Genomic DNA, 55,732 nt, shown 5'->3' with positions numbered 1-55,732 from the left:
CGCAGCTGGCTCAAGCAGACCATCCGCCGTCTGGGCATCACGAGCATCTTCGTGACGCACGACCAGGAGGAGGCTATCGAGGTGGCCGACTCGATCATCCTCACGTACGCGGGGCGGATCGAACAGGTGGGCACCCCGGCCCAGATCTACGCGCGGCCCCAGACCAAGTTCACCGCGGGGTTCTTCGGCGACTCCGCCCACGTGGACGATCTCTCCAGGCTCGGCTCGTTCTCAGGCGTGCGGGGACCAGCCATCGTGCGCTCCGAGCACGTGAGTGTGCTGGCGCCAGGCGAGCCGTTCCGCTACGCGGCTTCGGTGGTGCCGGGCGTGGTGCGCGACGTGTCGTTTCGCGGGCGCAGCGTCGAGGTGGAGGTGGATGTGGCCGGCGAGTGGCTGCGCTCAACGAGGAGTCCCGAAGCACCGGTCCTGAACTCGGGCGATATGGTGGGAGTGTTCGTGCACCGGCTCTTTGCGGAGGGCGACGACGGCCTCGTGCGACCGGTGGAGAACGACTCGCTGCGCGAGGAGTCCGTGGTGATCTAGCAAGCAGCCCCGCGCCGGGCCCGGCAACCGCCCACCCGCACGGCGCCCATTGACCGCCTGCCGCTCCGGCCCCCACTCACGCCCCTGCTTGCCGAACGTGAAAGTGCCATCGTCTTTGCGCCTTTTTCCTACGGTGGATTGTCAAGCTGAGTGCAACAGCTCCTCGCGGTGCGCCTCGTCCGCCGTCCTGTAGCCGAGCTCCCTCCCCGGCGCCAAGATGCTTGTAGCGACGCATGTCCCCTCCGTACGACGCAGGTCTGGGCAATCCGCATCGTACCGCTCGGGAGTGCGCCGCGCCCTTATTCGCAGGCGGCAATCGTTGCGCTCGGAATGCTAATCCGCCTTTCCAACAACCAGGGCACCGCACTCGAAGAGCCGATTGCCCGCCACTCAAGAGAGCTGACGGGGCCTAGCCCGCCATTTGCTAAGGCTGGGCCCCGTCAGAAGGAGCGGGAGTGTTCAGAGGCCTCGCTTTATGCCTCCGGAATGCCATACTCGGCAAGCATGATATGGACATCTGCCATTACGTTATCATCCGGCATGGAGATGGGCTTGCGCGTGATTCCGGCGGGAACGCCCATGAGGTTGAGTGTCGCCTTCATGACCGCGGGCGCCACGCACTTCTTGAGCGTCATACGGAGCAGATCCATCTTGTCTCGCTCTGCCTGGGCCTTCTCAAGGTTGCCGGCAACGAATGCGTCGTAGAGGGCAACCTCAATCTCAGGAATGACGTTGGACGTTGCGGCAACGCTGCCGGCGGATCCGGCCTTGAACGCCTTGAGCATGAGCGAGTCGGAGCCGTTGAAGACCTCGAAATCCTTATGCTTGGAAATCTCAATATAGGCGAGCTGAGTGTCAAAGTCGCCACCGCTGTCCTTAATGCCAACGATGTTGTCAACGTCAGCGAGGGCGTCAGCCGTTTCCGGCTCAATCTTGCAGCCGGTCTGTCCCGGAATGTTGTAAAGAATGAACTTCGCGTCAGTGCTTGAGGCGATGGTCTCGTAATGCTTGCGCAGATCGGGCTGCTTGGGAACGAGATAGTAGGGTGTCACGAGTGAAATGTAGTCGGCCCCCGCATCTGCAAGACGGCGACTCAACTCGCAGGTGTGGGTGGTGCCACAGCAGCCCGCTCCGGCGATGACGGGCACTCGGCCTGCGACCTCGTCAACGACCTCCCGTGTGAGAAGCTCCTTCTCGTCGTCGTTTAGGAGGTGAAATTCTCCGTTGGTTCCCCCGATGAACAGACCGTGAACGCCATGCTCGATAAGCCAGGAGGCCATGTTTCTCGCGGCGGCAACATCAAGGCTCTCGTCCTTCTCCGAGAAGGGCGTGACCATTGCCGTGATAATCCCTTTAAGATCACTCATTAGTGCTGCTCCAATCCTTTGATGATATTGTCCACCGAGACGGCCATGGTCTTCTGGTCGGCCTCGACCGTGAAACTCGCCGCATGCGGCGTTATGAGGTAGTTATCGAGGGCAACGGTCGCGTCCGGACGCTCCTTGAGCTCAATGTCCTCGGCAGCAAATGCAATTTGCCCGCTGCTTAGGGCGCTATAGAGGGCGTCTGCGTCAACAAGTCCTGCGCGTGCGGTGTTCACGAGAATCGCGGTGGGTTTCATAGCGGCAAACTCGTCTGCACCGATAAGCCCTGAGGTCGAGGCCGTGAGCGGCGCGTGCAGGGAAACTACGTCGCTGGATGCAAGGAGATCATCGAACGTGACGCACATGACCCCTTCGGGAGCGTTTTCCTGGCTGACGACTGGGTCGTAGGCAAGCACGCTCATCCCAAGGGCGCGCGCAATTCTTGCCACGTTACGCCCTATCGCTCCAAGCCCTACAAGGCCGATGGCCTTGCCTGTGGCCTCGTGCCCCACGAGGCGAAGGGACTCTCTGGACTTGGTGCCTTGACTCAGCTGGTAGAGTTGGCGCTGGGCCGCCATCATGAGAAGCACCGCAAACTCGGCAACAGCATCAGAGTTCGCTCCGAGCGCCTTATAGACGGATATCCCCATCTCCTTGGCGCATGTAAGGTCGATGTTGTCGAGTCCGACGCCGTACTTGGAGATGACCTTGAGCTTCTTGGCACGAGCCAGCATGTCTTGGTCAAGGGGGTCGTTGCCGGTCAGCAGCGCATCGACGTTACCGATGCGGCCTTCAAGATCCTCGCGGGTAAAGCGCTTACCCGTATCGTTCCATTCAACCTCGTAGCCGGCATCACGGAGGCGCTGCAGGTGCTCCTGCCCCTTCGAGTCAAACGGACGGGGCGTGACGAGTACGCGCATGCTGCCCATCTAAAGCACCCCAAGGAAGGAGAAGAGAAGGCTCACGACGATGACGGCGCAGAGAATCTGCAGGTAGTGAGGACCCTTCTTCTTGATGAAGTAATAGATTGCAAAAACTACCAGAAGGGGGATGAGGCAGGGGGCAATCTTGTCGAGCATCTCCTGAATCGCGATGCTGTTGCCGCCGCCTGTCGTGATCACCAGCGGCGTGGTGATCTTTACGTAGGTTGCGGAGAGCGCGCCCATCATGAGCAGGCCAAACATGCCAAAGCCATTGATGACCTTGTGTATGGCTCCGGACTGGAGGATGTTCATGATGGAGTCGCGGCCCTTGGAGTAGCCAAGGTTAATGAGGATATTGCTTGTGACGGCCATATAAATGACCTGGTAGAACAGGGGAACGAGCGCCGCAAATACGGAACCCTGCATGACGAACGGAATGCAGATGCCCATTACGATGGGACGCAGTGTGCCAAAGTCGAGCGTGTCGCCAATGCCTGCAAGCGGGCCCATGAGTCCCGCCTTGAGGCCCGTTATCAGCTCTGCAGTTTCGGCCGAGTCTTCACCGCCGGCGGCGGCCTTCTCTTCGAGGGCGATGGTAATGCCGTTGATCACGACGCCCCAGTTGGCCTCTGTGTTGTACATGGCAAGGTGGCGCTGGAGCGCGCGGGAGAGCCCCTCTTTGTCGTTGGGATAGAGCTTCTTGAGGATGGGAACCATCGAGTTACAGAACGCCAGAGCCTGCAGGCGTTCGAAGTTAAGCGAAACCTCCGAGAAGGCGTGCCAGATTACGAAGGACTTCGTGATGTCGCGCTTCGTTATCGGGGGGGGGGTCGTGTCTTTAGCCTCGATGTGCTTGCCGACTTCGTTTTCCGTGCTCATGGTCTATGCCTCGCTTTCGCTGGTTGTGCCCTCGCGCTGGAGCTGCATGATCATCAGGACGGCGCAGGCGCCAAAGATGGCGATGCCAACGGTGCTCAGCCCCGTGTAGGCAACGATGAAGAACCCGATGACAAACAGGGGCAGGTACTGCTTCTTGCCGATGACGATCATCGTGATGGCGAAGCCGAGCGCGGGAAGAATGTTGCCCGCCACGGACAGGCCGTGCGTGACCCACTCGGGGAGCATGTTCACGAACGCCTGGATGGCCTCAGGGCCGAACAGGCATGCGATGAAGACGGGGATGAAGCGCATGGGGAACGCGAGAAGAATCGGGTACAGGGTAGCGCTCAGCTGAAGCCCCCTGACGTTGCCCTCGGCGGCGTACTTGTCGGCCATGTGTACGAAGAACGTGTTGAGGGTTTTGCGGACGTTCTCAAGAACCACGCCAAGCAGGCCGAGGGGGATGGCAAGGGAGATGGCCACGGTGGGATCAATGCCGGCCGTGAGGGCGATAGGGATTGCGATGCACGAGGCAAGGCCCTCGTCTGCGGGCGGGTTTCCGCCGGGGGCGATGGAGCCGATGTAAATCATCTGCAGCGTAGCGCCCACTTGCAAGGCCGTTGGGATGTCGCCAAACATGAGACCGATGAAAGGCGCGATGCAGAGGGGCATGCGCATGATGGAGAAGCCGTACCAGATCTTTGCCTGAGAAATCCAGTAGAGAAGTGCAATTAGTATCGCTTGAGCTACTGTCATGGTTCCTCACTTTTACTGAGACGTTTGCCGCTTCGACGGGCGCACCATTCGATGACCCGACGCCAAAGGCCTAGAGCTTGGCCGAGACCTGTGCGAGACTCTCCACCTCCTCGCCAGGAATCGTCTGGAAGTAAATCTCCGAACCAGACGCCTCGATGCCGGCGAGCTTCTCGGCATCGGCCTTGTCGAGGCTGATTTGGTTGTGGACGATCTTTCGACCGGGCTTGTTCTCAAGTCCGCCAATCTGGAGCTTGGTGAACGAAACGCCGGCCTGAACGGCTGCTACTGCCATGTCGACGGTCTTGAAAAGGAGCAGAACCGGGGCTCCGCCATAGAAGTCATCATCAGCCCAGCGCCGCTGGGCTTCGTCTACGGAGATGATGTCGACCTTGATGCCCGTTGGAGCAGCCATCTTGTAGACGCTTCCGAGGAACTCATCCTTCGAAAGCTTGTCATCAATGATGACGATTCGCTTGGCGTCGCATTGCTTCAGCCATTTCGTAATCACCTGTCCGTGGATAAGCCGGTAGTCAACTCGTGCATGAACGATGTTTGCCGACATGCCCATTACCTCTCCTCGCATAGTTCGTCATAGGTAAACGCCCTGCATGATGTCGTGCCGGCCGTTAATGCGACACGCTGGAGTTCTGCGAGCTCCAGCGTGTCCTGAGACTCTCTCATCACAAGCGTTTCGATGAGCATGCCAAGGTTGAGCCCGCTGACGCAGCGGATGTCGTAGGTGCGGGAGAGCGCCATAGCCACATTGGATGGCGTTCCGCCAAAGACGTCGACCAGGACGAGTGTGGGCCCCGCATTGGTGTCGAGCTCCTGGCGGACTTGATTCGTGAAAGTCTCCACGGACATACCGGGCTGAAGTGACAGGGCTGCCAGCTTTTCCGAGGGGCCGACAATCATCTCGCTGCTGCCCAACAGGGCTTTCCCTGCATCCCCATGCGTTAGCACGAGTATGTGTGCCGTTGCCATGCTTCTCCTTTCTGCGTTGAATGGACTGATTCGCTCTGAGCTTGCCGTTGACTTTAAGGGCCGCAGAGCTTCACGCATATGGTTCATGGGCCCCGAATGCGAGACGCGCTTTGGTTCATCAACACAAGGTGAATTTGGGGGCCGGCGCCAAGGACGGCCTATAGTCATGAACTGATAAGGGTGGTTCGCGTGCTGACCTTCGCCTCAACGTTGGAGCGCCATGATAGACCGCGTCATTGCCGCAAGCTTCATAGATGCTGTTGAGCAGTTCTCGTCGTACAGGATTCGAATGTATGACGAGGCCGGCAGGCTAATCTGTGGCAATGACCCCAACGCTCACCAGTCATCTCGTAGGGCGCTTTCAAGTGTGGAGAGCAACGGAGTCATCGAGGGCGTTTCAGCGGACGGGTCGGAGACTGTCATATATGCCCCCGTACTTGTCGATGGCAAGCCAGAGGGCTGCATTAGCCTCATCGGGAGAGGCTCTGATATCCATGCCGTCTCGGCGGCTCTGCGGATGAGCCTTGAGACGAGGGTCAAGTACGAGTCCGTAGAAAAGGCTAAGCGGAAGGCCCTAGGTAGAAATGAAAAGCTTGTCCGACAGCTTATGTGCGAGCCGAGCGCATCTGCTGCGGAAAGAGCAGAGGCTCTTGAGGTGGCTGGCTTTAGCTCTCGTATCCAGCGGGAACCGGTTGTTCTCTTTCCGGACTCGGGTTCATTCATCGAGTCCTTTCCCACCCTCAGCCTTCAATTTGACTCGCGGCAGGATGTGGTCGCAGCGTTTGACGGCAGGGTAGTTGTGCTGAAGGACGTTAGCAGGGCTCGGGGAGATCTTAGGGCCTATCTGACGGAGTACGTTGCCTTTGTTGCGGATAACTCGCCATTCTCAGGGTGGGCCGCATCAGTTGGCAGGCCGACGAACCTTGCTTCTTACGTGCGTGCGTATGGAGAACTTGAATGGATGAAGACCCATCTGGCCGAGTCGAGTGGTTCTGATGGCCCACCTCTGTTCTTCGTGGATTACCTCGACGAGTACTTCCTCTCTCTGATTCCCGAGAATGCGTACGGCGACGTGTTCTCCGATGTCCTCGATTGTCCTGGTGTCGACTGGGATGAGTTTGTGATGGTCACCACTGCTCTTATCTCGAACAATTTCAACCTGGTGAAGGCGAGTAAGGATTTGTTCGTGCATAAGAACACACTTGTCTACAGGCTTGAAAAGTACAAAAAGAAGTTCCGGATTGACCCTGTGAACAACGGGCGAGACCGGGATTTTGTTCGGTATCTCAACTACTACATCAGACAGGTTGGCCCGTCGGAACGGAATGCCCATGAACGAGATTAAGCTGGTTCGTGTTGACGACCGCTTGGTTCACGCGCAGATACTGCTCTTGTGGATGAAGAACTACAACATCAACACCGTTGTGATTGTTGATGACGAGGTGGCCGGGAACCCGTTCATGGCCGAGATTTATCGGTTGGCCATGCCTTCGTATGTGAGGATTTACATCTGCTCCGTGTCGGAGGCGCTTGCTCAGGCAAGCAGGATTCCGCAGAAATACCAAGGCGACAGAAGCAGGATTCTCGTGCTTATGAAGACGCTGCAGGTGGCCCGGGATTTGGTTGTTGGCGGAATGGATTTGACCGAGATACAGATTGGCGGTGGGGCTGCGGCGAGCTCAATCGACAAGCGCGAAATGCTCGATGCGCTCTTCAGGAAGAACCACGAGCCACTGTCCGTGCTCATCAGCCATGACGTGACTATTTACTGCCAAAACTCCCCTCAGAATTCCAAGGTGTATCTCCATCGCGGTGAGTCCGGCCGGGGGCCGTGGGCATAAGCGCTCATACGAGCCGCTGGGTGTTTCGCGAGTCGTGCGGAAGGCAGCCGCGTTGTTTGCGAGCTTCTCGGATTATTATCGGCTTGATTGTTTCTGAGAAGCTCGCGGATCGCGCTGGGTGTTTCCGAGTGGCTCGCGAAAGAGTTCCGGCCGGTTGAGGCGCGCATGGCTGAGGCGCTCCCGGCACGATCGCCCTACCTCCGCGCGACGTGCTTCGTGCCTCGGCCTGCGCCTCTCCGTTACCCCTCCCGGCGCAAGTACTCTGAGAAATACGGCATCGCAAACGAAACGGATCCGTACCCGTTCGAGACAATGATGCCGTTGTCGATATTACGCCTGCGTGTCTGCTGGTAGTCGGCATCGCTCATCCCCAAGCGCCGCTTGAGGTCGGCTGCGGAGCTTCTGCCCTCGTCTTCCAGCATGGCATGGGCAAACGTGATGTCACGCTCGGACATGGTGTCCAGGCAGGGGGCGAACACGTTTCGCCCGAGCCTTTCCTTGGCGAGGTCAACTGCCTCATTCACCACGGACGGCCCAACCTCCCCGTCTGTCGGCGCCATGAGCGAAAGGTTGCGGCCCACAAGCTGCATCATGTACGGCATGCCTGCGGAAAGGCGCGCGGCCCTTAGCATTTCTCCCTCTGCAAAGGCAATCCCCATACTCCCAAATGCCTGCTTGAAGTAGAGGTAGATGCTGTCGGTGGCTATGGGGCCGAGGAGAATTCTATCGGCACGGTAGAGAAAGGTCGAGACCTTATCGTTGAGCGTGCTCGAAACGCATCGGGGAAGGCCCGCCATAATGAGCGAGACGTTGGCCCCTCTCCCCGAGAAATGCTGGTAGGCCTGGGCGAGTTCGCGAAGCTCCTCGGAGTTGGGCTGTATTTCGTCCACGAGGATGCAGCCTCCGAGCCCTCTCTCGCTGAGTCGATCGAGCATAATGCCGAGCTTTGCCTGGAACCCCTTGACCTCATCCATCTCGCGGGTGACGCTAACGTTAAACGAAACGCCAAAGGCGCCAATGCTCACGTCGCTGACATGGGCCTTCTTGGCGATTGCGGAGCTGCCCGATGTGAGCAGACCATCAAGAGTGTTTTGCAGCATCGAGCGGTTTACGGCGACGCTTGCGCATGCAAAGCCAAGGCTTTGAGCCATGCATTCCGCCTCGATGAGCATGGCCGTCTTACCGAAGCTGCGCTGGCCGATGATGATGGGGGCGCGTAGCTCGGTCGCGGGCGCTCCCGCCAGACCCGTGCGGAGAAGGGAGAGCTCCTTCTCCCGGCCCACAATATGGAGCGGCCGATTGCCAAATGAGGGGTTGAAGTAAGGATAGCCGTCGCGAATCTCGTTCATGTGCTGCCCCTTAATAATATCCGCGGCGGTGGGCCCTCGTGCGCCTGCTTGCCACTTCATTCCTACACGCCGTTTCTCTCGGCCCTCCAAAGAGTCTACGGTCTCCTCCTAAGATTTCCTAAGATTCAAAAATCCTCCTAAGATTTCCTAAGGTTTGGGCTGACCTGACTGGGTGCCTGCTGTTACCTGGCCCCTGCTGTTGTTGCGGGTGTGCGTGGGGGTGGCGCCTAGCTCGCCGGTGGCGGGGGCTTGCGCCTGGCTTGTCCGATGGCGGGGTGGCGCCCGGCCCGTCCGATGGCGCGGGCTGGTGTCCGATTCCGTCGGCGGGGACGCGCTCGCCGCCACGGGAGTCCGTCTGAGAGGCTCTATCAACCAATCAAAGAGGTAGGATTACGGGTTAATTGCGGACCAACCAGTGTCGTTCGCGTCTGGCAGGGAGGCTGGCACGATGTCAATCCGAGACATAGCGAAGCGCGCGGGCGTGTCGCCGGCGACGGTGTCGCGCGTGCTCAACGACCCGACGCATCACTGCTCGTCGGAGGGCCTGCGCGACCGCATCTGGCAGATCGCGCGCGAGATGAACTACCTGCCCAACGAGGCCGCTCGCAACCTCAAGATGGGTGCCTCCGCCGCGCCCATCGCGCCCGGCCGTATCGACGTCATCGTGACGCGCACGAGCCGGCGCCAGCCCGACCCGTTCTTCAGCGAGGTCCTGCGCGTCATAGAGTCCGAGACGCACGCGCAGCGCCTGCTCATCCTGCACGTCTGGTACCTCTCGGCCCTCTCGGGACACCGGCCCATGGGCGCTGGCGTCACCGAGCGCGAGCTCGCGGGGGTCATCGGCTCCGGCGTGCGGCGCGGCGACGGGCTCATTGTCATCGGAAAGTGCGCCACGCCCATCCTCGAGCGCCTGCGCGACGCGTATGGCGGAAACGTCATGGCCGTGGGCCGCAACTCCACTGGCTACGTCACCGACGAGGTCATCTGCGACGGCGAGAAGATCGCGCGCGTCGCCGTGGGGCACCTCATCGGCCTGGGGCATCGCGAGATCGGCTACGTGGGGGACTGCCACAACGAGTCGCGCTACCGCGGCTACCAGCGAACTCTCGTGGCGCATGGCCTAGACGTGGCGGTTGCCAACGTGGTGGAGTGCGAGCACACCGAGGCGGCCGGCTATGCGGCGATGGGCGAGCTCATGAGGCGCGATGACGCCCCGACGGCGCTGTTCTGCGCCACGGATGCCATCGCGGTGGGGGTGCTCCGGCGCATGGGCGAGTCGGGCGGGATGTACTACTCGCCCTCGGTCATCTCGAGTGACGACATCGAGCAGGCCCAGCTCATGAACCCCGCGCTCACCACGGTGGCGCTTCCCAAGGTGGACATGGGGCGCTTCGCCGTGCGCATGCTGGCCGACCGCATGGCCGGCGGCCACACCGCCACTGCCCGCCTTGAGCTGGGGGTTCGTCTCATTGTGCGCGCCAGCTGCTCGAGCCCCGACAACGCCCGAGGGTTCACGTATGTGATCTAGCCGTCGCCCTGGGGGGCGCTTGCGATTTGGGGGCGTCTCCATAGTCCGTGGCACGTGGAGGGCCGACCACCCTCGCTGCGACCCGCCGTCCGCCCGCCGGGGTGGGCGGCGCTCGAGGGTACCGTTTTCCCCAGTTAAGATGCTGATTCTCGTCTCGTAACTGGGGAAAACGGTACCCTCGGTGAAAGTGGGTCGCTCGCGTCCTGCATGCCCCGCCGTCCGCCTCGGCGGCCTCCCCTCGGTCCAAACTGCAAAGATCCCCCGTCCAAACCCAGATTCACAAGCCTACCAACCTATAAGACTAGTAGGATACTAGGATATTGATGGAAGAGGACGAGCAGGCCCGGTGCCGGCGGAATACCGCTACCGTGAGCCGTACACGTTTTCGTCCGCTTGGGGAAGCGTTTGCCGCGGGGAAGGCGGGAGAGCGTGGAGACGGAGCGAATCCAATGCGACGTGCTCATCGTGGGCGGTGGCACGGCCGGCTGCTTTGCGGCGCTTGCGCTGAGCGGCCTCGCGCGCGAGGAGGGAACGGCCGCTGGCAAGCCCGGTAGCTGGGAGGACGGCGCGTCCTATCTCGCAGATGGCCAGCCGGTGCGCCCGCGCCCGGACGCCCCGAGCATCGTCATCCTCGAGAAGGCCAACATCGAGCGCTCGGGCTGCCTCGCCGCGGGCGTCAATGCCCTCAACGCCTACATCACCGACGGCCACACGCCCCAGGACTACGTGGACTACGCGCGTAAGGACGCGTGCGGGATCGTGCGCGGTGACCTGCTGCTCACCGAGTGCGAGCGCCTCAACCACGTGACGCGCCGCCTCGAGGAGCTGGGTCTCGTCATCCTCAAGGACGAGAGCGGCGCCTACGTCTCGCGCGGCTGGCGCAACCTCAAGATTAACGGCGAGAACATAAAGCCGCTGCTCGCGCATGCCGTGGCGGCCTGCCCCAACGTGCGCGTCATCAACCATGCCAACGTGACCGACCTCGTGACCGTGCCCGACGACCACGCCGCAAGTGGCCGGCGCGTCGTGGGCGCGGTGGGCTTCTCGGTCAACGAGCCGGTGGCCTTCGGTATCGACGCGCGCGCCACCATCGTGGCGACGGGCGGCGCCTCGGGCCTCTATCGTCCCAACAACCCGGGCTTCTCGCGCCACAAGATGTGGTACCCGCCGTTCAACACGGGCGCCGGCTTTGCCATGGGCCTGCGCGCGGGCGCCGAGATGACCACCTTCGAGAACCGCTTCATCGCGCTGCGCTGCAAGGACACCATCGCCCCCACGGGCACGATCGCCCAGGGCGCGCACGCGCCGCAGGTCAACGCCCTCGGCCAGAACTACGAGAAGAAGTATGGCATCACCACGCCCGAGCGCCTCTGGGGCACGGCCGAGGAGATGCTGGCCGGGCGCGGCCCGTGCTACCTGCGCACGAAGGGCCTCTCGCCCGAGGCCGAGCGGGACCTCTTCCGCGCCTACCTCAACATGGCGCCGTCGCAGACACTGCGGTGGGTCGAGCGGGGGAGCGGCCCTGCCAGCGAGGACGTCGAGGTGGAGGGCACCGAGCCCTACATCGTGGGCGGCCACACGGCGAGCGGCTTCTGGGTGGATACCGCGCGCGAGACCACTGTGGCCGGCCTCTTCGCTGCGGGCGACGTTGCCGGCGGCGCGCCGCAGAAGTACGTGACGGGCGCCCTCGCCGAGGGCGAGCTCGCGGCCGAGTCAGTGCTCGCGCGACTGGGCGAGGAGGGCGGAGCCGGCTCGGACGGCGCCGCCGCGCCTGCTGTCGCCTCTCCCACCGCAGGCGCGCCCGCACCCGACCCCCACGCCACCGCTGCCGTCAACGCCGTCCTCGCCTCCGCCCGCGCCAGCTACGAGCGCGACCTCGCCACCACCGACGCCCCCTTCACCGCCGAGCAGCTCGAGGAGGCCATGCAGAAGGTCATGGACGAGTACGCCGGCGGCATCTCCCGGGGCTACCGCTTCAACGAGCCGCAGCTCACGGTGGCCGCGAGCCGTCTCGCCCAGCTCCAGCGTGCCGCCGGGCGCCTGGCCGCCGCCGACACCGACGACCTCCTGCGCGTCTGGGAGCTTCGCGACCGGCTGCTCGTGGCGCGCGCCCTCGTGGCGCACATGGCCGCCCGCCACGAGACCCGCTGGCACGGCTTCTGCGAGAACGCGAGCTTCCCCGAGCGCGACGACGCCTGGGACTGCTACGTGAACTCGCGCCTGGACGCGTCCGGCGAGGTGGAGGTCGTGACCCGTCCGCTCGTCTCGGAGGGCGAGCGCCTGGACTTCTCGGCCGGAAGGGAGGTCGCGCGATGAGCATCCGCATCAGGCGCGACGACTGCGTGGGCTGCGGCGAGTGCGTCGAGGCCTGCCCCGGCAACCTCATCAAGCTCGACGACGAGGGCCTCGCCCGAATGCGGCGCCCGCGCGACTGCTGGGGCTGCACCAGCTGCCTCAAGGCCTGCCCGGCCGGGGCCGTCGAGTTCTACCTCGGCGCCGACATGGGCGGCACCGGCGCCACGCTGGGCTTCTCTCGCGAGGGAACCACCAGCCACTGGGTCGTGACGTGCCCGGACGGCCGGCGGGAGACCATCGACGTCGACAGCGCCAACGCCAACAAGTACTGAGCGGACGTGACGGATCAAGAATGTGACGAATCACACGGAAGGTTGTCACGTTCGCACGCGAAAGCCCGGGCCGCCGGGCGGAAGGGACCGAACATGAGCGAGTGTTCCCACCTCGACGAGCTCGAGGCAGAGTCCATCTACATCATGCGCGAGGTCGTGGCGGAGTGCGAGAAGCCGGTGATGCTCTACTCCATCGGCAAGGACTCCTCCGTGATGCTCCACCTCGCCCTCAAGGCCTTCTATCCCGAGAAGCCGCCCTTCCCGTTCCTGCACGTCAACACCACGTGGAAGTTCCACGAGATGATTGAGTTCCGCGACCGCGTCATGAAGGAGAACGGCCTCGACCTCATCGAGTGGATCAACCAGGACGGCGTGCGTCGCGGCGTGAACCCCTTCGACTACGGCTCGAGCTACACCGACATCATGAAGACGCAGGCACTCAAGCAGGCGCTCAACCACTACGGCTTCACGGCCGCGTTTGGCGGCGGGCGCCGCGACGAGGAGAAGAGCCGCGCCAAGGAGCGCATCTTCTCGTTCAGGAACGCCGCCCAGGCGTGGGACCCCAAGAACCAGCGCCCCGAGATGTGGAAGCTCTACAACACGCAGATCAACCGCGACAAGGGCGAGAGCATGCGCGTGTTCCCCATCTCCAACTGGACCGAGGCCGACATCTGGCAGTACATCAAGCGCGAGAACATCGAGATCGTGAGCCTGTACTTCGCCAAGGAGCGCCCGGTGGTGCACCGCGACGGCAACATCATCATGGTCGATGACGACCGCTTCCGCTTCCGCCCGGGCGAGAAGGTGCAGATGGAGAAGGTGCGCTTCCGCACGCTGGGCTGCTACCCGCTCACGGGCGGCGTGCGCTCCGACGCCGACGCGCTCGACGCGATCATCGACGAGACGCTGGGCGCCGTCGAGTCCGAGCGCACGAGCCGCGTCATCGACTCCGACTCCGGCGACGGCTCGATGGAGCGCCGCAAGAAGGAGGGCTACTTCTAGGAGCCGACGGACGGATGACGCCTGCCCAGGGCAGGCGCCGCCTCGCGCCCGGTTGGAAATGTGACACCGTGACACCGGAAGGAGCCCACCATGAGGGGCCAGCTCAAGTTCATCACCTGCGGTAGCGTGGACGACGGCAAGTCCACGCTTATCGGACACCTGCTCTACGACGCCAAGCTCATCTACGCCGACCAGAAGCGCGCCCTCGAGCTCGAGAGCAAGACGGCCAGCCGCGGGGGCAAGCTCGACTACTCGCTTTTGCTCGACGGCCTTACCGAGGAGCGCGAGCAGGGCATCACCATCGACGTGGCCTATCGCTACTTCAAGACCGACAACCGAAGCTTCATCGTCGCCGACTGCCCGGGCCACGAGGAGTACACGCGCAACATGGCCGTGGGCGCGAGCTTCGCCGAGCTCGCGGTCATCCTGCTCGACGCCACCAAGGGCGTGCTCGTGCAGACGCGCCGCCACGCCCGCATCTGCGCGCTCATGGGCATCCGCCACTTCGTGTTCGCCGTCAACAAGATGGACCTTGCCAACTACGAGAAGGCCACGTTCGGCAAGATCGAGGCCGAGATCCGCGACCTCGCCGACGAGCTGGGCCTCGAGGACGTGGCGGTCATCCCCATCTCGGCCACCGAGGGCGACAACGTGACGCACGGCTCGGCCAACATGCCTTGGTACACGGGCAAGCCGGTCCTGCAGTACCTCGAGGAGGTCGACGTCGACGACGAGGGCCACGAGCAGGGCTTCTGCCTGCCGGTTCAGCGCGTCTGCCGTCCCAACCACACGTTCCGCGGCTTCGAGGGCCAGGTCGAGAGCGGCACGGTCGCCGTGGGCGACGAGCTCACGGTGCTGCCGAGCGGCCAGCGCGCCCACGTCAAGAAGATCCTCGTGGGCGACCGCGACGAGCAGTCGGCCAAGATCGGCCAGCCGGTCACGGTGCAGCTCGATCGCGAGGTCGACGTGTCGCGCGGCTGCATGCTCGAGCGCGACTCGGGCCTCGTGGTGGCCAACACGCTCGATGCCGACATCCTGTGGATGGACGACGAGTCGCTCACCGAGGGCCACGACTACCTGGTCAAGATCGGGACGTCCATGGTGCCGGGCGTGCTCGAGCGCATCGACTACGAGGTCGACGTCAACACCGGCGAGCACCACCCGGCGCACACGCTGGCCAAGAACGGCCTGGCCCGCGCCACGGTCTCGCTCGTGACGCCGGTGCCCACGGCGCGCTTCGACAGTCACCGCACGGCCGGCGAGTTCATCCTCATCGACCGCGTGAGCAACATGACGAGCGCCTGTGGCGTGGTTCGCTCGGCCGAGAGCGCGGCGGGCGCGGCAAGCACCTACAAGGTGACGCCGTGGAGCCGCGCGCGCCAGAAGGGCCAGCATGCGGTGGTCGTAGGCTTTGCCGCTGGTGACGCCGCCGTCGACAAGGTGGAGAGCCGTCTGGCGCTTGCGGGCAGGCACACCTTCGCCTTCGGCGCGGCTGCGACGGGCGCCTCGACGGTCGAGGTGGCAAAGGCCCTGCATGATGCGGGTATCGTGGCCCTCGTCGTCGCGGAAGACGACGTGCTGGCCAAGCTTGCCACCGAGCTGCCGAAGGGAACCTACACCACGGTTGCCGAGCTGGTCGGCGCCTCGCACGACGACGTTGCCGCCGTGGCCGACGCCATCGCCAGCGTCTCCAAGGTCGAAGCCAGCTTCGACGCTGAGTATGCGCCGTCGCTCATCTAGGGTTTCGTATTACCGACGTTAAAGCCCCGCGCAGGCTACCGCCTGCGCGGGGCTTTTTACCTTGTCGCCAACCAGACATCCTGACGCCACAAAGTGGCGCCAACCATCGCCTCTCCGGTGTTCCGGGTCTTGATTCCCGTCTCAAATCCCAGACCTGCGATGAGAAACAGCAAATCCTGCCACGAAAACGCGGTTTGTGGGAAACGCTTGGCTCCCTTGGGGCGGCCGTGCCGACCCAAGGCACTCATGGTGCCTTTCCGCGTCTGGCCACAAGTTCGTTGGCAAGGCGATTACCAGGACTTTTGTGTATCCGGCGAAACCCCTACCATCCTGCCAACGTCAAAACGGGCGTGCCTCGCATTAGGCGCCGCCCCTCGACGGCCGGGCGAAGGGCCCGGCTGTCCCACAAACCGCGTTTTCGTGGCACGAATCCCGAAAGTGGATCGCGGGCAAACGGCGGGCGGAATCCTACACTTAGCTGGTGGATGCCCGAGCCGCCGTGCGCGGCCGTTCGAAAGGATGCCCATGTCAGACGTTCAGGATCGCACGCTTCCCGCCGACGCCCCGCTCGATGCCGCAGCCGCCGCGAAGGAGGCCTTCGCCGCGGCGCAGGACAAGCCGTTCCCCACGGACATCTTCACTGCCCCCCAGCTGCGCTGGGCCGTCATCGGCTGCGGCGCTATCGCCAACCAGATGGCCGAGTCGCTCGCCCTGGCCGGCCGCAAGCTCGTGGGCGTGGCCAACCGCCACCGCGAGAAGGCCGAGGCCTTTGCCGAGCGCTGGGGCGTCGCCAAGGTCTACGACTCCCTCGAGGGCCTCTATGCCGCCCCCGACGTCGACGCGGTCTACATCACCACGCCGCACAACACGCACATTCACTACCTGCGCGGCGCGCTCGGCGCGGGCAAGCACGCCCTGTGCGAGAAGTCCATCACCCTCAACTCCGAAGAGCTTGCCGAGGCCCTCTCCATCGCCGACGCCAACCACGTGCAGCTCGTGGACGCCACCACGATCCTGCACATGCCGCTCTACCGCGAGCTCATCCGCCGCGCCATGGCCGGCGAGTTTGGCAACATGAACCTCGCACAGCTCAACTTCGGTAGCTACAAGGAGTTCAACCCCAAGAACCGTTTCTTCAACCGCCAACTCGCCGGCGGCGCCATGCTCGACATCGGCGTCTACGCCATCTCGCTTGCGCGCCTGTTCATGGTGAGCCAGCCCGACGACGTGGTCTCCATCGTCAACGCGTGCGCCACGGGCGTTGATGTCACGAGCGGCATCGTCATGCGAAACGCCGAGCTCCAGATGGCCGTGATCTCGCTGTCCCTGCACTCGAAGCAGCCCAAGCGCGCGATGCTCTCGTTCGAGAAGTGCTACGTGGAGGTCATGAACTACCCGCGCGCCGACGTGGCCCGGATCACCTGGACCGACGACGGCCATGTGGAGGAGGTGCACGCGGGCGAGGAGGCCTACGCGCTCTGCTACGAGATGGCCGACCTCGAGCGCGCCGTCGCGGGCGACGAGGTGGAGCAGAACATGATTGCCTACTCGGTGGATGTCATGGCGCTCATGACCAACCTGCGCCGCGAGTGGGGGATTCGCTACCCCGAGGAGGAGTAGGCTCGGAGCAGGTGGGGTGCTCGCCGGGTAGGGGGAGCGGCAGCGCTTTGGGAGTGCCCACCGAGCCGGGGCACCCGCAGCCTGGCGCCGCCGCCGGCTCCGAGCGCGCCCCCATGTAAGCCGCGTGTTAGGTGTGGCCTGGCGCCGCGTCGCGAGCGCTACACTAGTCCTCAACGCTTATCAATGGTTAAAGAAGAGGACAACAGCATGACCGCAGCTAACATCGCAACGTTCATTCGGGGCGCGCACCATCTGGTTGCGCGCCCCGATGGTCTCGTGCGCCCGTCGCGCATGTCGGACAAGCAGCTCGAGGCGGCCGCCGACGCTGGGCGCGAGCGCGCGGCCCGCACAACGGCCGGTATCACGATCGACCTCGTGACCACGGGCGATGAGGTCTCGTTCGACCTCACGGTGCTCAAGGGCATCCGCATGGAGAGCGCCTCGGTCCAGAAGACCATCGAGCTTGCCGAGGCTGCCGCGCATGCCGACGCCCAGCTTGCCGCCACCGACGCCGACAAGGGCGCCGAGGCCGCGGGCGAGGACGACGCCGAGGCCACCGCCCAGGCCGAGGCCACCGAGCGGGCCGAGGACGGTGCCGCCCCCGAGGCGCTCGCCCCCGAGGCCGGCCTTGTCGACGGTATCGACCTCGTGGTCGACGGCACCTACGTGCGCACGGCCCCCGTCCGCGAGGGCGCGGTCACGCTCGCGTTCGACAACCCCAACCACCAGCCGGCCGAGGTGCGCGTCTTCCTGCCCTGCCTCATGACCGTGGCGGTGGGCAACCTCTCCACCAACGGCAGCATCGAGCGCGCGCCCAAGCGCGGCTACCTGCTGGCCCTTGGCGACTCGATCACGCAGGGCTACGTGGTGGGCTCGCCGTCCGTCTCCTGGCCGGCCCGCGTGGCGCGCGCCTGCGGCCTCGACCTCGTGAACCAGGCCATCGCCGGCCACCACTTTGACATCCACACCCTGCGCGGCATGAAGGCCCTGCGCGAGAACCCGCCCGCGGCCATCGTCGTGGCCTACGGCACAAACGACTGGGCCCACACCGATACGAAGCGCGAGCTCGTGGCCAACATGACCAAGTACCTGGGCCGCCTTGCCGAGCGCTTCCAGGAGACGCCCGTCTACGTGCTGAGCCCCATCTGGCGCGCCGACGAGGGCGAGCCGCGCCCGCACGGCCGCACGCTCGCCTGGTGGCGCGACACCCTGCGCGACGAGTGCCAGCGCCTGGGCCTGCGCTACGTTGACGGCACCGAGCTCGTGCCCGCCGACACCTCGCTCTATGCCGACGGCCGCCTGCACCCCAATGCCACGGGAGCCGAGCACCTCGCCGAGGGCGTGCTCGAGGCCTTCGACCACGACGGCCTACTCGCCGCGCTGGGCGGCCGCCACGACACGCCCGCCGCGCTCGCCGACGCCCAGACCCTGCTGCGCTCCGACGCCCCGCGCCGCCAGCGCACGCTCGAGCAGGCCACGCGCACCATCTGGCGCCTGCGCCAGCCCGACGGCTGCCCCTGGGACAAGGAGCAGACCCACGCCTCAATCAAGAAGAACATGATCGAGGAGGCCTTCGAGGTCGTCGACGCCATCGAGGCCGGCGATGCCGCGCACCTGTGCGAGGAGCTCGGCGACGTGCTCATGCAGGTGCTGCTCCACGCGCAGATCGCCGAGGACGCGGGCGAGTTCACCTTTGCCGACGTCTGCCGCGACCTCGACGACAAGCTCGTCCGTCGCCACCCGCACGTGTTCGGCTACGGCGAGTCGGCCTCGAGTGCCGACGAGGTCCTCGGCATCTGGAGCAAGGTCAAGCTCGCCGAGCACCGCGCGGAGGAGGACGCGGCCAAGGCCTCCGGCGACGCGGCCGAGGGCGACGCGGCCGATGTGGCCAGCGGCGCGGCCAGTCCCGCCAAGCCCCAGGGCCTGCTCGACTCCGTGCCCCGCTCGATGCCGGCGCTCATGCAGGCGCAGAAGGTCTCCAAGAAGGCCGCTGCCTGCGGCTTTGACTGGGACAGCACGACCGACGTCTGGAAGAAGGTCGACGAGGAGCGCGGCGAGTTCCTAGCCGAGAAGCCCGGATCGCCCGAGGCGCTCGAGGAGTTTGGCGACGTGCTGTTCGCGGCCGTGAACGTGGCGCGCAAGGAGCACCTTGACGCCGAGACCGCGCTGCGCGCGAGCTGCGACAAGTTCCGCGAGCGTTGGGCCAGCATGGAGGCCGCTGCCGCGAGCGAGGGCCGCTCGGTCGAGGACCTCTCTCGTGACGAGCTGGAGGAGCTTTGGAACAAGGCGAAGGATGGCGCCTCCGAGCGCGCCTGAATCTGGCATACTGATGACAACGGCGCGTGACCCCAAGGGTCGCGCGCTTTCATAGCAGCACCGCATGAGCATAAACACACCAGAAACGAAGCAGGCGCCATGAGTGCACGTAGCGACATCCTCACATTGGGGCGGGTGCCCCACCCCTTGCTCGCCGTCTCGCCCGACGCCGCGTCGGACGGGCGCGAGGATCGCCATATGGCCATCGAGCCCGTGCGCGGTGCGCAAATCTCCAGCTACACAACTCAGTCGGTCCAACTCGTGCCCTCCGGGGCACGTTCTGCCGAGATGGTCGTCACGGGCGCGGCGCCGCGGCTGGCATCGGTTCCGCTCGTGAGCGAGTACAGCGTGGGCGCAGCGGGCGTCGTGGCCGGGCGGTACGCGCGGCGGCCGAGCGTTGCCGCGGGTGGCCGTGTGGCCTCTCGACCGGTGCGACCGACGAGCTCCGTGCGGGGCGCGCGACCCGCGCACGAGCGTGTGTCCGTAGCTGGCGCTCGGGTGGCCGCCCGCCACGCGGTACCCGAGGCCCGCGAGGTCGCGTCGGCCAAGGGCGGCCGGCGCTCACTCTTCGGTGTCGGTCGCCACGTCACGCGCGAGGCGGCCCACCGCCCTGAGCACGAGGCCGCTACCAGCAACTTCGCCGCCCGCGAGGTCGCGTCGGCATCCGGCCGCTTTGCCGTCCGTGAGGACGCCGCCGCCCATTGCCCGGAGCACGCCGCCTCCCGCGCGTCGCTCTTCGTCCGTGAGGCGGGCGAGGAGCCCGAGCGCTCTGCCCGCCCGCACGCCGGTCGCGAGCGCATTGCCGTCCGTCCGGCCGTGAGCTCGGAGAAGGCGCCACGCGTCAACCTGCTCACGGCGGTCGCCGGCTGGGCCGGGGCGCACCGGGCCCTCTCCATCGCGATGGCGACGGTCCTTGTCGCGGTCGCCATGCTCTATCCGCCCGCGCGCGCCTACTACGCGGCCGTCCGCGTCAACTCGGTGCTCTCCTCGCAGCTCTCCGACGTCAACGCCAGCAACGACAGCCTCCAGTCCGACGTGAGCTCCCTCATGACCAAGGAGGGGATCGAGGACGAGGCGCGCCGGCGCGGCTACGTCTCCAAGGGCGACACCGCCGTCGACATGTCGGGCGTCTCCGACTCGGGCGGCGCCACCTCCGACCAGGCGAGTGCCACGAGCGACGACACCGCGAGCTCGGCTGCCGAGCCCTGGTACCTCTCGGCGCTCGACGCCCTCTTTGGATACGACCCGAGCACCCAGGGGGTGGGCTAGATGGGACGCGTTGCCGTCATCGACATCGGCACGGTGACCTGCCGCCTTGGCGTGGCCGACGTTACCGCAGGTAGGGTGCAGCGTTGTGCCAAGACGTCCACGATCTGCAACCTGGGGGAGGGCGCGGCCGAGACGGGCCGGCTCTCCGAGGCGGCCTGCGGTCGCGTCCTTGCCTGCGTCGACCAAGCGCTTGCGCAGGCGCGGGCGGCTGGGGCGCCGGTGGGCTGCTGCACGCTCACGAGCGCCGCGCGTGACGCCGAGAACTCGGCCGTGCTGCTCGACGGGCTGCGCGCCCGCGGCGTGGTGCCGCAGGTGATTCCCGGCGAGGTCGAGGGTTCGCTCACGTTTCTGGGCGTGGCGCAGGACTTTCGCGGCCAGCGCATCATGGTGGCCGACAACGGCGGCGGCTCGACGGAGATTGCCGTGGGCACGCTTGCGGTTGAGGGTGCTGGCGACGCTTTTGCGGGTGCGCCCGGCGTCGGCGCTGGTGCCGCTTCTGCCGGCGGCCCCGATGCGGCCTCCGCTGGCCCGACCGGCCTCGACCTCGAGGCCGTGCGCTCGCTCAACGTGGGCTGTCGTCGCGTGACCGACCTATTCCTCTCCCACGAGGACCCGCCCTCGGCCGACTCGCTCGCCAAGGCCCGGGCGTTCTGCTGTGACGCCTTCGAGGAGGGCCTGCCGGCTGCGGCCCGAGGTGCCTCCGAGCCAGGGCGCCTCGTCTGCGTCGGCGGTACGGTGACCACGCTCGTTGCCATATCGGCCCGGCTAAATCCCTATGACCCGAGCTTCGTCCACCTCCACGAGCTACCGCTTGCCGAGGTCGACACACTGGCCGAGCGCCTCGCGTCGCTGCCGCTCGCGCATCGTCGCGAGGTCGTGGGGCTCCAGCCCAAGCGCGCCGGCGTCATCGTTGCCGGGGCGGTCTGCGTGGGCGAGCTCGTGCGGGCGTGTGGCGTCGACCGGTTGACGGTGAGCGAGAGTGACCTGCTCTTTGGCCTGTCACTCGTGGCCGATGCCACCGCCAAGGGAAAGCCGTCGCCCATCGGGTGGCATCCGGAGCTCTTTGCGCTAAGGTGGTGACGGTGGCGCGTGGCGCGAGCGAGCTCGCGCGGGCGCGCACCACCACGGGGGCGTGGCGGAATTGGCAGACGCAGGGGTCTTAAAAACCCCAGTCGGAAGACGTGTGGGTTCGAGCCTCACCGCCCCTACCATAAAGTCGCAGGTCAGAGGCTACGGCCTCTGGCCCTTTTTTTATATGCCAGTAATCTGCCAATCAAATTCGGGCTATACTCCCCACATCGACTTTCCGGCTGCTGTAGTTGTTCCGTTTCGGCGACGCATCCTCATTTCAGTTTGCCGGAACCTCGCGTATCATGTTGCCATCTGAACGAATGTGGATGGATGGTGAATGATGGACGCCAACGGCAACCTCACCGCTGTCGAGCTTTTTGCTGGCGCTGGCGGCCTTCTTCTTGGTACCTCCCTCGCGGGGTTCAAACATCTTGCTGCTGTGGAGTGGGAGCATAATTGCTGCAATACCCTTCGCCTCAATCAGGAAAAGGGCTACCCCCTCATTAACGATGACATGCGAATCATCGAGGGCGACATCCGCGACGTGGACTGGTCGTTCCTGCCGGATGACATCGACCTTCTTGCCGGCGGACCGCCTTGCCAGCCGTTTTCTCTAGGTGGCCTTGCTCGCGCCGAGGCAGATAAGCGCGACATGTTCCCTGCCTACACCGCCGTTCTTGCTCAGTTGAAGCCTCGTGCTTTCATCTGCGAGAACGTTAAGGGTCTTGCTCGTGAGTCCTTCCATCAGTATTACGAGTACATTCTTCTTCGCTTGCAGCATCCGTCCCTCTCCAAGCGCGAAGGGGAGACGTGGGAACAGCACGCCATTCGGCTGTCTCGCATTCATACGAGCGCCGACCATGAGGGTGTAAGGTATGAGGTAATCCCCACCGTTGTCGATGCTGCCGACTACGGCGTCCCTCAGCACCGCCACCGCGTCGTTATTGTTGGTTTCCGTTCCGACGTCGAGGCTTCTTGGGCGTTCCCCCAGCGTACCCACGGCCGTGGTCTGCTCCCCTGGGTCACGCTCGGCGAATCGATCGAAAATGTCCCCGCGCTCAACAACGAGTCTCGCGGCGGCGAGGCGAGGTCGTATCCCGGTCACACCGGCTCACCGCTCGATAAGCCCAGCAAGACCATCAAGGCAGGCGTCCACGGCGTCCCCGGCGGCGAGAACACCATCCGTTTTGATGACGGCTCGCTGCGCTACATGACCGTTCGCGAGGCCGCCCGCGTCCAGACGTTCCCGGACGGCTACGAGCTCACCGGTGCTTGGAGCGAGGGCATGCGCCAGATAGGCAACGCGGTTCCCGTCGAGCTTGCCCGCGTGGTCGCCTCCTCCGTCGCATGCGCTCTCCGCGAGGATACAGCGCGCAAGCACATCAACGACGCTCTCATGTCCGAGCTTTGCGGGGAGGTCAAGCATGAAGCCATGCTCGTATAACCCGCTCGATTACGCCTCCCTGTCGGAATCTCTCGCCCGCGAGCTGATGAGCTCCGAACTGATGCCGCTCTCGGACATCGATAAGTTCTACGGCGATGGTGTCTATGCTCTGTTCTACTGCGGCGACTTTCCTGCTTATCAGGAACTCTCTGACATCAATTTTTCCGATCCCGGCACGTTTCCTATCTACATCGGCAAGGCGGGCCCGAAGACTCTGACGGGGAACGAGCTGGATACCAGCGCCGTTGATACCCCGAGGGCTGGCATGCGTCTCTATGACCGCGTGGCGAACGACCATCGCAAGTCGATTGAGGCGGCGACAAACTTGAGGGTCGAGGAGTTCTATTGCCGCATGCTCGTCCTCAACGCCGTCTGGGTGCCGCTGACCGAATCCGCTCTCATCGCCCGTTACGTTCCCGTGTGGAATTCGATTGTTCCCGGCTTCGGCAATCACGCTCCCGGCAAGGGTCGTGTCGCTGGGAAGATATCTCGTTGGGACATTCTCCATCCCGGTCGTGGTCGCGAGACTGCTACGGCTCCGACGGATACCTACGAGCAGCTTTGCGAGGAAGTTGAAGAGGCTATTCGCAAGAGGGTAAGGCTGCTTGGTCTTTAGCTCGAAGTCTAGAATTGTGTTCAGATTGTGGCCGGGAGTGCATCGCTCCCGGCTATTTTGTTTTGCTAATTACACGAGAGCCGCGCGCTGATGTACGTCAGTGTGTTGTCTGGTCGTATCAACTCCCGCAGCAATTACAAGAGTTTGCCGACGGCAAACAATTAGTGTATCTAGCAGCAAAAACGTACATAATGGAGCTGCTTGCCGCTACTAATAAGTGCTAGTTCAGCTATTTCGCTTTGCCCTACGCGATTTTGAGCACATTTCTAATTATTGTCCGCAAACGAATTCAAGCTCGTAACTCGAGATATATAGTTCAAGCGGACACCCCATTTTGCCTACCAGACGAAAAAAGCGGGACGACGGCTCTGTGGCTGTCGTCCCGCTTTCCATGAGGAGCGAGTTGGGGGCATGCGCGCTTGCTGGCCCTGGTGTGGGCGGCGCGTTCCCGTTGTCCGTGCCGGGCGCAGGCTAAGAGCAAGCCAACGTGCGAGCGCGGCTGGGTGTGCGCATGAGTGCGAGCAGGGAGCGTTCTGACGCGCTGGTGTCGCCTCCCGTGAGGAACGGCGTGCCGTTCACGTACGGGATATCGAGAGTGCCGGGGATGAGCGTGACGGCGATGAGGAAGTCGTGCGACTCGGCGAGCGCCGGGACATCAGCCATCTTGCACGGGGTGACGTCATAAGTGCCGGCGAACCCGTGAGAATCAAGAATCTGACAGACGCGATCGCGTACCGCAGACGAGGTGCAAATGCCCGTGCCGCAGGCCATGAGGATGTGCTTCATTGCCGTCCTTCTAAAACGACAGATACCTGGCGACTCGTGGAGGTGTGACTGCGAGTTCGATTATGGCGTGGCGCGTGCGCTCAGGTGCAAATACAATTCGACAAGCGCGTACTTTAGCCGTTTCTCTCCCGTTTGTGTAGGGGTTTATTTGTGCGGGCCGCTGCCGTTCGCCGAATCGTGCGAGGACGGGAAAGTCGATGCTTGGGCCTGGCGGGGCGAGTGCGGATGATCTCTTAGCGAATCTTGCCGACAAACAGCAGGTAGGAATAGGCGTACATCGCGATGCATCCCCCAAGGCAGACCACGATGATCGCCGCTGCGACAACAGCGTCCGTGAGGTAGGGTCCCGCGAGGCCAAATGCTGCGACGGCAATTCCCATGAGCACGAAGCACTTGCCACCAAAGCGCTGGGTACGGCGCCAGTTCTCCGGGTCGTTGAGGGCCCAGGGGGTCTTCACGCCCATCGTGTAGTTCTGACCGATACGTGGCATGTAGTTGCCGATGCCGACGAGCAGCGCGCCGATTAGCACGGAGACGATGACATTCGTGGAGCCCTTGGCTGCTATCACGCCCCAAACGGTAAGCTCGGGAAGCCAGCTGATGGCAATCATGAGCAGGGTAACGCCAACAACGAAGCGCTGATAGAACTTCCCGGCGCGAGCATAGCCATTGCCTTTGGGGTCGATGCGCGGAATCACGTAGATGAGGGCGAGCATCCCGAGGGGTAGCGCGCCCAAGGCGGCTGCCGTCCAGCTTGGCCCCCAGTCGTTGACCTCACCGCTCGCACCCCAGTGGGTGGGTATTTGTGCGGGCAGGCTTGGGAGCGCGATGAGGTGTGCGATGACGTTTGCGCCGGAAAGCGCGGCAAGTGCGATGAGACAGTTGCGCGAGACGAGGTCGTGGGTGCTGCCGTTGTTGGTGCTATTCATGAGAGTCCTCCGTAAAACCAAGGAACCAGCCAATCAGGTCCTGCATGACGGTGGTGTTGAGACTGTAGACGATGTTCTGGCCATGGCGCTCGTCCGTGACGAGGCCGGCGGCCTTGAGTGTTGCCAGGTGATGGCTGAGCGTGGGCTTGCTGATGTCGAAGTGCGCGGCGAGCTCGCCTGCCGTGAGGTCGTCGGTCTCCAACAGCTCGAGAATGCGTCTGCGCGTCGGGTCGGCGAGCGCCTTGAATCCCTCTCCTGCCATAACGCCTCCTTTCTTGAGTGTCCATGCCCTTCTCTGTTATTAGATAGTTAGACAACCATCTAATAACAGAGAAGTATAGCTTCATTGCCGGGGGAGTCAACGGCCGGGTTTTGCATCTGCGGAGTACGGCGTAACGCTGCGCAACTCCATGTGGCGTACCGCGAAAAAAGAAGCAGGCCAGAGGCTCGAATTCCTCTGACCTGCTGCAATGTCTGGTGCCCCCAACGGGACTTGAACCCGTGTTCTCGCCTTGAAAGGGCGATGTCCTAACCGCTAGACGATGGGGACGCGGCAGTGAGTATAGCAGAGGCACCATTTCGTCTGCTCGCGGACTTGCGGCCGCGGGCGTGCCCCGCAGGCGAGGTCACGGCTTGCCGACGATGCCGCAGTCTGTGCAAGCGCGATTGCGGCCGGCAGACGCGTGCGCTGCGGCGCAGCCCGCCGCGCCCCCGCCATCCGCTACTGCTCGACAAGCATGGCCTCGATGTTGTTGCCCTCGGGATCATGCACGAAGCAGGCGTAGTAGCCGGGCGCGTGGTCGCGCGGGCCGGGCGCGCCGTTGTCGGTGCCGCCCTCAAGTGCCGCCTCGTAGAAGGCCTTGACCTGCGCCTTGCCCTTCGTGCGCCCCGGGTCACACGTGTCGACGCGCGTCCCGGCAAGCGTCATCTCGACCGGCCGTGTGGTACCGTTGTCCCGCCCTTGACGGCGGCCCGACGCCACGCGCCGGCGTCACGTGCCCAGGGCGCCTGTCATCCGCACCCGTCCCGCTCCGCCCATCCCACTTGCGAGGTTTGCCCGATGCTGTTGTCGCTCGCCCCCATGGAGGGGGTCACGGGAAGCGTGTTCCGCAGGGTTCACGCGGTGTGCTTCGGCGCACTCGACCGCTGCTATACGCCCTTCGTCGCCCCGCCGCGCGTGGGCTCGGCGTTTGGCGGGAAGGCCATGAAGGAGCTCGACCCGGAGCGCAACGCCGGGCTCGATGTCGTGCCCCAGCTGCTCACGAAGGATGCCGACGAGTTCGCCTGGGCGGCGGAGCTCCTGGCCGAGATGGGCTACCGCGAGGTCAACCTCAACCTGGGTTGCCCCTCGGGGACGGTGGTGGCCAAGGGTCGGGACTCGGGACTCCTGCGCGACCCGGCTGCGCTCGACGCGCTGCTCGGCGACGTCTGCGCGCGCTCGCCTATCCCCGTCTCGGTCAAGACGCGGCTTGGCATCGCCGACGACGCCGAATACGAGCAGTTGCTTGAGGTGTTCTGCCACCACCCGCTGGCCGAGCTCATCGTCCATCCGCGTGTCCGGCAGGACTTCTACAAGGGCGTGCCGCGCCAGGCGGCCTATGGCGAGACGCTCGCGCGGGCGCCGTTTCCCGTGGCCTACAACGGCGACATCTTCTCGCCCGACGACCTGCGCTCCCTCGTCGAGGCGTACCCGGCCACGCGCCACGTGATGCTCGGCCGCGGCATCGTGGCCAACCCCGCGCTCGGCCGCATGCTTCGTGGGAGTCAGCCGGCGACGCTCGCCGAACTGCGCCGGTTCCACGACGAGCTCTTCCACGCCTACGAGGCCGAGATCGGTGGCAATGCGGTGTTTCGCATGAAGGAGTGGTGGTCCTACGCCGAGGGCAACTTCGCCGACCCGCTTGCGGTGCGGCGGGCCATCCGCAAGGTGCGCAAGGCAAACGAGTACGAGGCGGCCATCGCCCGCGTCTTTCTCCAAGTACCGCTCGCTGCAAGGTGACGCTTGCCTCAGGCACTATCAAAGGCAACCGTCCAGGATACCTGCCCGCGATACCTACCCCGGACAACAGCCCAGGACACCTGTCCGCGACAACCGCCCAGGACGACTGCAAGGAACCACCCACGACAACCGCCCGGGATACCTGCAAGGACGCCTGCAAGGATACCTGCAAGGATACCTGCAAGGATGTCTGTCCGGGGTGTCTGCCGTCTTCCGCGCGTAAGATGGCACCTACCCAGCACGCGCGTCATCGGCACGTTCCGAGCGCATGCTGAGGCTTGCCGCCTAGGCGAGTCCGGATAGAATGTCCGCGGTCCCCGCCTCGCCCACAAAAGACGTTTCTGAAAAAGGAATCTGACGAGATACCCTTTTCAGAAACGCCCTTTGTGAGAGGGCATGCTCAAACCCTTTTCAGAAACGTCTTTTGAGACAAGCGGATCCCACCGGGACAGGCGGATGACGCGCGCCCAAGTCCCTGTCACCTCGCCAGCCTCGTCAATCAGGGCAGCTGGGCGCCAGGCGTGGTCTCAAGGCACGTCTCGAGCAGTTTCTCGAGTGCGTCGCTCTGGTCCTTGGCCGGGTCATCGTACGTGAGCGTCGCCGCTTCGGCGAGGTCGAAGCCGTCGGCTCCGTAGACATCCCAAAGCTCCTGGAGCCGCTGGCACGGGTGCCCGCCCGCAGCAAGCTGGAACGTGTGCCGGTTGAACCCGCGCGCGGTCTCGTTCGTGGCAACGAGGAGGGTCTCGCCCGTCTCGCGGCGGCGAAGGCTCAGCACGCCAAAGGCGGGGTTGCGCAGCTTCCAGGCGCGGATGACCCGCTTCCTCTCGTCCTCGTTCATCGGCCCCCTCGGCCCTCGCTCGAGCGGCTCCACAAGGGAGACGCCGGGCAGCCCCGGCCGTCTCCCATTTGGAGACGGCCTTGTCGGTCACGCCAGGGCGCTCGGCGAGGGCGCGCTGGGTGAGGCTGCGCCGCTCGTGGAGCGCCTGGATGGCGTCCGACGTGATGTAGGTGTCCATGGCTCTCCTCTTGCCGTGTCGTACAGGTGGCATTCTGCCAGCAGGGCGGGCTCGGCACTTCCTGCGGACCGTAGAGACGGCACGTCGGCGGGTGGCTGGCGAGGCGAGAGTTGCCCGGGATGGCTGTCGGGGCGAGAGTCACCCAGGGCAGCCGTCGCCTCTCCACTCGGGCTGGCCGTTGCCTTTCCTCCCGGGCCGCTGTCTCCTTCCTCAGATCGAGCGTGCCTGGATAGCTGAATATGGCCTCCGCACGTGCCGGAAGCGGCCGTTTGGACACGCTCAACCCGCAGCCGCAGGCCGAGTGCCCCGCAAACAGGGCCTCAGGTAGAATCCCCGACCAACTCGGACGAAATCGGGCCGTTTCTCATCCGGGTTGGTCGGGAAGTGCCTGGCCGGCATCCGGGTTTGTCGGGAAGTGCCTGGCCGGCATCCGGGATTGTCGTCAATGGTGCCGGCGGAGCCCATCCGTAGCTGACGGTTGTCCGGGACAACCTTCACCGGCACACCAAGCGTGCGCCAGCCGTCGGCTTCACGCGCAGCGGCGCAGCGTGAGGCCCATCGCGAGCAGCACGACGCACACGGCCATCATCCCCGCACGGGCCAACCCGCACCGTCAGCTCCGCGTACCTCAACCCCGCGCCGCCAACCCCGCTCGTGCTCGAGGAGAAGCGCTACGAATGCCTCCATCTCGCCACGGACGTCGGTGGGGCGGGGCTCGAAACCCATCTCGCGCATGGCCGCGTGCACCTGCGGCGTGTTGCAAACGTTGTTGACGAGGCCCACGGCCTGGTAGCTCACCGTGTTCATGAGCGGCTCCACCCGCTCCGGCGTCACGCCGAGCGACACGGAGAGCGAGGCCTGCAGCTCGGGCAGCATGCCGTAGTAGCCGCGCTTGAAGTGGACGAGCTTCTCCACGGCCACGTTCGCCTCGATGATGTTGAAGAGCAGGTCGAGCAGGCGAAACCAGCCGGTGTTGCGCTCGACGATGGCCGCCCAGCTTGCCGCTGCCGCGTCGGGGGAGACGGCTGGGCTCCCGGGAAACGTCTCGAGCAACGCCTCGTAGTAGGCGTCGCGCGCGTCCTCGGCCAGCGACAGGAAGATCTCCTCCTTGGTGCGGACGTACTTGTAGAGGTTCGCGCGCGACCACGAGAGCTCGTCGGCGATGGTGGTGAGTGTGATTTCGTGGTAGGGATGGGTGGAGAAGAGCCGTGCCGCCGCCTGCTTGACCTCGTCCATGCGCTGTTCCTTCTGCTCGGCGCTGCGCGCGCGGATGAACTCCGGCATGTCTCGGTCTCCTTTGGGGCGGGGCGGGTGGCCACTCTTCTCCACAAGAGTGTAGCGGGCGCACGGCATATTAGCGACGGCGTGCAATTTATAGTCTTGCGGGCCGCCGTGCCATTACCGGACGAGACGGTTGCCCGGGATGGCTGTCATCCAGCTTCCAGGGCGAACTCCGCCTGCCTCAAAAGACATTTCTGAAAAAGGATCTGCGCACAGCACCCTCAAAAGACGCTTCTGAAAAAGGTATCTGTCGAGAAACCATTTTCAGAAGCGTCTTTTGCGGGCAGAGCATGTGCTTGGGGTGTCCCGGCGCTGCCCACAAGCCACCTGCGCGCCGACGACAACCATCCGGGGCGCATGCCATCCGCGCGCCACCTGCATGCCACCCGCGCACCGATGGCAGCCGTCCAGGGTGCATGCCGCCTATCGGTCATCACTGGTTCCCTCGCGATATACCCGCAGTTTGTCGCCCCAGGTGCCGAGCGTGTTGCTGTTCTCGGTGCTCATGGCTTCCTTTCTTGCGTGGGACGCCGCCGCCTTGCGTGGGGCGGTGCGCTCGGACGGGGATGGCACTCACCCGGGTACCTGTCGTCCCCGGCCGGGCGCCCCGCTAGCACTAGCTTGGCAAGCGCCCGGCCGCGCGGCTCCTCTGTTCGTCGAGCCTACTGCACCGAGACGGTCCTGGGCTTGGCCTTGGGCACGGTGACGGTGAGGATGCCGTTGTCGTGGGAGGCGCTCACCTCGTCCTCGATGCTGTCGTCGCCCGCGAGCAGTGCCGGCTCAGCTACGGCGTGGACTTCCCCACGCTCGCGAAGATGACGTGAATGGGGAGGCGGCAGACCCGCCCTATACGTGGCTGAAGGCGCAGAAGGGCGGGCTCGTCGGGCGTGACATCCACCGGAGCTTTACGAAATTCCTGGTGAACCGCAAGGGCGAGGTCGTCGCGCGCTTTGCTCCCGCCACTACGCCCGAGAAGATTGAGGCTCACGTCGCCGAGCTGCTGAAGCGGCGGCGCTCCCGTCACCCCAGGGTGTCACTCGGCATGCTGGCCCTCCTGCCGAGTCCCTCTCGCGAAAGAATGCAGTCGTTCCGAAGAAGAACGACACGTGCGAGAGGGGATTAGAGCATGAATTCTCAGGCTTTGTGCCATGCGGCGGCGGGGGCGACGGGTGCGAGCGCCCAGCCGGCGATGGGCGCGGTCGCGACTGCTCAGCCGGCGATGGATGCGGTCACGACTGCTCGGCCGGTGATGGGTGCGGTCACGACCGCCCGAGCGACGGCGACCACCCATGCGCCGTCGGGCGAGACTCTTGCGGTATCCACCCAGGGTCTCACCAAGCGTTACGGCGATACCGCAGTGGTCAACAACATGCAGCTTGCCGTACCTGAGGGCACGGTCTACGGGTTCTTGGGCCCAAACGGTGCAGGCAAGTCCACCACGATGAAGATGCTGCTGGGGCTCGTGCACCCGAGCGCCGGTACCGCCGTGGTGCTGGGTCAGCGGATGACGCCTGCCAACCGCCTCTCGGTACTGCGCAGCGTCGGTTCGCTCATCGAGGCCCCTAGCTGCTACCCGCACCTCACGGCGCGCGAGAACCTCGAGATCGTGCGGCGCCTGCGTGGGCTTCCGGCGAGCTGCATCGACGAGGCCCTCTCGGTCGTCCGCCTGGACGACGCGAAGACCCAGGGGAAGCTCATCGGGCACTTCTCGCTCGGCATGAAGCAACGTCTGGGAATCGCCGCCGCGCTCATGGGCCGCCCGAGGCTGCTGCTCCTGGACGAGCCTACCAACGGCCTCGACCCCTCCGGCATCCACGAGATACGCCAGCTCATCCGCGAGATGCCCGGGCGCTTCGGCTGCACGGTCGTCGTGAGCAGCCACCTGCTCTCCGAGATAGACCAGATGGCCGACTACGTGGGCATAATCCGCGCCGGCCAGATGGTGTGGCAGGGCAGTATGGAGAGCCTGCACGCCCGCGCGCGGCGCTGGCTGGCGCTGCGGACCACGGACAACGCCGCGGCGGCGGGGACCCTGCCGGGCGCCGTCGCCGACGGGGAGTGGCTGCGCATCAAGGCCGTGGACGACGCGACCGCCGGGCAGGTGACGCTCGGGCTCGCCAGGCGCGGCATCGGAGTCGTCCGGCTGGAGGAGCGGAGCGAGAGCCTCGAGGACATCTTCCTCAAGCTCACCGGGATGGAGGCGACGCTCTGATGGGTGCCATCGCCAAGGCCGGCCAAGCCCGGCTCGCCGCGTCCGTCGCGCTCGAGTTCGCCAAGGCCCGTCGCAAGCACCTGTGGCTTGTGAGCCTGGGTTTGCTCGCGTTCCAGTTCGCCTGGCTCGTCGCGGGCGCCTCCAACACCGTGAGGCACAACCCGGACTTCGACGGCATCCTCTACATGCTGCCGCAGCTGAACGCCATCGTGCTGCCGCTGCTCTGCGCCATCGTGGCCTCCACCGTCACCGACGTGGAGAACCGCGCCAACATGTGGAAGCTGTTGCTCACCATGGAGGACGCCCGGCGCGTGGTCGCGGCCAAGTGGGCGGCGTGCCTCCTGATCCTCGCCGTGGTCGTGGGCGTCCAGACGGCGGGCGTCGCGGCGGTCGCTTACGGGGTGGGCTTCCAGCAGAATCTCCCGGGCCCGCCCCTGCTCGCCCGCCATGCCCTCTGCACCTTCGCCGTGTGCGCCATGCTCGTCACCATCGTACAGGCGGTCTGCCTCGCCACAGCGAACCAGTTCGTCCCGATGATCGTGGGCGTGGGCCTCTGCTTCCTCGGGCTCTTCATCGCCTACCTGCCTCCGGTGTTCAGCTGGTTCGTGCCGAGCGCGTACTTCTTCGTGTGTCGCCTCGTCGGCGGCGCCTACGACGCCTCGCAGCACATGAGGTTCTGGGCGGCTCCGTTCCCGGCCGCGGGGCTCGCCGTCTGCGTCGCCGTGACCATCGCCGTGTTCGTCGCCTCCAGGCGCGCTTTCGCCGCCCGCGAGCTGTAGGGAGGTATGACCATGCTTGCATCCTGCATGTCCGCCGAGTTCATCAAGATGCGCCGGGCGCCCGTCTGGGCAGCGTTCGCGGCGCTGCCGGCGGTCTCGGCGCTCATCGGGAGCGCCAACTATGTGGCCAACCTCGGCCTCCTCACGCCCGGCTGGGAGAACCTCTGGACCCAGCACACGCTGTTCATCTGCTATTTCTTCCTGCCGGCGCTTATCGGCGCGGGCGCGAGCTACCTGTGGCGGCTCGAGCACACGGGCTCCAACTGGAACGAGCTCATGGTCGCGCCGGTGCCCGCGCGCGACGTGTTCGTCGCCAAGCTCGCGGTCCTCGCCCTCCTGGACCTCGTCGCGTTCGCGGCCATGACGGCGTTCTTCGTCGCGAGCGGCCTCGTCCTGCGCGTGCCCGGCGCCTTTCCGGTGGCGATGCTTGCCGGGCAGGTCGCCCTCGGCTGGCTCGGCAGCCTCGCCATCTGCGGCATCCAGCTCGTCGTGTCCATGCTCGTCCGCAGCTTCGCCGCGCCGGTGGGCGTCGGCCTCGGCGGCGGGATCCTGGGGATCATGGCGTCGATGGGAGGGCTCGGCTACGTCTTCCCGTACTCGCTCATGCAGTCCGGCATGAACAGCAACGCCCTCGTGGTGCTCGACGTGCCGCACGTCGCCCAGATAGCCGTGCTGAGCATCGCCTACGTGGTCGCCGCGGTGGTCGTCGCCACGGTGCGGCTCACCCGTGCAGACGTCCATGCGTAGGGGAGAAGCGCGAGGTACCCTTATGGGAGCGAGGGCATGAGGGGAGGGGCTGATGGCTGAGGACGAGGGAACGGGGAAGCAGGGCACAGGCCGCCGGGACACGCTGCTCGAGAGATGGGACAGCACCCCGTACCTGCGGATTATTGCACCCGTACTCTGTGTGGCATGGGAAGCGATGATGTTCGCTCGCGTGGTGTTCGCCGAGACGGACGCCTCGCTCTCCACGCCATCGGCGCAGCTTGCCCTTTTCGCTCTTATGGCGGTTGGGTGTGCGGCGCTGTTCCTGCGCTACCGGCTCCCGTTCGTTTCCGTGGTCTTCGAGTCGGTCGCCTGCCTCGTCGCCTCCGTCGTCGGGGCGCTCGCGTACGTGTACGTTCTGCCGCTTGTCGCCCTGTATGCCTGCGTGGCCCGTGCGCCCCGGCGCGAGGCGGCTGTGGGCGCGACCGTCGGTGTCATGGCGGTCGCGCTGTCCGCCGTCATCGACAGTGTCGTGACGTCTACCCGCAGCCCCGTCGCCGCGCTTGCGGGCATCGGCTACCCGTTCATACTTGCGGTTGGCTTCGCGCTGCTCTCGCGGTTTCGCTGGTGGCGTCTCTGCGAGGCCGAGGACGCTGCCCAGAGGGAGGCGGAGCGAGCGGCGGAGATCGCCCGAGCCGCCGAGGCCCGTGACCGGGCGCTCGCCAAGAGCCGCATCGCCGCGGAGCTGCACGACTCGGTTGGCCATGACCTCACGGCCATCATCGCGCTGTCGGAGGGGCTCGCGGGAGCCACGGGAGACGAGCAGCTGGACCAGGCGCTCTCGAGCATCAACAACCTCGCGCGCTCGGGGCTCGCCGACACGCGCCGAGCCGTGCGGGCGCTGACGGGCAAGGCGGGGAGCACGGCGGTGCCATCCGCCCTGCCGGGTTCCGCGCCCACCGAGAAGCCGGCCGAGCGGCACCGCTGGGACGAGATCGCCGCTCTTCTTGGGCCCGTCCGCGCCGCCGGCGTCACGGCCGCCTTCACGGAGACGGGCGTGCGCCCGGACGACCCCTCCCAGGCCGGCCTCGCCTTCCGCGTCTGCCGCGAGGGCGTCACGAACGCGCTGCGCCACGCCGCGGGGCTCTCGCGGCTCACGGCCTCGGTGGACCACGGCGAGGATGGCTCTGCCGACGTCGCAATCCGCGACGATGGGACCCCTGGCGAGGGCGCCGGGGACCCGGGCACCGGCATGGGGCTCGCCCGCCTGCGCGGAGAGGTCGGGGAATCGGGCGGAACCCTCGCCGCCGGTCCGGTTGACGAGGGCGGCTGGTGCCTCAAGGCGCATCTGCCGTCATTGACGGGGGCCGGCGAAGGGGAGGGGGAGCCCGATGGCGACGAATAGCGGCATCGCGTGGGCGGCCGCGTCCGCGCGCATCCCCGTCATGATCGTCGACGACCAGCCCGAGACGCGCCTCGGGCTCTCCCTCATGGTGCGGCGCGACCCCGGTCTCCTCGTCATACTCGACGCCGAGAACGGACAGCAGGCCATCGACCGTCTCGCCCAGGCCGAGCGTCTCGGGCGCGGCCTGCCCGCCGTCGTCCTCATGGACGTGCGTATGCCGGTGCTCGACGGCATCGACGCCACGGCGGCGATCACCCGTCGCTGGCCGCAGGTGCGCGTCCTCGTCCTCACCACCTATGACGAGGACGACTACGCCTTCGGCGGGCTGGAGGCGGGCGCCTCTGGGTTCCTTCTCAAGGACGTGAAGGTGGGGGAGCTCTGCCGTGCCATCCGCTCCGTCGCCGACGGCGACGCCGTGCTCACGCCGCGCATCACGCGCGAGGTGCTGGCAAGGAGCGTGCGCCCCATCGGTCGGGAGGAGCAGGCGGCATCGCTGCGCCACGACTTCCGCGGGCTCACCGACCGCGAGCGCCAGATCTCGGGCCTCGTCGCCCAGGGCCTCTCTAACGCCGAGATCGCCGAGCGCATCTGCGTGCAGCCCGCGAGCGCCAAGCGCGCCGTCACGCGGATCCTCGCCAAGCTTGGCCTGCGCGACCGCACGCAGATTGCTGTCAACTGGTACCGTGCGGGGATGCAGGGGTAGCAAGCAACGTCTATCCACGATATCGTGCGAGTAAATCGATTAATATACTCTACAAATTGTCTAACATGGCATATCTGTTAATTACGCTGAACGGATTTATACCATGATTGATCGTCCCGGTATATGCGATGGCTTGAGCGGCGGCGTGACAAGGACATCATCAAACGACACGGCGCAGGAGTTCGTCATGCGGTCTCTTGCCGGGCATGTCGACCCCGCCTACCGCGCATTTCTCGCACCGCTCGTGCCAAGTGTCGACGCACGGCGCATCGTGGGCGTGCGGACGCCGGAGCTGAGGCGCATCGCTCGCGAGCTCGTGCGCCGAGACGACAGGGACGGCTTTCTCGGCGCCCTGCCGCACGGGCTCTTCGAGGAGATGCAGGTGCACGCCCTCGCCATCGGGCTCGAGCGCGACTACGACGCGGCGCTCGCTCGCTACGACGCGTTTCTCCCGTACGTGGACAACTGGGCGACCTGCGACCAGCTGCCCGTGAGGGCGCTTGCGGCGCGTCCCGAGGAGACGCTCGTGTGGGTCGGGCGCTGGCTGGGGTCGGGACGCTGCTACCCCATGCGCTTCGCCATCAGGGTGCTGATGGCGCACTACCTTGACGGGCGATTCGAGCCACGCTTTCTCGACCTGGTTGCCGCGGCGCATCTGGTGGGGGAGACGGGTAAGGATGTCGCGACGGGTGCCCCCGCTTCAGCGGGCGCGCCAGGACGCGCGCGGGACGACGATGCCTACTACCTCGACATGATGCGCGCGTGGTACTTCGCCGAGGCGGTAGTGAGGCAGCCGGCGGCGGCGATGCCGTATCTCGAGCCGAGCGGTTCCGCGACGTCGCTCGGTGCCCCTGCCGCGTTGCCGACTGGCCCCGGCGCGTCGTCGAACGCCCCCGCCGTACCGCTCGACGAATGGACCCGCCGCAAGGCCATACAGAAGGCCGTCGAGAGCCGCCGCGTGCCGCCAGACGTGAAGGCGCGGCTGCGGGTGTGGCGCTGAGCGGCTGCGGTTCGTCCCCGTGCGGGCTCTGACCGCAGGTGCTGCTCACGCTGGCCGTCTCGGTCGGGTCGGTACTCCCTTGCCGTCCCGCGCTCACTCCAGACCCCGCCCCGCGCCTACCAGTCCAGGTCGTTGTCCTGCGCGAACCTCTGCGCCTGCCCGGTGAAGCCGTCCTGGTCGCCCGCCCACGTGAGGAAGTCCGGCGTGTCCATGACCACCGGGTCGCACTCGTGCACGGCAAGCGACGCCTCCTCGAAGCTGCCGGGGGCAAACTCGGGGCGGTCGGGCAGGTAGGTGTCCACGAAGGCGGGGCGCAGCAGGGCATACGCGCCGCCGGTGCACAGGCTCGCGTAGCCGCGCAGCGCGCGACGGGCCGCGCCCATGCGGTCGAGCTTGAACATGAGCAGCGTCCGCGCCAGGTGCGACCACGCGTTGCCCTTGCGGTCGAACCGCGCGTCCAGCTGGTCAAAGCCCTGCTCATCCTCGAGGCGCGCGAGCGCGACGGCCCAGGTGAACCGCGCACCCAGCTCGTCGGTGGGGTCAAGCTCCACGAGCCGCGCGCAGCTTGCGCTGGCAAGCTGGTAACGGGCGGTGTCGAGCTGCGTGCGCGCGCGGGCGGCCAGCAGGCGCAGAAGCGGGCGGGCAAAGACATCATCCCAGGCGCTCGCGTCGGCCACGCCGCCGAGCTGGGCCAGCTGCTCGTCTCCGCGCGTGCCGTCCCACAGGGCGTCGAGGGCAATGAGCGCCTGGTCAGCATCCTTGTTGCTGGCCAGCGCGATGACGGTCTTGGCGTCGAGGCACCCGCCGTCGAGGTCGAGCGCCTCGCGGCATCCCGCCTCGAGCCGCTCCATGCGCCTGGCGCGCGCGGCCTCGTAGGAGTCGTCGTCGAGGAACTCCTCGTCGGCGCGCGACTGCGCGTTTGCGGCCAGGGCCTGGCCCAGGCGCTGGAAGGCGCGGTCGGCGTCATCGGCGAGAAACGCCTCCGGATCCTTGCGCACGGCCAGGACCAGTTCGTCGTAGGCCTGCGACGAGAGCGGGCCGATCTTCTCGTTGTGGCGGCGGGCCAGGCGCTCTACCAGCTCTTCGTTGCACCTCACCTGTCGCTCACCTCGCCCGCCTGCATGCCGGCCCCCTCGTGCTCGGCCGCCGCGACGACCTCCGGGCGCGTGGCCACCCAGCGGCCCAGCGTGCCGCGCTCGTCGGCGTCGCAGCCCTCCTGGAGAAGCACCGTGGCCTCGCTCGTGGCAAGGATGAGCTCGTCCTCGCTGAGCGGCGCCACCACGATGCGCGCGAACACGCCGTCGGGCAGGTCATCCTGGCGCGAGAGCGTTGTCCCCGCCTGCGGATATATGGAGAGCAGCAGGCGCACCTCGCGCTCGGCCGCCACGCGGTCGCAGCGCTTGAAGGCAAGCGCCATTCGGGCGAGCGAGTACCACGCCTCGCCGCGCTGCCGGCCCGGCTTGTGGGCCATGTTCGCAAGGCCCTGCGCGTCCTCGAGCTTGGCATGGGCAAGCGCCATCGAGAAGCGCACGTCGGCCTCGTCAGCCGGGTCGAGCGAGAGGGCCTCCTCTCCCAGGCGGACGCAGAGGCGATAGCGGCCGCAAACCAGGGCGTTTGCGGCCTCGGCACCAAGCCAGCGCACGTAGGGGCGCATGGCGAGCACCGCCGTTGCGTCCTTCAGCGCCCCCTCGGGCAGCTCGAGCGAGGCCAGCTCGCGCTCGCACGACTCGCGAACCTCGGCCGCGTGGTCGGCGAGGAAGCGGTGGTAGTCGTTGGGGCAGGGGCTGTCGGCCGCGGCGATCATGCGGCGGGCGTCGTGGCAGTCGGGGTCAAGCTCGAGCGCCTCGCCCAGGAGCTTGCGGGCCTCGGTGACAATGCCGGGCGCCGCGTCGTCGGAGGCAAAGGGCAGCTGGTAGTCGATGAGGTCGGTTGCGCGGCTCACGAGCGAGAACGCGCGGTCGCTGTCGGACTGCGGCAGGCTGTCGCGCCTTTGGCGGTAGCGGCGGTCAAAGTCGGCCGCCGCGCGGGCCGAGCCAAACGGGTCGCCCTCGTCGAGCGTGCGCGCAAAGCGCATCCCCAGGCGCTGGAAGTCCTCTATGTGCGAGTCGAAAGCCATGCCCCTCCGCTCCTCAGGCGACCACGTGCCTGCCTCCGAGTTTTGACCCTATGGTAGCGAACGCGGCAGGTCCACACGGCGAGGCCGCGGCGGGCGACGATGCTCGTCGGACACCCCTCGCCCGGCGCGCGCGTTGGCCCCAGGGCCGCGCCGCCTCTCCCGCGCCAAGCGCCACTTCGCGTCCTTCGCCCGGCGCCTCGCGTAAATGCCATTAATGCCATGGCAGAACAAGCACAATGTAATGAAATTGTTTCCCGTTTATTTCCTCGCCTTACGAAAAATAAATTGAATCTTGACAATTCCCATCGCCGTGCCATGATTCAAGCCATCCACTGGAGATGGCACGTGGGGATGCGTGCCCAGGTATCAGGAGACATTCGCAATGAGCAAGCAGCTATCCATTATCGAGGTCGTCGTTATTAGCTAGCGGGTGGCTGCATATGCCGCCCGCATCTTCGCGGGCGGCCTTCAGAGGGGTCGTCGGGTTAGAGAACCCAGCGGCTCCTCTTTTTTGCGCATCGAACCTGATGGGAAGGGAGAAAGATGAACGGGATCGCATTGATGGTGGTGGCAGCCGTGGTGTTGGCTGCCGGGTACGTGTTCTACGGGAGATGGCTGGCGAACAAGTGGGGCATCGACCGTGACGCGATCACGCCCGCCCGCCGCATGGAGGACGGCCAGAACTTCTCGCCCGCCTCGTGCTTCACGGTGTTCTCGCACCAATTCAGCTCCATCTGCGGCGCCGGCCCCGTCACGGGCACCATCGTGGCCATGGCCTTCGGCTGGCTGCCGGTCGTGCTCTGGGTGCTCGTCGGTGGCATCTTCTTTGGCGCCGTGCATGACTTCGGCGCCCTCTACGCCTCGATGAAGAACAACGGCAAGTCGCTCGCCCAGCTCATCGAGAAGTACATCGGCAAGACCGGCCGTCGCCTGTTCCTGCTGTTCTGCTGGCTGTTCTGCATCATCGTCATCGCTGCGTTCACCGACATGGTGGCCGGCACCTTCAAGATGGGCCAGGGCATGGTCGCCGGCGTCGGCTTTGGCGTCGACGCGGCCAACAAGTCCTACGCCGCTGGCACCGCGGGCACCATCTCGATGCTCTTCACCTTCGTTGCCATCGCCTTCGGCTGGGCCTGCCGCAAGTTCAACCTCGACGGCGCCAAGGAGCTCGTCCTTGCCGTCGTGCTCACCGTGGCCATGTTCGCCGTGGGCATGCAGTTCCCGATCTACCTCGACAAGTTCGGCTGGTTTGCCGTCATCGCCGTCTACCTGGTCTTTGCCGGTGCTCTGCCCATCCAGACGCTCAAGACCCCGCGCGACTACCTCACGTCCATCATGATGATCGTCATGATCGTGTGCGCCGTGCTCGGCATCGTGGTCCTCGGCGTGAACGGCCAGGCCACCATGACTGCCCCCGTGTTCACCGGCTTCACCACCAAGTCCGGCATGATGTTCCCAATCCTGTTCGTCTCCGTGGCCTGCGGCGCCCTCTCCGGCTTCCACAGCCTCGTGAGTTCGGGCACCTCCTCCAAGCAGGTCGAGCGCGAGCAGGACGCTCTGCCCGTGGGCTACGGCGCCATGGTCGTCGAGTCCTTCGTGGGCATCCTCGCCATCATCGTCGCCGCGATCATGTTCTCCGACATGAACACCGCCGGCACCGGCGCGCTCAACGCCGGCGTCGCCTCCACGCCGTTCCAGATCTTCGCCGCCGGCATCTCCCGCGGCATGCAGGCCTTTGGCGTCGACGCCACCGTGGCCACCGTGTTCATGACGATGTGCGTCTCGGCCCTGGCCCTCACCTCGCTCGACGCCGTGGCCCGCATCGCCCGCACCTCGTTCTCCGAGTTCTTCGCCCAGAGCAACGACGCCCTCGCCATCGACAAGCCGCAGACCGGCGCGATGAGGCTCCTCATGAACCCGTGGTTCGCCACCGTCGTGACCCTCATCCCGGGCTTCGCCCTCGCCTTTGGCGGCTACCAGAACATCTGGCCGCTCTTTGGTGCCTCCAACCAGCTGCTCGGCGGCATGACGATGATCACGCTCGCGGTGTTCTGCAAGGTCACCGGCCGCAAGGGCGCCATGCTCTACGTGCCCGTGGCGTTCCTGCTCTGCTGCACCTTCACCTCGCTGGTCATGAGCATCATGGGTTGCGTCACCGCGCTGTCCTCCCAGGGTGCCGCCGCAATCGCCACCTCCGGCCTGCAGCTCGTCTTTGCCGTGCTGCTCGTGGCGCTGGGCCTCATCGTGGCCTACAACTGCCTGAAGGAGCTTTTCACCAAGGAGGCCGGCTCGCTTCCCGACGAGGAGCCCGAGTGGACCGAGCTTGGCCGCGAGCACGTGGCCGAGGCCACCGGCACGGGCGCTGCCGCCGGCAGCGCGGCCACCGAGCAGGCGTAGCCACATTTTTGGGACGCCTCGCGGGGGATTCTCCGCGGGGCAACCCAGTCACATATCCGCCTGCGACGACTCGCGGGAGCATATGGAAGGCCCGCATCCCGTGCGGGCCTTTTTCGTCCAGGCGCGCGAGGCGGGGACGCCGGCCCAGCCCGCCTCTCGCGGGGCCCCTGCCCGCCGCCTTGTGTCGATAGCAAGGAACGCCCGGGCTCGCGCGTATACTTATATGCAATGCATGACGACGCATGGGATGTGAGCGCATGACCGAGGTAAACGACACGGAGCTAAACGCTGCACACCAGGCCGGCCCGGACGCACGTGACGCCGCCCCCGCCGAGCCCTCCATCGAGGAGCGCATCGAGCAGGCCATCGTCACCACGGCTCCCGGCACCGCCGTCCGCCGCGCGCTCGACATGATCATCGCCGGCCATCTGGGCGCCCTCATCTGCGTGGGCGACACCGACGCCGTGCTCGCCGCGGGCAACGACGGCTTTCCGCTCAACATCTCGTTCACGGCCAACCGCCTCTTCGAGCTCTCCAAGATGGACGGCGCCATCGTGGTCGACCGCGACCTCACGCAGATCCTGCGCGCCAACTTCCACCTCAACCCCGACCCGAGCCTCCCCACGAGCGAGACGGGCATGCGCCACCGCACCGCCGCGCGCATGAGCCTGCTCACGAAGGCCCTCGTCATCTCGGTCTCCGAGCGCCGCCAGGTGGTCAACCTCTACGTGTGCGGCCACTCGCACCAGCTCAAGACCGTCGCCGAGGTCATGACGTCGGTGAGCCAGCTGCTCGTGACCCTGCAGACCACGCGTCAGTCGCTCGACCGCAGCCTGCTGCGCCTCACCACGCTCGAGCTCGACAACTACGTCACGCTCGGCGACGTCTCCACCATCCTCTGCTACTTCGAGACCCTCATGACCGCCGCCGACGAGATCGACCGCTGCATTGACCAGCTCGGCAGCGAGGGCCGCACCGTCGAGATGCAGCGCGAGCAGCTCGTGGGCGACATGGAGAGCGAGTACCTCCTGCTCATCCGTGACTACGCCCGCGACTCCTCCGAGGCAAACGCCGAGGCCATCCGCGCGCGCCTGCACGCCGCCGAGCCCGAGCAGTGGCGCAGCTCCAAGCGCGTGGCGCAGGTGCTTGGCTACGACGGCCTGCGCGAGGACAGCGTCATGGTCCCGCTGGGACTTCGCACGCTCAACCGCGTGAGCGTGGTGCGCGAGGGCATGGCCGACAAGATTGTTGACGAGTACGGCAACCTCCGCGAGCTCATGGACGACATCGAGCAGAACCCGTCGCGCCTCGACAACATCGGCGTCAAGAACCCGAGCATCCTTGCGGACAGCCTGTACCGCATGTGGGGCAAGAAGGAGTAGCGCATGGTCGTTCCCATGTCCGCGCCCGACGCCTGCGCCATCATCGCCGCGGGCGGCCTGGGCCTGCGCTTCGGCGACCCCAGGGGCAAGCAGTACGTCGAGGTCTGCGGCCTGCCCGTGCTCGACTGGTCCATCCAGGCCTTCGACGAGGCACCCTCGGTGGGCCACGTCGTGGTGGTCTGTCCCGAGGGCCGCGTGGACGAGACCCGCGCCGCCGTGCGCCGCCTCGCCCCTGCCGTTTCCGTGAGCTTCGTGCCCGGTGGCGCCACGCGCCAGGAGTCGTGCCTGGCCGGCCTTCGCGCCGTGCCGGCGGGCCTGCCGCTCGTTGCCATCCACGACGGTGCGCGCCCACTCATCTCGGTCGACACGATCGAGGCAGTCATCGCCCGCGTGCGCGCCGACGGCTCGCTTGCCGGCGCCATCTGCGCCCATCCCTCGGTCGACACGCTCAAGGTGGTCAAGGACGGCATCGTCTGCACCACGCCGGACCGCTCGTGCTACTGGGCCGTGCAGACGCCGCAGGTGTTCCGCCTCGACGTGGTGCTCGCGGCGCACGAGGCCGCTGCCGCCGACGGTTTCGTGGGTACCGACGACTCCTCGCTCGTGGAGCGCATGGGCGGCCGCGTGGCCTGCGTCGAGAGCCCAAGCGACAACATCAAGGTCACCGTGCCGGAGGACCGCCGCCCCGTCGAGGCTATCCTGTCTGGCCGCCTCGCCGAGCGCGCGGACGGCCGGCGTCGCGCCTGGGGAGGGGTCCGCTCATGATGCGCATCGGCCACGGCTATGACGTGCACCGCCTCGTGGAGGGGCGCAAGCTCATCCTGTGCGGCGTGGACATACCTCACACGCTGGGGCTTCTCGGCCACTCCGATGCGGACGTGGCGACCCACGCCGTCGCCGACGCGATTCTGGGAGCTACGCGCCTGGGAGACCTCGGCAAGCTCTTCCCCGACACCGACCCGGCCTTCGAGGGCGCCGACTCCCTGAGGCTCCTCTCCGAGGTCATGCGGCTTGCCCGCGAGCGGGGCTACCGCCTCGTCGACTGCGACTGTACCATCGCGGCCCAGGCCCCCAAGCTGGCCCCGCACCGCGACGAGATGCGCGCCAACCTCGCGCGCGCATTGGGCGTGGGCGTGGAGAGCGTGGGCGTCAAGGCCACGACCACCGAGCGCCTCGGGTTCGTGGGGCGCGAGGAGGGCATGGCCGCCTGGGCCGTGGCGCTTCTCGACGACGGCCGCTAGCTGCGCCTCCTTGCGCAATCGCCCGCGCGCGAGGCCTGCCGGTCAGCCGCGGGGCCCCGTGGGGCCGCCTGCCGCGAGGCCCGGCCGCGCCGGGGCCGCCTTTCCCGGACCACCCGCACGCGCTATGCTGTCGCAGCCCACATGCGTCGCAGGCCCCGAGGCCACGGCGCCCCAGCCAGTAAGGACACACATGTTTGATCGCATTCGCGAGGACATACGGGCCTTCCGCGAGCACGACCCTGCAGCGACCTCAACCATCTCCATCCTGCTCAACTCGCCCGGCATGCGCGCCATCTGGGCCTATCGCCGCCAGCACTGGTGGTGGACGCACGGACACCCGCTCATCGCGCGTACGCTCTCCACGTGGAGCCGCCATCGCTTCGGCGTCGAGATCCACCCCGGCGCCACCATCGGTCGGCGCTTCGTGATCGACCACGGCATGGGCATCGTCGTGGGCGAGACCACCATCATCGGCGATGACTGCCAGCTCTACCAGGGCGTCACCCTCGGTGGTACCGGCAAGCAGAGCGGCAAGCGCCACCCCACCCTCGGTGACAACGTGGTGGTGGGCGTGGGCGCGTCGGTGCTCGGCAACGTGACCCTCGGCAATAACGTCAAGGTGGGCGGCGGCGCCGTTGTGGTGCGCGACGTCCCGGCCGACTGCACGGTCGTGGGCGTTCCCGGCCACGTGGTCACCCGCGGCGGCGTGCGCGTGCGCTCCGCGGCGGGCGAGCGGCTCACCGTCATCCACAACGACAGCCCCGCTACAATCGACAAGGTCATTCGCGAGCGCGAGGACGTGGAGCACCGCGAGTTCCTGCCCGACCCGCTCGATAACACGGTCGACGACCTCCAGGCAACCGTCGAGCGCCTCGAGAAGCGCGTCGCCGAGCTCGAGCGGATGCTCATGCGGGTAAACGATGGCCGGAAGGGCATGCCCGCCGACCAGCCCACGGCCCTCGCGGGACGCCCCGCCCGGCCCGAGGCCTATCCGCCCCTCGAGCAGCAGCCCAGCCCCACCGCCGACGCCTCCCAGGCAACTCACGAGAAGGAGTAGCCATGCTCGTCTACAACAGCCAGACGCACAAGAAGCAGGAACTCAAGCCCATCGAGCCGGGCAAGATCCGCATGTACGTGTGCGGGCCCACCGTCTACGACCAGATTCACGTGGGCAACGGCCGCACGTTTTTGGCCTTCGACGTCATCCGCCGCTACCTCACCTACAAGGGCTACCAGGTCACCTTCGCCCAGAACCTCACCGACGTGGACGACAAGATCATCAACCGCGCCAACGAGCAGGGCCGCACGCCGGAGGAGGTGGCCGCGGAGTTCTCCGACGCCTTCATCGAGCAGATGCGTCGCCTGAACGTGCTCGACCCCGACATTCGCCCGCGTGCCACGCGCGAGATCCCCGCGATGATCGAGATGATTCAGGGCCTCATCGAGCAGGGCCACGCCTATGCGCCCGGCAACGGCGACGTCTACTTCTCCGTGCGCTCCGACCCCGGCTACGGTTGCGTGTCCGGCCGCAACGTCGACGAGCTCAAGGTGGGCGCGCGCATCGAGGCCAACGACGAGAAGCGAGACCCGCTCGACTTCGCCCTCTGGAAGGCGGCCAAGCCCGGCGAGCCCATGTGGGACAGCCCCTGGGGCAAGGGTCGCCCGGGCTGGCACACCGAGTGCTCGGCCATGGTGCACCGCTACCTGGGCACGCCCATCGACATCCACGGCGGCGGCCAGGACCTGCAGTTCCCGCACCACGAGAACGAGTACGCCCAGGCCTGCTGCTGCTGGCACGAGCCGCTCGCCAACGTGTGGATGCACACGGGCATGCTGCTCATCAACGGCGAGAAGATGAGCAAGAGCCTCGGCAACTTCTTCACGCTCAAGGAGGTGCTCGACAAGTACCCGGCCGACGCGGTGCGCCTGCTCATGCTGCAGACCCACTACCGCTCGCCGCTCGACTTCTCGTTCGACCGCCTCGACGGCGCGGTGGGCACGCTCGAGCGCATCCGCGGCACGGTGGCCAACCTGCGCTGGGCCGCCGAGAGCGCTCCGCAGGACGGCGAGCTCAACGACGCCGACCGCGCACTGGGCGCTGAGGTCGACAAGGCCACGGCCGAGTTCACGCGCCAGATGGACGACGACTTTAACACCGCCGGCGCCCTGGCCGCCATCTTCGGCCTGGTCACAGCCGCAAACACCTACCTCGCCGACGCGGGCGAGGACACCTCCACCGCCGTGGCGCTGCGCGCGTCCGACGCGCTCGCGGAGCTTCTGGGCGTGCTGGGCGTCGAGTCGGTGCGCCCGGCCGAGACCGCGTTGCCGCACGAGCTGGTGGACCTCGCCGCCAAGGAGGCGGGCTACGCGGGTGACGACCCAGAGGAGGCCGCCGACGCGCTCGTGGCCGCCCGTGCCGAGGCGCGCGCCGCCAAGAACTGGGCCGTCGCCGACGCCATCCGCGACGGCATCGCGGCGCTGGGTCTCGTGGTTGAGGACACCGCGGCCGGCACGCGCATCAAGCCTGCCAGCAAGGAGGCCTAGGGTGGCGCGCCGGGGAGCGGGTCGCTCCGAGCAGGGTGGCGCGTCCGGCCGCTATGGCCAGGGCCGTCCCGAGAGGGGCCGCGGGGCCAAGGGCCAGCGTGGAGACGCAGGTCGCGGGGGTCGCGGCGGCTACGGGGACGCCCGTGGCGGACGCAGCTCCGATGGCCGTGGCGGTCGCGGTGGCGACGCCCGTGGAGGCCGTGGCGGCTTCCAGGGCAAGCAGGGTGGCGCCGTGGCGCGTGGACGTGACGGCTCGCGTGGCACCGGCGGCTACGGCGGCTACGGCGGTGCGGTCGGCGCGCGCTCCGGCTCGCGTCCTGCCTCCTCCTCGCGCGGGGACCTCATCGAGGGGCGCCGCGCCACAGACGAGGCCCTCGAGCTGGGGCTTCCCATCACGCGGGCGCTCGTGCAGAAGGACGGCGGCCAGGGCGACCCGGCGCTCTCCCAGCTTGCCGCGCGCCTCGAGGCGTCCGGCATCGAGGTCGAGCGCGTGGCCAAGCCCGTCCTCGACTCACTCTCGAGCCACGGCGCCCACCAGGGCGTGATGCTGCGCGTGCGTCCCTATCGCTACGCCGAGGTCCACGACATCCTCGAGCGCGCGGGGGAGGGGCCAGCCCTCGTCATCGTGCTCGACCACGTCACCGACGAGGGAAACTTCGGCGCCATCGTGCGCACGGCCGAGGTCGTGGGCGCGGCGGGCGTCGTCGTGGCCCGTGCCCGAGCCGCCCGCGTGGGCGTGGGCGCCTACAAGACGAGCGCCGGCGCCGTGATGCACCTGCCCATCGCGCAGGTCTCCAACCTCGCGAACGCCTTGGACGAGCTCAAGGAGCACGGATTTTGGGCCGGCGCCGCCACCGAGCACGCCCACGACGTCATCTGGGACGCCCCGCTCGCGGGCCGCGTCGCGCTTGTCATGGGCTCGGAGGGCTCGGGCATCTCGCGCCTCGTGCGCGAGCACTGCGACTTCGAGTTCCGCCTGCCGCAGCGCGGGCGCGTCGAGTCGCTCAACGTGGCGCAGGCCACGACCGCCATCGCCTACGAGTGGCTGCGCCGATGCGAGACGGACGGGGACGACGCCACGGGCGTCTCGGGCGTGCCGGGCGACTCACCTGCCGCCGCTGCCTTGGACCTCTCGGGCTCTGCCGACCCACCTGACACCTCCGACTTCGACTTCTTGGACGGCGACCTCCGTGGCTAAGCGCTCCCACCACGAGCTGCTCGTGGTCGACGGCTACAACGTCATCTTCGGAACGCCCCGCTACGAGGCCCTCATCGACGAGCCTGCCCGGGGGTCGCGCGACCACGACCCGTTCGACAGGGCCCGCGAGCTGCTGGTCTCCGACGTCGCCGCCTTTGCGCAAGGGCGCTACGACCCCGTCGTCGTCTTCGACGCGGCGGGCAACGTCAATCCCGACCACCCCGAGCTCAGGCGGGCCGGAGTTCGCATGATCTTCTCGCCCACGGGCGTCACGGCCGACACGGTCATCGAGAAGCTCGTGACCGAGTGCCGCCACGAGATGCGCGAGGTCACCGTTGTCACGAGCGACAACGCCATCCGCGCCACCGTCGGCGGGATCCCGGTGACGCGCATCTCGAGCGCGATGCTCGCCCACGAGATCGATGTTCTCGACGAGGAGCGCGAGGTAGACGTGGCCGACCGCTCCCGCGGCCGTCTCACCGTCGAGGATCGTCTCGACCCCGAGACTCTCGCCAAGCTCAACAAGCTCCTCGGCCGCTAACTCCGCGCCCTTCCGCTTGTCCAGGCAGCGCGCAGGCGGCGCTCCATGCAGGCCATCGTCCCCCAACGTGCGAGACGCCGACCAGCCCAGACGTCGCCCCCTCCGGCTGCCGACAACCTCGGGCTCCTCGCTCCCAGTTGCCGACCAACTCGGAAGAAACGGCAGCGCTTTTTATCCGAGTTGGTTGGCAACACGGCGATTGTCATCTGAGTTTGTCGGGAACGTAATGCCTGCCGGGTAGGAGCCGCTCCGCCCGACGCCGCGTTAGCAAACAAAGCGTGCAATTTGGTCACTTGAGACCCCGATTCGGGCCGCTCAAGTGACCAAATTGCACGCTTTGTTGGTGGGGAAGGTTGATAGAGGAGTCCGACAGGAGGCTTGTGGGGAAGGCATCTGGCCGCGACGGCCGGCCGAGCGTCGCCGTGGCCACCACCGGTCCGGCGCGGCGGCAACCGGATTGTCATCTGAGTTTGTCGGGAACGTAACGCCTGCTGTCCGAGTTTGTCGCCAACGTGACGCTCACCATCCGAGTTGGTCGGCAACTGGGTTGGGGAGCTGATGTGGCGTCGGACGATGCGGCCGGAATGCACATGCCGCCATGACGTGCGTGCATGTGCGTGCTGAATGCGGCGCAAAAGCTCGTGCCGAGTGAGGCGAAAAAAGGCAGCCCAGAGAACAGTGTCCCTGAGCTGCGATTTCGTCTGGAGCCGGGGGTGGGAATCGAACCCACAACCACTTGTTTACAAGACAAGGGCTCTACCATTGAGCTACACCGGCGGTGATTGTACGCCACGACGGGCGCCGCGAGCGCGCGAGGTACGTGCGCCAAGCCATAGTACCCGAAACATCAGCTTGAGTCACTTGGGCTGGGCGGGATTAAGGTTCTCGCCGCTACCCAAGTGGCACCAACGCGCCCCGGGCCACCACAGCGCCCCCACGTCGCCGTCACCCCAGAATTCCCGAAACGAATCCGCAACTATTTTTACGGCGCAATCCCGTACAATGCCCCGACCCAGCACGCACGTCACAAAAAAGCCTACCTCTACCAGCCAATATGGCGAAACCGTGATATGGATACGCCCGGCTAGGGGGATTACGTTGACAAGCTCTTGTCCGTACCGTATTATCCCTTCTGCTGCTGTGAGCAACGGCCCAGAGCAGCGGCTTGAAAACGGTATGGGGATGTGGCACAGCGGCAACTGCGGCGGACTGTAAATCCGCTCCCTCTGGGTTCCTTGGTTCGAGTCCAAGCATCCCCACCATCTGCCCGTGTAGCTCAGTAGGTAGAGCACTTCGTTGGTAACGAAGAGGTCACCGGTTCAAATCCGGTCGCGGGCTCCATTCAAGCATGGCGGTGTAGCTCAGTTGGTCAGAGCACGCGGTTCATACCCGCGGCGTCACTGGTTCGAATCCAGTCACCGCTACCAGAGCCCTCGCGGCGTCGCCTCGGCGGCGCCGCTGGACGTATAGATAGGCAAAAAGGCCGTCAAGGCCTAAAGCTAGCATCCATGAGGAGGATGGCAATGGCCAAGGAGAAGTTTGAGCGCACTAAGCCGCACGTGAACATCGGAACCATCGGTCACGTCGACCACGGCAAGACCACGCTGACGGCCGCTATCACCAAGGTTCTCTCTGAGACCCCGGGCTGCAAGGCCGACTACACCGCCTTCGAGAACATCGACAAGGCTCCCGAGGAGCGCGAGCGTGGTATTACCATTTCCGTCGCTCACGTTGAGTACGAGACGGAGGCCCGTCACTACGCCCACGTTGACTGCCCGGGCCACGCTGACTACGTCAAGAACATGATCTCCGGTGCTGCTCAGATGGATGGCGCCATCCTCGTTATCGCCGCCACTGACGGCCCGATGGCCCAGACCCGCGAGCACATCCTCCTCGCCCGTCAGGTCGGCGTCCCCTACATCGTCGTCTTCCTGAACAAGTGCGACATGGTCGACGATGACGAGCTCATCGACCTCGTCGAGATGGAGACCCGCGACCTTCTCTCCGAGTACGACTTCCCCGGCGACGACATCCCCGTCATCCGTGGCTCCGCCCTCGGCGCCCTCAACGACGATCCCAAGTGGGTCGAGTCCGTCCGCGAGCTCATGAAGGCCGTCGACGAGTACATCCCGACGCCCAAGCGTGACAACGAGAAGCCGTTCCTCATGGCCATCGAGGACGTTATGACGATTTCCGGCCGCGGCACCGTTGCCACCGGTCGTGTCGAGCGCGGCGAGCTCAAGCTCAACGAGCCGGTCGAGATTGTCGGCATCAAGCCGACCCAGTCCTCCGTCGTCACGGGCATCGAGATGTTCCGCAAGACCATGGACTTCTGCGAGTCCGGCGACAACGTGGGCCTGCTGCTCCGCGGCATCAAGCGCGAGGACATCGAGCGCGGCCAGGTTATCTGCAAGCCGGGTACCGTTACCCCGCACTCCAAGTTCACCGCTGAGGTCTATGTCCTGACCAAGGAGGAGGGCGGCCGTCACACCCCGTTCTTCTCCAACTACCGCCCGCAGTTCTACTTCCGCACCACCGACATCACGGGCTCCATCAAGCTGCCCGAGGGCGTCGAGATGGCCATGCCGGGAGACCACGTGACCATCGAGGCTGACCTCATCCACGGCATCGCCATGGAGGAGGGCGACCGCTTCGCTATCCGCGAGGGTGGTCACACCGTTGGCGATGGCCGTGTTGCCACGATCATCGAGTAGCTTCTGCTAGAAGCCTGCTTGGGCCCGGCATCCTCAGGGTGCCGGGCTTTTTTCATGGGGACTTTGTGTGCCAGGCTCCGCAACGCCCCCAAAGCCATCCCAGTTGTTGACTTGAGTTGCACATGGGTGGTATTGTTCACCAATGCGCCATGGCTGAGACGGTCTTGGCCATGACTCATCAGGAGGATTGCAATGCGTACGATGGTTACCCTCGCCTGCACCGAGTGCAAGCGCCGCAACTACACCACGAACAAGAACAAGTCCAACAATCCTGAGCGCATGGAGCTCAAGAAGTATTGCCCGTGGTGCCACAAGCACACCGTGCACAAGGAGACCCGCTAACCTCGGGTTCATCTTACAGGCCAGTAGCTCCAATGGTAGAGCGGCGGTCTCCAAAACCGTTTGTTGTGGGTTCGAGTCCTACCTGGCCTGCCAGTCACTTACACCGGCCCCCCGAAAGGGGTGGCCGGTTTCTATGATTGTACGTTGCCTCGCCCGGAGGGATTGAGCATGGCCAACAAAAATCGTCAGAAGAGGAGCGCCCGCAAGGCGCGTGCTGCCGAGCGCAAGGAGCTCGAGGAGCGCCGCGCTGCGTCCGTTCCCGCCGACGAGAAGAAGGCCAAGGCCGTCGCCAAGGCGGAGGCAAAGAAGGTAGAGGTCAAGAAGGCCGAGGCCAAGAAGCCCGGCAAGGTTCGTGCCTGGTTTGGCGACGTCAAGTCCGAGATGAAGCGCGTCACGTGGCCCTCCAAGGCAGACCTCAAGAACTACTCCGTGGCCGTCATCGCCATGCTCATAGTCTTTGGCGTCGCCGTGTGGCTCGTAGACACGGGCGTCGTGAGCCTGCTTGTTGGCTACTCGGGACTGAGGGGTTAGCATGGCGAAGCGCTGGTACGTTGTTCACACCTATTCTGGGTACGAGAACAAGGTCAAGACCGACCTCGAGCACCGCATCGAGACCTATGGCCTCGAGAATGCCGTCGTCGACATCAAGATCCCGACCGAAGAGGTCACCGAGGTCAAGGAGGGCGGCAAGCGCGAGACCAAGGAGGCCAAGGTCTTCCCGGGCTATGTGCTTGTCCGCATGGAGATGGATGACAACTCCTGGTCCGTCGTACGCAATACGCCGGGCGTTACGGGCTTCGTGGGCGTGGACGGCAAGCCTGCTCCACTCTCCCGCGACGAGTTCAACAAGATCATGCGCCGCAGCACGCCGCACGGCACGACGGGGGCACCGGCTCCTCACCGCACCATGACCACAGACCTCGAGCCCGGTCAGGCCGTGCGCGTGGTTTCCGGCCCGCTCGCCGAGTTTGACGGCCAGATCTCCGAGATCATGCCCGAGGCCGGCAAGGTCAAGGTCACGCTCATGATCTTCGGCCGCGAGACCCCCGTCGAGCTCTCCCTTGATCAGGTGGCCACGATCTCCTAGCACGTTACTCGGCCGCATCGCGAGGTGAAACTTCGTTGTGTCCGGGATTATCCCTTTGGTTCTTCCGCGTGTCTCTCGTTCGGTGAGGAATGCTTCTGTGAGACGCGCATCCGATAGCAAGCACACGCATCCAAGCAAGAAGGGCACTTACTATGGCTGAGAAGAAGGTCACCCACTTCATTAAGCTTCAGATCCCCGCCGGCGCCGCCAACCCCGCGCCTCCCATCGGCCCGGCCCTCGGTGCCGCCCAGGTCAATATCATGCAGTTCTGCCAGGCGTTCAACGCCCAGACCGCTGACAAGAAGGGCGACATCATCCCGGTCGAGATTTCGGTTTACGAGGATCGCTCCTTCACGTTCATCCTCAAGACCCCGCCCGCGGCCGAGCTCATCAAGAAGGAGCTCAAGCTCAAGAGCGGCTCTGCCGTTCCGCAGCGCGACAAGGTCGGACAGCTCACGCAGGAGCAGCTCACCAAGATCGCCGAGATCAAGATGCCAGACCTCAACGCCAACGACATCGAGGCCGCCAAGAAGATAATCGCCGGCACCGCTCGCTCCATGGGCGTCACCGTCGCCGAGTAACACTCGTGTGACTCCTTCGGTCGGGGAGAGTTCCCGCGCTTCCTGACGCGAACCTGGTATCCCGCCGGCTCGTCCGGCTCTGCGTGTCCCGCATGGGGCGGGACGCACGATGTGGGAGGGCGTAAGCCCGCTGACCACAGGAGGTAGTTACATGCCTAAGCACGGAAAGAAGTACACCGCCGCGGCGGCCAAGGTCGACTCCAGCAAGCTCTACACGCCCAAGGATGCCGTCCAGCTCGTGAAGGATATCGCCTTCGCCGGCTTTGACGAGACCGTCGAGGTCACGTTCCGCCTTGGTGTCGACACCCGCAAGGCCGACCAGAACATCCGCGGCTCCATCTCGCTGCCCCACGGCACCGGCAAGTCCGTCCGCGTCGCCGTCTTCGCCGAGGGTGCCCAGGCCACGGCCGCCCAGGAGGCCGGCGCCGACATCGTGGGCTCCGATGACCTCGTCGCCCAGGTCCAGGCTGGCAACATCGACTTCGACGCCGCCATCGCCACGCCCCCGATGATGGCCAAGGTCGGTCGTCTCGGCCGCATCCTCGGACCCCGCGGCCTTATGCCGAACCCCAAGCTCGGCACGGTGACCATGGACGTCGCCAAGATGGTCAACGAGCTCAAGGCCGGTCGTGTCGAGTACCGCGCCGACCGCTACGGCATCTGCCACGTGCCGGTGGGCCGCGTGTCATTCCCGCTCGAGCAGATCGTTGAGAACTATGGCGCCCTCCTCAACGAGATTATTCGCGTGAAGCCGGCCACCGCCAAGGGCAAGTACATCAAGTCTGTCGCCCTCGCCTCCACGATGGGGCCGGGCGTCAAGGTTGACAGCTCCATCGTCCGCAACCTGCTCGAGGCCTAAGCACCGCTTCTCTGCATCGCTTGCTTGCGACCCCCCGATTGGCCAATCGAAGGCCGGTCGGGGGTTCTTTTGTCGGCTTGGCATTTGTTGGCAATTGCATCGCCGGTTCCGGCAATGGCGCAACACGCCGGGGCTATCGCGCCGTCCCGCATCCAAGGTTGTCGACCTTTTATGTACAGCTCATTGCGCCCGGCGCTGCCGGTTGACTTCCGCCCGGCAAGCGCCATACTGATTACGTTCGTCAAATAGCACGTCCGCTGCCAGAGACAGCCGGTGCCCGCAAGGGCCTAAGGGGAGTTTCCCGCCTGCCGAGGTGGTTCTTAGAGTGAATCTCCAAGATCCCGTCTGGCCTGTGCCGGGCGGGGTCTTTCGCATTCCTCGAGCGAAGTCCCGCCGTGTGGCGAGACGTGCAGAATCGCTCGAGGGGAGGTGTACACATGCCAGCTCAGTCCAAGATCGACATGCTCGAGAAGGTCAGCGCCTCTCTCGCGGCCTCCAAGGGCCTCTTCGTGATCGACTATCGCGGTCTCACCGTGAAGGAGACGCAGTCTCTGCGTCGCTCGCTTCGCGAGGCCAACGCGGAGATGAAGGTCTACAAGAACAACATCGTCCGCATCGCCCTGGAGAAGGCCGAGATGCCCGAGATCAACGACTTCCTCGAGGGCACCATCGCGTGCGTCTTCTACGAGGACGATCCCGTGCCCGCGGCCAAGGCCATCAAGGAGGTCTCCGAGAAGCTCAAGAAGATCGAGTTCCGTGGCGGCATCACCGACGGTCGCGTCGTCTCCGCTGACGACGTCAAGGCCATCGCCGACCTGCCCAGCCACGAGGAGCTCATCGCCAAGCTTCTGGGCACGATCTCCAACCCGCTCAGCGGTATCGTTCGCGTCATCAACGGTCCCGCCCAGGGTCTGGTCACCGCCCTCGAGGCGGTCGTCGACCAGAAGAACGCCGCCTAGTCGCGGCGTTCTCGGCCGACGGGGGAGCCCGTTGGCCACTTGCCGGCGTAAGCCGGCAGGCAAGACCCGGCGCCATGCCGGCTACACAGAACACTTCGGGTGCCGTTAGCCGCGGCGCCCCAATAGAAGGAGCACACACATGGCTGTCACCAAGGAAGAGATCGTCGAGGCCCTCAAGGCCATGCCCGCCCTCGAGCTCTCTGAGCTCGTCCACGAGCTGGAGGACGTCTTCGGCGTCTCCGCCGCCGCCCCCGTCGCCGTTGCCGCCGCGCCCGCCGCTGGCGCCGCCCCTGCCGAGGAGAAGACGAACTTCGACGTCGTCCTCGAGGGCTTCGGCGAGAACAAGATCCAGGTCATCAAGGTCGTCCGCGAGCTCACCTCTCTCGGCCTCAAGGAGGCCAAGACCCTCGTCGAGTCTGCCCCCAAGGCCGTCCTCGAGGGTGCCAAGAAGGAGGACGCCGAGGCCGCCAAGGAGAAGCTCGAGGCTGCCGGCGCCGCCGTCTCCCTCAAGTAACTCCTCGCAGGTCTTGTGCCTGCTCTGATCTGCTGAGAAGCCCCCGCATCGCTTCGCGGTGCGGGGGCTTTTTCGTGCGAGAGCCCCATGTGTGACCCGCCTGCGTCTGTGTTCTTTGCTAGAGCCGTCGCGTGGCTTGTCCCATCGCGCGAGCCACCAGCATGCGGGTTCGGCAACCCTCGTGAGGGGCTGCGCGATCTTTGCGCGTGGCTTGGTTGTGGGCTCTTCACGTACGTCGATGCGTGTACTCCGAATACGCCGCAAGTCGCCCAAGACGCGTTTGAAGGAACCCCTTCGTCGTCAATTTTCGGGGCGGTGGTCACGAAGGTTCATTTACTTGTTTTTTGGGACTGAGAGCTGGCCCTGATGACTGCGGATAGGGAACTGTTGTGGCTCGATCGGCCCAATCTTGTGGCGAAAGGCCTTGCGGCAGCCCACTTAGCCTCGAGTTCGATACACGGCTGTCTTGTTGCGCGCCCTTGAGTTCAAGGAAATCGCCCCTCGTGACCATCAGGGCAAAAATCGGTCGCCAGACAGGGCTGTGCGATTGGGGACGGGTTCGTTTTGCAC

The 55,732-nt window shown here is 65.7% G+C and carries 52 protein-coding genes, 7 tRNA genes and 1 pseudogene (1 of these 60 cut by a window edge); 43 read left to right on the top strand and 17 right to left on the bottom strand.

Translation table 11 applies throughout. The features are described from left to right. On the top strand, window positions 1-543 hold the end of the coding sequence (locus EFAMC1_RS03855; RefSeq protein WP_154053001.1) for an ABC transporter ATP-binding protein. 648 nt of this gene lie to the left of the window's left edge; 543 of the gene's 1,191 nt are visible here — the last part of the coding sequence; its start codon lies off the left edge, out of view; the stop codon is at window positions 541-543. 473 nt (window positions 544-1,016) lie between these two features. Here the strand turns inward: EFAMC1_RS03855 and EFAMC1_RS03850 are convergent, their stop codons facing one another. The 6 genes from EFAMC1_RS03850 to EFAMC1_RS03825 all read right to left on the bottom strand — a co-directional run bounded on the left by EFAMC1_RS03850 (window position 1,017) and on the right by EFAMC1_RS03825 (window position 5,449). After that, the gene (locus tag EFAMC1_RS03850) at window positions 1,017-1,910 is read right to left on the bottom strand and encodes a dihydrodipicolinate synthase family protein (RefSeq protein WP_154053000.1); all 894 of its coding nucleotides are present in this window, start codon (window positions 1,908-1,910) and stop codon (window positions 1,017-1,019) included. After that, window positions 1,910-2,836 carry a phosphoglycerate dehydrogenase gene (locus tag EFAMC1_RS03845; RefSeq protein ID WP_222838638.1) on the bottom strand — a complete coding sequence of 309 codons (927 nt, stop codon included), beginning with the start codon at window positions 2,834-2,836 and terminating at the stop codon, window positions 1,910-1,912. The genes EFAMC1_RS03850 and EFAMC1_RS03845 overlap by 1 nt, the downstream gene beginning before the upstream one ends. Beyond that, entirely contained in the window at window positions 2,837-3,709 is an 873-nt protein-coding gene (locus EFAMC1_RS03840) for a PTS system mannose/fructose/sorbose family transporter subunit IID (protein WP_154052999.1), read from the bottom strand. A gap of 3 nt (window positions 3,710-3,712) precedes the next feature. Then, window positions 3,713-4,465: a PTS mannose/fructose/sorbose/N-acetylgalactosamine transporter subunit IIC gene (locus tag EFAMC1_RS03835; RefSeq protein ID WP_154052998.1), complete on the bottom strand. Its 753-nt coding sequence runs from the start codon at window positions 4,463-4,465 to the stop codon at window positions 3,713-3,715. A gap of 70 nt (window positions 4,466-4,535) precedes the next feature. Continuing rightward, a complete protein-coding gene (locus EFAMC1_RS03830; protein WP_222838637.1) occupies window positions 4,536-5,033 on the bottom strand; it encodes a PTS sugar transporter subunit IIB in 498 nt (165 codons plus the stop codon). Beyond that, window positions 5,033-5,449, bottom strand: coding sequence for a PTS sugar transporter subunit IIA (locus EFAMC1_RS03825; RefSeq protein ID WP_187324542.1), 417 nt, complete (start codon window positions 5,447-5,449; stop codon window positions 5,033-5,035). The genes EFAMC1_RS03830 and EFAMC1_RS03825 overlap by 1 nt, the downstream gene beginning before the upstream one ends. Window positions 5,450-5,669: 220 nt before the next feature. Between EFAMC1_RS03825 and EFAMC1_RS03820 the strand changes: the two genes are divergently transcribed. Further along, complete coding sequence (locus EFAMC1_RS03820) at window positions 5,670-6,794, top strand: PucR family transcriptional regulator (RefSeq protein ID WP_154052996.1); 1,125 nt, start codon at window positions 5,670-5,672, stop codon at window positions 6,792-6,794. After that, window positions 6,781-7,290: a PTS sugar transporter subunit IIB gene (locus EFAMC1_RS03815; RefSeq protein WP_187324541.1), complete on the top strand. Its 510-nt coding sequence runs from the start codon at window positions 6,781-6,783 to the stop codon at window positions 7,288-7,290. Before EFAMC1_RS03820 ends, EFAMC1_RS03815 begins: the two co-directional genes overlap by 14 nt. Before the next feature lie 239 nt (window positions 7,291-7,529). Here the strand turns inward: EFAMC1_RS03815 and EFAMC1_RS03810 are convergent, their stop codons facing one another. Next, window positions 7,530-8,639: a hypothetical protein gene (locus tag EFAMC1_RS03810; RefSeq protein WP_154052994.1), complete on the bottom strand. Its 1,110-nt coding sequence runs from the start codon at window positions 8,637-8,639 to the stop codon at window positions 7,530-7,532. Between the two features lie 448 nt (window positions 8,640-9,087). Here EFAMC1_RS03810 and EFAMC1_RS03805 point away from each other — a divergent pair, with 448 nt between their 5' ends. The 13 genes and pseudogenes from EFAMC1_RS03805 (at window position 9,088) to EFAMC1_RS03750 (ending at window position 23,872) form a co-directional block, all read left to right on the top strand. Beyond that, complete coding sequence (locus EFAMC1_RS03805) at window positions 9,088-10,167, top strand: LacI family DNA-binding transcriptional regulator (RefSeq protein ID WP_154052993.1); 1,080 nt, start codon at window positions 9,088-9,090, stop codon at window positions 10,165-10,167. A gap of 429 nt (window positions 10,168-10,596) precedes the next feature. After that, on the top strand, window positions 10,597-12,483 hold the full coding sequence (locus EFAMC1_RS03800) for an adenylyl-sulfate reductase subunit alpha (protein WP_154052992.1): 1,887 nt from the start codon (window positions 10,597-10,599) through the stop codon (window positions 12,481-12,483). Then, on the top strand, window positions 12,480-12,794 hold the full coding sequence (locus tag EFAMC1_RS03795; protein WP_154052991.1) for a ferredoxin family protein: 315 nt from the start codon (window positions 12,480-12,482) through the stop codon (window positions 12,792-12,794). Before EFAMC1_RS03800 ends, EFAMC1_RS03795 begins: the two co-directional genes overlap by 4 nt. Window positions 12,795-12,836: 42 nt before the next feature. After that, entirely contained in the window at window positions 12,837-13,796 is a 960-nt protein-coding gene (gene cysD, locus EFAMC1_RS03790; RefSeq protein ID WP_410054783.1) for a sulfate adenylyltransferase subunit CysD, read from the top strand. Between the two features lie 90 nt (window positions 13,797-13,886). Next, complete coding sequence (locus EFAMC1_RS03785) at window positions 13,887-15,536, top strand: sulfate adenylyltransferase subunit 1 (protein WP_154052989.1); 1,650 nt, start codon at window positions 13,887-13,889, stop codon at window positions 15,534-15,536. Window positions 15,537-16,061: 525 nt separating this feature from the next. Further along, window positions 16,062-17,156, top strand: coding sequence for a Gfo/Idh/MocA family protein (locus tag EFAMC1_RS03780; RefSeq protein WP_154052988.1), 1,095 nt, complete (start codon window positions 16,062-16,064; stop codon window positions 17,154-17,156). Window positions 17,157-17,339: 183 nt separating this feature from the next. Continuing rightward, window positions 17,340-18,485: pseudogene (locus tag EFAMC1_RS11430) on the top strand (SGNH/GDSL hydrolase family protein); the annotation flags it as partial. Window positions 18,486-18,584: 99 nt separating this feature from the next. Further along, a complete protein-coding gene (gene mazG, locus EFAMC1_RS11425; protein WP_261981758.1) occupies window positions 18,585-19,472 on the top strand; it encodes a nucleoside triphosphate pyrophosphohydrolase in 888 nt (295 codons plus the stop codon). Window positions 19,473-19,571: 99 nt separating this feature from the next. Beyond that, on the top strand, window positions 19,572-20,741 hold the full coding sequence (locus EFAMC1_RS03770) for a hypothetical protein (RefSeq protein WP_154052986.1): 1,170 nt from the start codon (window positions 19,572-19,574) through the stop codon (window positions 20,739-20,741). After that, complete coding sequence (locus tag EFAMC1_RS03765; protein WP_154052985.1) at window positions 20,742-21,821, top strand: phosphatase; 1,080 nt, start codon at window positions 20,742-20,744, stop codon at window positions 21,819-21,821. 46 nt (window positions 21,822-21,867) lie between these two features. Further along, window positions 21,868-21,952, top strand: a tRNA-Leu gene (locus tag EFAMC1_RS03760). A 197-nt stretch (window positions 21,953-22,149) separates the two neighbouring features. Beyond that, window positions 22,150-23,256: a DNA cytosine methyltransferase gene (locus EFAMC1_RS03755; protein WP_222838636.1), complete on the top strand. Its 1,107-nt coding sequence runs from the start codon at window positions 22,150-22,152 to the stop codon at window positions 23,254-23,256. After that, window positions 23,237-23,872 (top strand): Eco29kI family restriction endonuclease, encoded by a 636-nt coding sequence (locus tag EFAMC1_RS03750; RefSeq protein WP_154052984.1) that lies wholly within the window; start codon window positions 23,237-23,239, stop codon window positions 23,870-23,872. The genes EFAMC1_RS03755 and EFAMC1_RS03750 overlap by 20 nt, the downstream gene beginning before the upstream one ends. Window positions 23,873-24,343: 471 nt before the next feature. On the opposite strand, the gene EFAMC1_RS03745 is transcribed toward EFAMC1_RS03750, so the two are convergent. The 5 genes from EFAMC1_RS03745 to EFAMC1_RS03725 all read right to left on the bottom strand — a co-directional run bounded on the left by EFAMC1_RS03745 (window position 24,344) and on the right by EFAMC1_RS03725 (window position 26,515). Beyond that, complete coding sequence (locus EFAMC1_RS03745; protein ID WP_187324540.1) at window positions 24,344-24,658, bottom strand: PTS sugar transporter subunit IIB; 315 nt, start codon at window positions 24,656-24,658, stop codon at window positions 24,344-24,346. Window positions 24,659-24,891: 233 nt separating this feature from the next. Continuing rightward, the gene (locus EFAMC1_RS03740) at window positions 24,892-25,587 is read right to left on the bottom strand and encodes an SdpI family protein (protein WP_154052983.1); all 696 of its coding nucleotides are present in this window, start codon (window positions 25,585-25,587) and stop codon (window positions 24,892-24,894) included. Beyond that, entirely contained in the window at window positions 25,580-25,849 is a 270-nt protein-coding gene (locus EFAMC1_RS03735) for an autorepressor SdpR family transcription factor (RefSeq protein WP_124107545.1), read from the bottom strand. Before EFAMC1_RS03735 ends, EFAMC1_RS03740 begins: the two co-directional genes overlap by 8 nt. A gap of 213 nt (window positions 25,850-26,062) precedes the next feature. Then, window positions 26,063-26,137, bottom strand: a tRNA-Glu gene (locus EFAMC1_RS03730). A 171-nt stretch (window positions 26,138-26,308) separates the two neighbouring features. Beyond that, complete coding sequence (locus EFAMC1_RS03725) at window positions 26,309-26,515, bottom strand: hypothetical protein (RefSeq protein WP_222838635.1); 207 nt, start codon at window positions 26,513-26,515, stop codon at window positions 26,309-26,311. Between the two features lie 132 nt (window positions 26,516-26,647). On the opposite strand from EFAMC1_RS03725, the gene EFAMC1_RS03720 reads away from it, so the two are divergent. Next, window positions 26,648-27,586 (top strand): tRNA dihydrouridine synthase, encoded by a 939-nt coding sequence (locus tag EFAMC1_RS03720; RefSeq protein ID WP_154052982.1) that lies wholly within the window; start codon window positions 26,648-26,650, stop codon window positions 27,584-27,586. 499 nt (window positions 27,587-28,085) lie between these two features. On the opposite strand, the gene EFAMC1_RS03715 is transcribed toward EFAMC1_RS03720, so the two are convergent. After that, entirely contained in the window at window positions 28,086-28,424 is a 339-nt protein-coding gene (locus EFAMC1_RS03715; protein WP_154052981.1) for a GIY-YIG nuclease family protein, read from the bottom strand. Window positions 28,425-29,187: 763 nt separating this feature from the next. Next, window positions 29,188-29,886 (bottom strand): TetR/AcrR family transcriptional regulator, encoded by a 699-nt coding sequence (locus EFAMC1_RS03710; RefSeq protein WP_154052980.1) that lies wholly within the window; start codon window positions 29,884-29,886, stop codon window positions 29,188-29,190. Window positions 29,887-31,009: 1,123 nt separating this feature from the next. Here EFAMC1_RS03710 and EFAMC1_RS03705 point away from each other — a divergent pair. The 6 genes from EFAMC1_RS03705 to EFAMC1_RS03680 all read left to right on the top strand — a co-directional run bounded on the left by EFAMC1_RS03705 (window position 31,010) and on the right by EFAMC1_RS03680 (window position 36,687). Continuing rightward, on the top strand, window positions 31,010-32,095 hold the full coding sequence (locus tag EFAMC1_RS03705; RefSeq protein WP_261981752.1) for an ATP-binding cassette domain-containing protein: 1,086 nt from the start codon (window positions 31,010-31,012) through the stop codon (window positions 32,093-32,095). Next, window positions 32,095-32,874 carry an ABC transporter permease gene (locus tag EFAMC1_RS03700; RefSeq protein WP_154052979.1) on the top strand — a complete coding sequence of 260 codons (780 nt, stop codon included), beginning with the start codon at window positions 32,095-32,097 and terminating at the stop codon, window positions 32,872-32,874. The genes EFAMC1_RS03705 and EFAMC1_RS03700 overlap by 1 nt, the downstream gene beginning before the upstream one ends. 12 nt (window positions 32,875-32,886) lie before the next feature. Continuing rightward, on the top strand, window positions 32,887-33,621 hold the full coding sequence (locus tag EFAMC1_RS03695; protein WP_154052978.1) for an ABC transporter permease: 735 nt from the start codon (window positions 32,887-32,889) through the stop codon (window positions 33,619-33,621). Window positions 33,622-33,673: 52 nt separating this feature from the next. Then, window positions 33,674-34,984, top strand: a complete 1,311-nt coding sequence (locus EFAMC1_RS03690) for a sensor histidine kinase (protein ID WP_154052977.1) — start codon at window positions 33,674-33,676, stop codon at window positions 34,982-34,984. Beyond that, entirely contained in the window at window positions 34,971-35,687 is a 717-nt protein-coding gene (locus EFAMC1_RS03685; RefSeq protein ID WP_222838634.1) for a response regulator transcription factor, read from the top strand. Before EFAMC1_RS03690 ends, EFAMC1_RS03685 begins: the two co-directional genes overlap by 14 nt. Window positions 35,688-35,790: 103 nt before the next feature. Beyond that, window positions 35,791-36,687 carry a DNA alkylation repair protein gene (locus EFAMC1_RS03680; protein ID WP_154052976.1) on the top strand — a complete coding sequence of 299 codons (897 nt, stop codon included), beginning with the start codon at window positions 35,791-35,793 and terminating at the stop codon, window positions 36,685-36,687. A 116-nt stretch (window positions 36,688-36,803) separates the two neighbouring features. Here EFAMC1_RS03680 and EFAMC1_RS03675 read toward each other — a convergent pair whose 3' ends face one another. Then, the gene (locus tag EFAMC1_RS03675) at window positions 36,804-37,784 is read right to left on the bottom strand and encodes a hypothetical protein (RefSeq protein ID WP_154052975.1); all 981 of its coding nucleotides are present in this window, start codon (window positions 37,782-37,784) and stop codon (window positions 36,804-36,806) included. Next, window positions 37,781-38,803, bottom strand: a complete 1,023-nt coding sequence (locus tag EFAMC1_RS03670) for a response regulator receiver protein (protein WP_154052974.1) — start codon at window positions 38,801-38,803, stop codon at window positions 37,781-37,783. Before EFAMC1_RS03670 ends, EFAMC1_RS03675 begins: the two co-directional genes overlap by 4 nt. A gap of 543 nt (window positions 38,804-39,346) precedes the next feature. Between EFAMC1_RS03670 and EFAMC1_RS03665 the strand changes: the two genes are divergently transcribed. The 8 genes from EFAMC1_RS03665 (at window position 39,347) to EFAMC1_RS03630 (ending at window position 48,106) form a co-directional block, all read left to right on the top strand. After that, complete coding sequence (locus tag EFAMC1_RS03665) at window positions 39,347-41,200, top strand: carbon starvation protein A (RefSeq protein ID WP_154052973.1); 1,854 nt, start codon at window positions 39,347-39,349, stop codon at window positions 41,198-41,200. A 257-nt stretch (window positions 41,201-41,457) separates the two neighbouring features. Next, window positions 41,458-42,582, top strand: coding sequence for a DNA integrity scanning diadenylate cyclase DisA (gene disA / locus EFAMC1_RS03660; protein WP_154052972.1), 1,125 nt, complete (start codon window positions 41,458-41,460; stop codon window positions 42,580-42,582). 3 nt (window positions 42,583-42,585) lie between these two features. Further along, window positions 42,586-43,347 (top strand): 2-C-methyl-D-erythritol 4-phosphate cytidylyltransferase, encoded by a 762-nt coding sequence (gene ispD, locus EFAMC1_RS03655; RefSeq protein ID WP_261981751.1) that lies wholly within the window; start codon window positions 42,586-42,588, stop codon window positions 43,345-43,347. Continuing rightward, window positions 43,344-43,823: a 2-C-methyl-D-erythritol 2,4-cyclodiphosphate synthase gene (gene ispF, locus EFAMC1_RS03650; protein WP_154052971.1), complete on the top strand. Its 480-nt coding sequence runs from the start codon at window positions 43,344-43,346 to the stop codon at window positions 43,821-43,823. Before ispD ends, ispF begins: the two co-directional genes overlap by 4 nt. 190 nt (window positions 43,824-44,013) lie before the next feature. Next, window positions 44,014-44,880, top strand: coding sequence for a serine O-acetyltransferase (gene cysE, locus EFAMC1_RS03645; RefSeq protein WP_154052970.1), 867 nt, complete (start codon window positions 44,014-44,016; stop codon window positions 44,878-44,880). Window positions 44,881-44,882: 2 nt separating this feature from the next. After that, window positions 44,883-46,367, top strand: coding sequence for a cysteine--tRNA ligase (cysS, locus tag EFAMC1_RS03640; protein WP_154052969.1), 1,485 nt, complete (start codon window positions 44,883-44,885; stop codon window positions 46,365-46,367). 1 nt (window position 46,368) lies between these two features. Further along, window positions 46,369-47,565 carry a 23S rRNA (guanosine(2251)-2'-O)-methyltransferase RlmB gene (gene rlmB, locus EFAMC1_RS03635; protein WP_154052968.1) on the top strand — a complete coding sequence of 399 codons (1,197 nt, stop codon included), beginning with the start codon at window positions 46,369-46,371 and terminating at the stop codon, window positions 47,563-47,565. Further along, a complete protein-coding gene (locus EFAMC1_RS03630) occupies window positions 47,558-48,106 on the top strand; it encodes an NYN domain-containing protein (RefSeq protein WP_154052967.1) in 549 nt (182 codons plus the stop codon). The genes rlmB and EFAMC1_RS03630 overlap by 8 nt, the downstream gene beginning before the upstream one ends. Before the next feature lie 702 nt (window positions 48,107-48,808). Here EFAMC1_RS03630 and EFAMC1_RS03625 read toward each other — a convergent pair. Beyond that, window positions 48,809-48,883 (bottom strand) — tRNA-Thr (locus EFAMC1_RS03625). Window positions 48,884-49,284: 401 nt separating this feature from the next. Between EFAMC1_RS03625 and EFAMC1_RS03620 the strand changes: the two genes are divergently transcribed. From EFAMC1_RS03620 to rplL, 12 genes are all read left to right on the top strand, one after another. Next, window positions 49,285-49,368: transfer RNA gene (locus EFAMC1_RS03620), tRNA-Tyr, on the top strand. A gap of 3 nt (window positions 49,369-49,371) precedes the next feature. Continuing rightward, window positions 49,372-49,447: transfer RNA gene (locus EFAMC1_RS03615), tRNA-Thr, on the top strand. Window positions 49,448-49,456: 9 nt separating this feature from the next. After that, a tRNA-Met gene (locus tag EFAMC1_RS03610) sits at window positions 49,457-49,533 on the top strand. Between the two features lie 96 nt (window positions 49,534-49,629). Continuing rightward, a complete protein-coding gene (tuf, locus tag EFAMC1_RS03605; RefSeq protein WP_154052966.1) occupies window positions 49,630-50,820 on the top strand; it encodes an elongation factor Tu in 1,191 nt (396 codons plus the stop codon). A 192-nt stretch (window positions 50,821-51,012) separates the two neighbouring features. Beyond that, complete coding sequence (rpmG, locus tag EFAMC1_RS03600) at window positions 51,013-51,162, top strand: 50S ribosomal protein L33 (protein ID WP_154052965.1); 150 nt, start codon at window positions 51,013-51,015, stop codon at window positions 51,160-51,162. Between the two features lie 17 nt (window positions 51,163-51,179). Next, window positions 51,180-51,255 (top strand) — tRNA-Trp (locus EFAMC1_RS03595). Window positions 51,256-51,330: 75 nt separating this feature from the next. Beyond that, window positions 51,331-51,693, top strand: coding sequence for a preprotein translocase subunit SecE (gene secE / locus EFAMC1_RS03590; protein WP_154052964.1), 363 nt, complete (start codon window positions 51,331-51,333; stop codon window positions 51,691-51,693). A 1-nt stretch (window position 51,694) separates the two neighbouring features. Further along, the gene (nusG, locus tag EFAMC1_RS03585) at window positions 51,695-52,249 is read left to right on the top strand and encodes a transcription termination/antitermination protein NusG (RefSeq protein WP_154052963.1); all 555 of its coding nucleotides are present in this window, start codon (window positions 51,695-51,697) and stop codon (window positions 52,247-52,249) included. 152 nt (window positions 52,250-52,401) lie between these two features. Continuing rightward, window positions 52,402-52,830: a 50S ribosomal protein L11 gene (gene rplK / locus EFAMC1_RS03580; RefSeq protein ID WP_154052962.1), complete on the top strand. Its 429-nt coding sequence runs from the start codon at window positions 52,402-52,404 to the stop codon at window positions 52,828-52,830. A gap of 151 nt (window positions 52,831-52,981) precedes the next feature. After that, complete coding sequence (gene rplA, locus EFAMC1_RS03575) at window positions 52,982-53,689, top strand: 50S ribosomal protein L1 (RefSeq protein WP_154052961.1); 708 nt, start codon at window positions 52,982-52,984, stop codon at window positions 53,687-53,689. A gap of 437 nt (window positions 53,690-54,126) precedes the next feature. After that, complete coding sequence (gene rplJ, locus EFAMC1_RS03570) at window positions 54,127-54,648, top strand: 50S ribosomal protein L10 (protein ID WP_154052960.1); 522 nt, start codon at window positions 54,127-54,129, stop codon at window positions 54,646-54,648. A 139-nt stretch (window positions 54,649-54,787) separates the two neighbouring features. After that, window positions 54,788-55,162 (top strand): 50S ribosomal protein L7/L12, encoded by a 375-nt coding sequence (gene rplL / locus EFAMC1_RS03565; protein ID WP_154052959.1) that lies wholly within the window; start codon window positions 54,788-54,790, stop codon window positions 55,160-55,162. Window positions 55,163-55,732 lie beyond the last annotated feature (570 nt).

Source organism: Olsenella uli, assembly GCF_901212675.1.
Lineage (GTDB): Bacteria > Actinomycetota > Coriobacteriia > Coriobacteriales > Atopobiaceae > Parolsenella > Parolsenella uli_B.
The sequence above is the reverse complement of the archived record's forward strand: the minus strand, read 5'-3'. Positions and strand labels throughout refer to the sequence as shown.

Excerpts from the sequence above, each read along its gene's own strand:
- EFAMC1_RS03850 (WP_154053000.1), bottom strand. The coding sequence starts at position 1,910 with ATGAGTGATCTTAAAGGGATTATCACGGCAATGGTCACGCCCTTCTCG.
- EFAMC1_RS03845 (WP_222838638.1), bottom strand. The coding sequence starts at position 2,836 with ATGGGCAGCATGCGCGTACTCGTCACGCCCCGTCCGTTTGACTCGAAG.
- EFAMC1_RS03840 (WP_154052999.1), bottom strand. The coding sequence starts at position 3,709 with ATGAGCACGGAAAACGAAGTCGGCAAGCACATCGAGGCTAAAGACACG.
- EFAMC1_RS03835 (WP_154052998.1), bottom strand. The coding sequence starts at position 4,465 with ATGACAGTAGCTCAAGCGATACTAATTGCACTTCTCTACTGGATTTCT.
- EFAMC1_RS03830 (WP_222838637.1), bottom strand. The coding sequence starts at position 5,033 with ATGGGCATGTCGGCAAACATCGTTCATGCACGAGTTGACTACCGGCTT.
- EFAMC1_RS03825 (WP_187324542.1), bottom strand. The coding sequence starts at position 5,449 with ATGGCAACGGCACACATACTCGTGCTAACGCATGGGGATGCAGGGAAA.
- EFAMC1_RS03820 (WP_154052996.1), top strand. The coding sequence starts at position 5,670 with ATGATAGACCGCGTCATTGCCGCAAGCTTCATAGATGCTGTTGAGCAG.
- EFAMC1_RS03815 (WP_187324541.1), top strand. The coding sequence starts at position 6,781 with ATGAACGAGATTAAGCTGGTTCGTGTTGACGACCGCTTGGTTCACGCG.
- EFAMC1_RS03810 (WP_154052994.1), bottom strand. The coding sequence starts at position 8,639 with ATGAACGAGATTCGCGACGGCTATCCTTACTTCAACCCCTCATTTGGC.
- EFAMC1_RS03805 (WP_154052993.1), top strand. The coding sequence starts at position 9,088 with ATGTCAATCCGAGACATAGCGAAGCGCGCGGGCGTGTCGCCGGCGACG.
- EFAMC1_RS03795 (WP_154052991.1), top strand. The coding sequence starts at position 12,480 with ATGAGCATCCGCATCAGGCGCGACGACTGCGTGGGCTGCGGCGAGTGC.
- EFAMC1_RS03785 (WP_154052989.1), top strand. The coding sequence starts at position 13,887 with ATGAGGGGCCAGCTCAAGTTCATCACCTGCGGTAGCGTGGACGACGGC.
- EFAMC1_RS03780 (WP_154052988.1), top strand. The coding sequence starts at position 16,062 with ATGTCAGACGTTCAGGATCGCACGCTTCCCGCCGACGCCCCGCTCGAT.
- EFAMC1_RS03770 (WP_154052986.1), top strand. The coding sequence starts at position 19,572 with ATGAGTGCACGTAGCGACATCCTCACATTGGGGCGGGTGCCCCACCCC.
- EFAMC1_RS03765 (WP_154052985.1), top strand. The coding sequence starts at position 20,742 with ATGGGACGCGTTGCCGTCATCGACATCGGCACGGTGACCTGCCGCCTT.
- EFAMC1_RS03755 (WP_222838636.1), top strand. The coding sequence starts at position 22,150 with ATGATGGACGCCAACGGCAACCTCACCGCTGTCGAGCTTTTTGCTGGC.
- EFAMC1_RS03750 (WP_154052984.1), top strand. The coding sequence starts at position 23,237 with ATGAAGCCATGCTCGTATAACCCGCTCGATTACGCCTCCCTGTCGGAA.
- EFAMC1_RS03745 (WP_187324540.1), bottom strand. The coding sequence starts at position 24,658 with ATGAAGCACATCCTCATGGCCTGCGGCACGGGCATTTGCACCTCGTCT.
- EFAMC1_RS03740 (WP_154052983.1), bottom strand. The coding sequence starts at position 25,587 with ATGAATAGCACCAACAACGGCAGCACCCACGACCTCGTCTCGCGCAAC.
- EFAMC1_RS03735 (WP_124107545.1), bottom strand. The coding sequence starts at position 25,849 with ATGGCAGGAGAGGGATTCAAGGCGCTCGCCGACCCGACGCGCAGACGC.
- EFAMC1_RS03725 (WP_222838635.1), bottom strand. The coding sequence starts at position 26,515 with ATGACGCTTGCCGGGACGCGCGTCGACACGTGTGACCCGGGGCGCACG.
- EFAMC1_RS03720 (WP_154052982.1), top strand. The coding sequence starts at position 26,648 with ATGCTGTTGTCGCTCGCCCCCATGGAGGGGGTCACGGGAAGCGTGTTC.
- EFAMC1_RS03715 (WP_154052981.1), bottom strand. The coding sequence starts at position 28,424 with ATGAACGAGGACGAGAGGAAGCGGGTCATCCGCGCCTGGAAGCTGCGC.
- EFAMC1_RS03710 (WP_154052980.1), bottom strand. The coding sequence starts at position 29,886 with ATGCCGGAGTTCATCCGCGCGCGCAGCGCCGAGCAGAAGGAACAGCGC.
- EFAMC1_RS03705 (WP_261981752.1), top strand. The coding sequence starts at position 31,010 with ATGAATTCTCAGGCTTTGTGCCATGCGGCGGCGGGGGCGACGGGTGCG.
- EFAMC1_RS03700 (WP_154052979.1), top strand. The coding sequence starts at position 32,095 with ATGGGTGCCATCGCCAAGGCCGGCCAAGCCCGGCTCGCCGCGTCCGTC.
- EFAMC1_RS03695 (WP_154052978.1), top strand. The coding sequence starts at position 32,887 with ATGCTTGCATCCTGCATGTCCGCCGAGTTCATCAAGATGCGCCGGGCG.
- EFAMC1_RS03690 (WP_154052977.1), top strand. The coding sequence starts at position 33,674 with ATGGCTGAGGACGAGGGAACGGGGAAGCAGGGCACAGGCCGCCGGGAC.
- EFAMC1_RS03685 (WP_222838634.1), top strand. The coding sequence starts at position 34,971 with ATGGCGACGAATAGCGGCATCGCGTGGGCGGCCGCGTCCGCGCGCATC.
- EFAMC1_RS03680 (WP_154052976.1), top strand. The coding sequence starts at position 35,791 with ATGATTGATCGTCCCGGTATATGCGATGGCTTGAGCGGCGGCGTGACA.
- EFAMC1_RS03670 (WP_154052974.1), bottom strand. The coding sequence starts at position 38,803 with ATGGCTTTCGACTCGCACATAGAGGACTTCCAGCGCCTGGGGATGCGC.
- EFAMC1_RS03665 (WP_154052973.1), top strand. The coding sequence starts at position 39,347 with ATGAACGGGATCGCATTGATGGTGGTGGCAGCCGTGGTGTTGGCTGCC.
- disA (WP_154052972.1), top strand. The coding sequence starts at position 41,458 with ATGACCGAGGTAAACGACACGGAGCTAAACGCTGCACACCAGGCCGGC.
- ispD (WP_261981751.1), top strand. The coding sequence starts at position 42,586 with ATGGTCGTTCCCATGTCCGCGCCCGACGCCTGCGCCATCATCGCCGCG.
- ispF (WP_154052971.1), top strand. The coding sequence starts at position 43,344 with ATGATGCGCATCGGCCACGGCTATGACGTGCACCGCCTCGTGGAGGGG.
- cysE (WP_154052970.1), top strand. The coding sequence starts at position 44,014 with ATGTTTGATCGCATTCGCGAGGACATACGGGCCTTCCGCGAGCACGAC.
- cysS (WP_154052969.1), top strand. The coding sequence starts at position 44,883 with ATGCTCGTCTACAACAGCCAGACGCACAAGAAGCAGGAACTCAAGCCC.
- tuf (WP_154052966.1), top strand. The coding sequence starts at position 49,630 with ATGGCCAAGGAGAAGTTTGAGCGCACTAAGCCGCACGTGAACATCGGA.
- rpmG (WP_154052965.1), top strand. The coding sequence starts at position 51,013 with ATGCGTACGATGGTTACCCTCGCCTGCACCGAGTGCAAGCGCCGCAAC.
- secE (WP_154052964.1), top strand. The coding sequence starts at position 51,331 with ATGGCCAACAAAAATCGTCAGAAGAGGAGCGCCCGCAAGGCGCGTGCT.
- nusG (WP_154052963.1), top strand. The coding sequence starts at position 51,695 with ATGGCGAAGCGCTGGTACGTTGTTCACACCTATTCTGGGTACGAGAAC.
- rplK (WP_154052962.1), top strand. The coding sequence starts at position 52,402 with ATGGCTGAGAAGAAGGTCACCCACTTCATTAAGCTTCAGATCCCCGCC.
- rplA (WP_154052961.1), top strand. The coding sequence starts at position 52,982 with ATGCCTAAGCACGGAAAGAAGTACACCGCCGCGGCGGCCAAGGTCGAC.
- rplJ (WP_154052960.1), top strand. The coding sequence starts at position 54,127 with ATGCCAGCTCAGTCCAAGATCGACATGCTCGAGAAGGTCAGCGCCTCT.
- rplL (WP_154052959.1), top strand. The coding sequence starts at position 54,788 with ATGGCTGTCACCAAGGAAGAGATCGTCGAGGCCCTCAAGGCCATGCCC.